Genomic DNA, 56,331 nt, shown 5'->3' with positions numbered 1-56,331 from the left:
AAGATTCAGGGATGCATAAGTATAACGGTACCTATTACTATTCCTATTGCATCAATTTTGGCGGCTCCCACCCAGCAGATAAACCACCAGGCGAGATCGGTTATATGACGAGCTCAAGTCCTATGGGTCCCTTTACGTATAAAGGACACTTCTTGAAAAATCCAGGTGCATTTTTCGGTGGCGGCGGTAACAACCATCATGCTGTGTTCAATTTTAAAAACGAGTGGTATGTCGTGTATCACACGCAAACGGTGAGCTCTGCCTTATACGGAGCAGGGAAAGGCTACAGATCTCCCCACATTAATAAGCTTGTGCATAATGCTGACGGCTCCCTTCGAGAGGTCGCAGCCAATTTTGAAGGCGTTAAACAGCTTTCCAACCTAAATCCTTATCAACGGGTAGAAGCTGAAACATTCGCTTGGAATGGACGCATTTTAACAGAGGCCTCCTCAGCACCTGGTGGGCCAGTCAATAACCAGCATGTCACAAACATTCAAAACGGCGATTGGGTGGCTGTCAGTAATGTCGATTTCGGATCGAGAGGTGCCAGAACCTTTAAAGCCAATGTAGCAGCCGCTTCAGGCGGACAAATTGAAGTACGTCTTGGCAGTCCAGACGGCAGAATTGCCGGAACACTCAATGTCCCTTCCACAGGCGGAAACTGGCGAGAAATAGAAACAGCTGTAAACGGGGCAACGGGAGTACACAACGTATTTTTTGTCTTCAAAGGAAATGGTTCCAATCTATTCCAATTTGATTCCTGGCAGTTTACTCAAAGGTAAACAAAATCTGATGCTACGGCATCGATTAATGGTTGATGGGAGAGTGGGGAAATTTGATGTCCATAATCAAAAAACCAATTTGCACTTTATTGGTCTGCTTCACTATGTTGTCTGTCATGTTCATAGGACCCGGCGTAACTGAGGTGTCAGCGGCAAGTGATGCGAATATTAATGTCAACGCGGAAAGACAAGTGATCCGCGGCTTTGGCGGGATGAACCACCCGGCTTGGATTGGTGATTTGACCGGCCCTCAAAGGGAAACCGCCTTTGGCAATGGGCAGAATCAGTTAGGATTCTCCATTCTACGGATTTATGTAGACGAGAACAGAAATAATTGGCACAGAGAAGTCGCCACCGCCAAAAGAGCGATAGAGCACGGTGCTTTCGTGATTGCTTCGCCTTGGAATCCTCCAAGCCATATGGTAGAGACTTTCAATCGTAATGGTGCGTCTGCAAAGCGGTTGAGATACAATCAATACGCCGCATATGCTCAGCATTTGAATGATTTCGTGACATACATGAAAAATAATGGCGTCAACCTCTATGCCATTTCTGTACAAAACGAGCCTGATTATGCACATGAATGGACATGGTGGACACCTCAGGAAATCCTGCGATTCATGAGAGAAAATGCCGGCTCCATTAATGCACGTGTGATTGCACCAGAATCCTTTCAATACCTTAAGAATATCTCAGATCCTATCTTAAACGATCCGCAGGCGCTTAGAAATATGGACATTCTCGGTGCCCATCTGTACGGAACACAAATCAGCCAGCTTCCGTATCCTCTTTTCAAACAAAAAGGAGGGGGAAAAGAGCTGTGGATGACAGAGGTCTACTACCCGAATAGTGATAACAATTCAGCGGACCGCTGGCCTGAGGCATTAGGGGTATCAGAGCATATTCACCATTCAATGGTGGAAGGGGACTTTCAGGCGTATGTGTGGTGGTACATCCGGAGATCATACGGTCCTATGAAAGAAGATGGAATGATTAGCAAGCGCGGATACAACATGGCGCATTTCTCCAAGTTTGTACGTCCAGGATTCGTCAGAGTTGATGCAACGAAAAGCCCTGAACCGAATGTTTTCGTCTCAGCCTATAAAGGAAACAATCAGGTCGTCATTGTCGCGATTAACAAAAACAATACAGGAGTCAATCAACACTTTGTCATGCAAAATGGAACTGCTTCGCAAGCGTCAAGATGGATCACGAGCAGCAACAGTAACCTTCAGCCTGGAACTGATTTAAATATATCAGGAAATCAATTTTGGGCTCATCTCCCTGCTCAAAGTGTGACAACATTTGTGGTCAAACGCTAAAATACACAAAAGCCAATTTTCTCATTAAAAAAGAAAATTGGCTTTTTTCTGTGTAAATAGAAAGTTGATTTTTCACGACGTCTACACTTTGGGTATAATAATAGCAATGACTTCAGGAGAGTGATCATAATGCCCAAGCTACAAAGCAAAGTATTGATTATAGATGACGAAAAAGAAATCTTGGAATTAATCCATACAGTATTAACAAGGGAAGGCATTGACCGGGTGATAACAGCTTCAACTGCCCGTGATGGGCTCATGCAATTTCATCAAGAACAACCCGATCTCGTCATACTGGATATTATGCTGCCAGACGGTGAAGGCTACGATATTTGCAAACAAATCAGAGACGTCTCACATGTTCCGATTATCTTCTTATCAGCAAAGGGAGAGGAATCAGACAAAATTGTAGGACTTGCCATTGGCGGCGATGATTACATTACAAAACCGTTCAGTCCAAAAGAAGTCGCCTACCGGGTAAAAGCTCAGCTAAGACGGTCATCATACTTGCAGCCTTCTCAAGCTGATCCCGTCATCAAAAAAGGGCCATTTGAGTTAAACGAGCAGCAAGCCGAACTGACAAAAAACGGAGCGGCGATTGAGCTCACTCCGAAAGAACTTATGTTGATGACCTATTTCTTGCAGCATCCGAATCGCGTGATCAGTAAAGAAACGCTTTATCAAACGGTTTGGGGAGAGGATTTCTTCGGTTCTGATAATACAGTGATGGTTCATATACGAAGACTTCGGGAGAAAATAGAAGATTCCCCATCTACACCAGAATTTCTCGTGACGGTTAAAGGGCTTGGCTATAAATTTGTTGTAAAGGATGCGTAAAGATGAAATGGCGATTAACAGGCAGATATATGGTCTCTGTCATTATCGTGACCATTATCACGGTCTTTATTAACTTATTTGGATTCATGATTTGGCTTGTACTACAAGCAAGCAGCCAGCAAAACGAAGAAAATACGCCGGAAACCTTCACAAGAACATTTGAACAATACATCACCTTATCCGATCAAGATATCACTGTGAGTAAAGAAGGACAGCAAGCCTTAAAACAACAAAATGCATGGATTCAAATATTAGATGAAAATGGACAAGATGTCTACCATGCACAAGCACCTAAAGGTTTAAAGAGCAAATACACACCTATAGAAGTCGTGAACTTACATAAATATAAAGATAAGCATTTGATGTCGACTATTTATGCTGGGGGGAAAAATGGAAAGGGCATGGAATACAGCTACTTTATCGGATTTAAGGACCCTTCCATCGGAAAATATTTATTTTCTTTTGATACGAAAGACTTAATATCGCAATTCAATATCGGGACGATGATTTTATTATCAATAGATGCCATCATTGCCTTACTCATTGGGTACTTATTCAGCCGGCAGCTCATCAAACCGCTCGGCCGTGCCATATATGGCATCCAACGGCTCGCAAACGGAGATTATACGACGAAGCTGCCAACTAAGGGGATATATAAAGATGTTTTCTATAATGTCAATCACTTATCAGAGCAGCTCGCTTCAAGCCAAAAGGAAAAAGACAAATTAGAGCAAATGCGGGAAGAGTGGATCAGTCATATTTCTCATGATATTAAAACACCATTATCCTCAATCCAAGGCTATGCAGAAATCATGAAAGATCCAAATTATCCTCTTTCAGATCAAGACATCAAACATTATGCCAGCATCATAGAGAATAAATCACTTTACATTAAAGATGTCATGGAGGATCTCAATTTAACAACAAGACTGAAAAATAACGATGTGATGCTGCATAAAGAGCTGGTGAACATTGTGCCGTTGCTGCGAGAAACGTTAATTGATATCCTCAACGATTCGAGATATGCAGATCAAAGCATTGAGCTGCAAACGAATGTAGACAAGCTTATGCTGAATATTGATACGATCCTCATACGAAGAGCGGTCACCAATCTCATTTTAAATGCCCTTGTTCACAATGATGCTGATGTGAACATCATTGTACAGCTTGAACAAAAAGAACATACCCACATCAAAATTCAAGACAACGGCAAAGGAATTGAAGAGGCAGAGCTAGAAAAAGTGTTTGACCGCTACTATAGAGGGACGAATACAGGAGGGACCCATGCAGGCTCTGGTCTTGGAATGGCGATTGCAAAAGATATCATCCAAAAACACGGCGGAGATATTACGATACAAAGTATGTTAGGGGAAGGAACAACGATTGATATCCAATTACCCGCTTGAACGGACATACAAAAAACGGTTCTGCTCAATCACAGAACCGTTTTTTTCATCTATTATTCTGAAAACACTTTAATGCCTTTCACAATGTTCCAAATGAAGAAGTAGATCGCGACAAGGAATGTCACAGCATACGTTGCAATTAAGAACGGACCAGCATGACTGATATCGTTCATGCCAAGTAAACCTGAACCGGCAATACCAATTCCGAAAATCAAATAAGGAATAATATGTGTCCATAGTGATTTTTTCGCATGCTCTTTCACTTCGTCCTTTCCTAAGAAATAGACGATAATCGGAAACAGAAACGGTGCAAAAAAGATACTGAAGTAACATAATGAAGACAAAATTTTATTTTCTCTCAAACCTTTTCACCTCTATGATTGATTTAGAAGAGGGGACCATTTGACTCATCCCTCAATTCCTATAAACCCATTGTACAACCTCAACCTTAACTTGTATTAATCCGAACCTTACAGCAACATTAAAAATGTTATACCGTAAAATGATTCTAGTTATTTCATTAATCAAGCTGTATGACAGATACCAAAAGCCTTTGTTTGTTTGTGAAAATGGACTTGGCGCAAGAGATACATTGACACAAGACAGAAAAATACACGATGATTATCGAATTGATTATTTGAAAAAACATATTGAACAGATGAAAGAAGCAGTCAAAGAAGGTGTCGACTTAATGGGGTATACGCCTTGGGGATGCATCGACTTAATTAGCTGCGGAACTTCTCAAATGAGTAAACGCTATGGTTTGATCTATGTGGATCAAGACGATAGAGGGAATGGTACATTGAATCGTTACAAAAAGGATTCCTTCTACTGGTACAAAAATGTGATTGCAACAAATGGAGAAGATTTATCATAATCCAGATTGAATGATGAAAAGCATCATTGCGCCCGACTTTATTTGCCGGGTGCGATGGTGTTTTATTTGTTCACCGAAAAGAAACCCAAATCATGTCATAGCAAGCACAAGGAATATCTTCTCTCTACTAATCTGAAAGCAAAAGCTGGCTAATAAATGTTTCACCTTGACCTTGAAGTATAGTTCAACCTTTATAATGTACATATAGTAAGACTAAATAATGACAAAGGAGTAACGATGGAGTTGATGACTAGAGGAGAACTTGCCAAAAAAACAGGAGTAAGTCCTGCCGCAATTCGTTACTATGAAGAGCACAACATATTGCCTGCTCCAAGACGACGTTCAAACGGTTACAGATTCTATACAGAAGACTATGTTGTGAAGATTCAATTGATCAAAGATGCGAAAACACTGGGTTATTCATTAAAGGAAATAGCTGAAATTATGGAAATGCTAAGTCAAGACATAGACCTTGATACCCTAAGAAAAATTGTCCATCTTAAACATGAAGAAATTGAAAGGAAAATTAAAAGCCTTCGTCTCATTCAAGACCTTTTATCTAACTTATTAAAGACCCGTGAAAAAAAAGTACAAGTCTACCTGGAATCATTTCGTGTACCAAATGAGGATGATCAATCATCATATTGAGTGAAAGGAGAGAAAAAAATGAGTGTAGAAATGTATCATGGTGAACGTTCTGAAGAAAGTGTTCAATTTGAAACATTATTCGCTTCGCAAAGTAATAAAGAGAGTTTTTCTAGTATCGAACAAACAAAAAAATTTCTTGAGCAAAAAGGAATTGAAAATACGCAGCCTTATGCCATTGGGGATGATGTGAAGTTAATGAGTGAGGTACAAGAGCAGACATTCGAAGGCATGCAAGTTTTCACATTGAACGAACAAGCATCACAAAACCAAAAAGTCATTCTCTATCTACATGGTGGCGCATGGACAAATCAGCCGTTGAATGTCCATTGGTGGTTCATGGATAAAATGGCGCAATCACTCGATGCGAAAGTGGTCGCTCCTATTTACCCAAAAGTGCCTCATTATAGCTACCAGGATACGTATCCGAAAATACTTAACCTATATAAAGACCTTCTGAAAACTGCCGGAAGTGCCAATCAATTGACGATCATGGGAGATTCAGCTGGTGGAAATATCTCACTTGGTCTGGCTCACCTTTTAAAGAAGGAGGATCTGCCGCAGCCGAAGGATATTATTTTATTATCTGCATGTGTTGACATGAGCTTAAGCAATCCTCTCATGTTTGAATATGCAAAAAAGGACCCGATTCTAGGTTATGAAGGAATGGAAGCCATTGCAAAGATTTGGACAGCTGATCAACATGTAACTGACCCATTGATCAGTCCCATTTACGGTGACTTCAAAGGACTTGCGAAGATTACTCATTTCATTGGAACACATGATATGTTATATCCAGATGCCATAAAGCTCGATGAAAAACTAACAGAACAAGGAATTGACATAAAAACCTTTGTTTATCCCGAAATGCTTCATGTATTTGTTGTCATGCCAATCCCTGAAGCAGATGCTCAGGAGAAAATCATTCAGGTGATCAATCGTTAAGAAATGTAGAATGATTTGATTGAAATAGTCGAAAGTTTAGTGAATGGGCTGCTTTTATGAAAGCAGCCTTTTTCAATTCAACATGAAATACATCCACAATGTCCATTCACTACAGATTAAACTTTCCTTAAATTCCAATTTATGTTTACAAGGAGCATCTTTCCCATTAATATAATGATTGTTCGCTTTATCATTGGGATGAAACAAATGGCTGGTTAGTAAAGGAGAGTGGATAATGATGATTTCTTTTCTTCAACCTATGGCTCTGATCTTATTTACATTGCCTTTGTTATTTTTAATATGGGGGATTGTAGGCTATATCATCTTTAAGCGGGTCTACATCGTTCTAATGATCACATTTGCAGCTTCAACCATTTTTATCTTTGCCTATACGGGGTTTGATATGTCGAATATGTATTGGGTCATCGCTATGACCTTTCTATGCATGTGTACCTCTCTCATCACAAAAATCATCCACTATATGATTCGTCGCTATAAAAAAGGATAAGAAGAAGATGATATGTGCAAACATAAGCTGTATTTGTTCCCATTCATTTCATCTCACGCAACAGTTCATCACCTAATGTTTGGTATAATAAATACGAGCAGTGAAGTAGAAGGAGAACACGATGAAAACTTTTGACCTATGACAAGAAGATTTAGAATTAATAGACGAAGCAAAAAAGAAGATTATCAGTCTTTATGAAGATGATAAACACCATGTATGGGCAGCAATCCGCATGAAAACAGGAGAAATAATGTCGGCTGTCCATATAGAAGCCTATATCGGACGGGTAACTGTTTGTGCAGAAGCCATTGCAATTGGCAGCGCTTTATCGAATGGATATAAGGATTTTGATACAAAATTGTTGCAGTGAGACACCCTTATTCAGATGAAGAAGATAGAAGAATTAGGGTAGTAAGCCCTTGCGGCATCTGCCGAGAGCTCATTTCAGACTTCGGACCAGCATGTTTTGTCATCATTGAGATGGATGGGGAGCTGGTCAAGGTGAAAATCGAAGAACTCATCCCGCTCAAATATACTCGAAGCTGATATACCACATAAAGATAAAGTAGGAGGGATGCAGCAAACGTTAAGTGTGATTCTTGCTGCATTCAAGATGACTGAAAAATCGCTCAACAAAAGCAGCCCCATATATTTTCTCCATATGTTTCGTGTTAAAAATATATTGTTCCATATGCTCAAGCTTGCGTAGACTGCGCACCAGTATTTTCCGTTCATCGTCAGAAAGTGCAGGGTCATCGTCTATCATCTTCAAGGCCTTTTTCACACGTGCAGATACCTTTTCAATATAGAGATGGCTTTTGGATGCTGGCGGAATACATGCCGACAGGTCACAGCCTGTAAAACGAACACCGTCAAGGGTACAGTTTTCAAAATCGGCGATCAGCTTTTGTTTGCCATTTCCCTCAAACGTTATATCTATTAGCTTACCACCAAAGGTACAATTGACGATATTTGCTGCCTGTAATACGCGGTCATTGAATCTACATTTAGAGAAAGTGCAATCGATAAACGTAGCATTCTCCAATGTCATTCCTCTCATATCGCAAGAAGAAAATACGCAATTGGTGAAGACAGCTTCGTTTTTGCCAATGCCCACAGAACGCAAGTCTGAACGACTAAAAGTACAATGATCAATCGTACTACCAGCAAAAAATCTTGCATTCGTGAGATCACACGTATCAAATACAAGATGATCCAGGTGACAGCTCCAAAAAATAGGAGAACGAACATTTGAGTTGATGATCGTCGTTTTGCTGATTGTTTCGTTTTCATACCTGGCAATATCAGAAAATGATTCGTTGTCTATTGATATACCAGACTCAAGTCTTCTCATCGCTATCACCCTATCATTTCTTCAGAACTTTTCACCATTATGATGTCCATTCAGCAAGTTCATTTCATTTCTCTTAGCACTTGTCTTTGACTCAAGATTATATCACAAAACGATACTCACCCAGCAAAGAACAGATATCCATTTTCATGATGAAGGGGGCATAAAAGAATGAAAAGGTATGACACATTCCCAGAACCAATCGGTAGCTATATAGCCGGCCGAATCCAGATGGATTTTGAGTATACGGCATCAGATCACTCCAAAAGAGAACTGACCGCATTTATGTACTATCCATCTGATAGCAGTAAAGGAAAGACTCCATCCACATACATGTTTCCTGAAGTCTACGAAATTGACCAGCCGCTTGTCACTGAGTATTTGAAGGAAATAAACTTCTTCTCTATCGATATCAAAACGCATTGTTACGACGACCTGGCTCTTTCTCAGAAGGAAGAGCGCTATCCAGTGGTATTCTATGTTTGCGGCGGGGGTGGTTCACCAGAATGGGGGACAGCCATCTGTACAGACATGGCAAGCCAAGGGTATGTTGTCGTCAGTATCGGTCATCAGGATAGCACCATGTATAAACGGAAAGATGGGAAACTGTTGAATGTATCAAAGGGTTTTTCGGATGTCATTATGGCGTTTTCTGAAGATCCAGAGATGATGGCGCTGGCTAGTAAGATGAAAATGCGCCCTGACGATGAAACGGCTATTGAGATGTGCCATAACATCCTTACCTTGCCAATCATTAACGAGTTAACAAGATATAGTGAACAACAGGCAGAAGATGTAAGGTACGTAGCTGATTATCTTCACAAACTAGACTCTGGAGAATGGAAGTCCATCTTTCATGACAGACTGCTACTCGACACGGGCATGGGTATCGCCGGGCATTCTTATGGCGGGCCTACAGCGGCTATTGTTTGCCGGGATGACGACCGGTTTGTCTGCGGGGTTGGCTTAGATAGTGGTGCATTCGGACTTCTCGACAGCGACCTCAATAAACCCTTTTTGCTGCTGTTTTCTGAACCGAATTATTATATGAATGCGATCATTGGCGCTAACAACAGCATGGAAACCTATTATTTCTCCGTTGATCGTGCTGCACATTTAGATTACTGTGACATCGTGTTTACCGGCGTAGATGAGGAACTTAGAGGCACAAGGGATGCATTAGAGATGCGTAATCTTGTGACGGACTATACGAAGACCTTTTTTGATCATAACATCCTGCAAAAGGCTGTACTTGTAGAAAGCCTGTCATATGATGGTGTAGACTTAATCAAGAAAACCAAGAAAACCAGCAACAAGTGAGATAGGAGAAGCTGCTGATAGCAGCCTTTTAAAGAGTCAGTTTAAAGGTGAATATCTTATTTAATTCATAAGCAAAAAGAGCAGCAAACAACCGCTCTTTTTTCGTGTATCAATCTTTATGCGTTTTTGATGGACCTTTTGTGATATGAGTCAGCTCAGAGTTTATGTCAAAGATTTTCGCATTGATGTCTGTTATGCCAAAGCTAGTGATTCTTTTAGAATGCATATCGAGATATGTTTCAGCTGCTTCTTTTGTTTCGAATAAATAAATCCCGCCAGCCTCATTTTTCTCAGGGTTCTCCGTCCATATCTTCCATATGAACCCGTCCTCTTCATTAATAGTTCTCGCTAAATCAGAAAACTCTTTTGCCAATTCATCTCCGAAAGGGCCATTCATCTTAAAATCCACTTGTAATACGTAAGCCATCTCCATTCTCCTTATGTTGAAGTTGTGAAATACTGTTCTCCTAGAACTTCTTTCATATGAAACGATTCTTGTGAAAATTCTTTCTCCATAAAAGACCGCACATCCGATTGATCAATATCGTACATCACTTCAATCTCTTTAGAGAATAGAAGTTTTTCTTTTTCGAGTAAGGCAGAAACAGCTGGGAGCTTCTTCGGTTGAAGCTCTACAGTGTTTAAAGCTTGCTTTAATCCATCAACATAGACGTCTAATGGTCGACCACCCGTGATTTTAACTCCTTTATTTTCTTCATTGACGAAGATGATGGTCGGAAACCCTCTTGCACCGAGGTCTCGAACAAGAGCAAAATCTTGATTTAATAAGTCTTGTCCGCTAGGGAGTTCCGCTTCATGTAAAATAACATCTCCGTTCAGTCCAAGGTTGTTGACGATATCAATCAAAACCGTGATTTCAGATATATTTTGATTAAATGCAAATAGTGCTTCTCTTGCACGACGTAAAAACGTATAGGCTTGTTCATCACCGTGATGTTTTTGAATCACTTTGAACACGCGAGAGGACGGGTAGGAGGATTGAACAGGATTGTCAATCATTAAGGACCCATCAATTGGCATGCGAGAATGTTCTCCGACCTCTCTCCAGTGACCTGCAACATCAGCAGGTTTATAAATTCCGTTTGCGGGGTCTATTGGACCGTCATGCCATTTCTCTAGCAGTCCACCCAGCACAGTCTGGAAATGAAAATAATATCCGTATTGCTCTTTAAATCGACGCAGGACAGGTTCAATTGCCCAGCAATGAGAACAAATCGGATCTGTTACATAGTAGAGCGTAATGGATTTTTTAGGCTGGTGAAAGTCAATGACCTGGATATCTTCTTCACCTACACCGCATACACCAGTTTCTAAATCACAAAACATGTCATTGTTTTTCAAGTTATTTCCTCTTTTCTATTTAAGTATCCATGATCATTAATGTCTAATGGTTTTTAAAACTGTAGACCAAGATACGACCTCAAACAACATCGTATCAACCGTTTGCTCATGAAACGCGGCTGGCTTAAAGGTTGTCATATGTTCAAAGTCAGTAAAAAGACTTAGCCCAGGTTGAGTACGAACTGTTGCAACAGCCGGAACAGATAAAATTAAACGTAAGTTATTTGCTGCTGTCACACCTAGAGAAGAACCATAACTGACAATTCCAGCTGCCTTGTTGTTCCATTCAGTATATAAGTAATCAATTGCATCTTTCAGTCCAGCTGTGACCGCTTTGTTGTATTCAGGCGTGACAAAGATAAAACCATCAAGCTCACTCACTTTTTTTGACCATGCATGAGCTTCAGCCGTGATTAACCGGGCGACGTTTTATTATCATTTTGAGGATAAATACGATTTATTAGATAAAACACTCTCAGAAGTATTGTCGATTAATTTAGAAAGTATCAATTTTAATAATAGTAAACTAGATGAAGATACAATGATGAATATATTTAAAGCGCTAGCCAGTTTTCAACAATCTCTGCATAATCGCTGCCAAGTAGAATATGAAACTGAACTTGCTCCAATTGTTCGAGAACAGCTTGAAATTATTTTTTATCAATTGTTAGTGAATCAATATACAAATGTCGAAAAACAAGTGTTAAAGGTCACGGCTGTTTTTTTAAGCTGGGGAATTCACGGAGCTTCTGTTGAGTGGAGAAAGAATAGTTCGCACATATCTTCAGAAGAATTTATCAAATCAGCATTACCGTATATCATGTCAGGAATTGATTTTAAGCATAACAGGTAGACAATTTGACAATGTTTAATCGCTCCACTAATATAAATGCTATAGCATATAAAATTGTTAGAGGGTGTTTACATGAAGTTACATGATTTAATAGGTTATCTCGTTCATCGCACTGATGTGAAAATGACGAATTATTTTACGAATAGGTTAAAGCCGTACGGAGTTACACCAGAACAGTGGAGCATTATTAGTATTCTTAGCCGTGAAAAAGGCTCGACTCAAAAGGAATTGGCAGAAGGCATTGATAAAAATCAAACCACTGTCGTAAGAATGATCCAGTCAATGGAACGAAAAGGGCTTGTCAAAAAAATCTATAATGAACAAGACCGGCGCTCGCATCACCTGTTTTTAACAGAAAAAGGGGACGAGATCAAAAAGGCGATTCTTCCTGTCGTCATGGATGCACATCGAACTGTGACACATCAATTAAGCGATGAAGAGATCCAACAATTAAAATTACTTTTAAACAAATTATTCCATTCAGACTATCCATCTTGATAAATCTGTAAAGTAGGAACAACCTCTATTTTTGTACGATATATGCTATGACATATAAATTTCACCTTTTGGTCAAATAACTTAGAAAGATGTGATCACTATTTTCATTCTTATTCTACAAATTGTATTGGCCGTTTTCTTTTTCCTAACAGGAACGAAAATCATATCTGGAAAAATGGCAGAAGAGTTCAAACGATTTGGTTTACCCGCATTTTTCAATGTTTTAACGGGGGCTCTTGAGCTAATAGGCGCTGCTGGAATGCTAGCCGGCATATGGATGCCAACATTAGCATTATTATCAGGCTTATTGTTAGGAGGCACGATGCTGGCAGCTGCATTTACACTGATCGTATTGGCCAAAGATCCCTTTAAAAAAGCAATCCCTGCACTTGTTTTATTCGCTATCAGTATTGGGGTCAGCTTATACCACATTCTTTAAATTCATATCAAGAAGTCACAATAACCTAAACAAATCTCCATTGTTCCAATGATAGATTTTGTTTAGGTTTTTTTAGCGATTGAATCGTTTTCGAAGAACTAGGCATGAAACTGCGAAAGCGCCTGCTGATACAGCAGCAAACATCAGCCCAGATTGTTCTAGTTTGAATTTGAATAACAAAGGGACAGAAAGAATGAGAGCGGCACCACTAAAGCCCAATCCTAATATCAACATTGCCAATAATTTATTCATAGAAACACCTCTTACACTCTGAATTAGAACAAGGGAAACCTACTGATCCAAGAATTTTATTGTTATGATTAGACAACCTTTAGCCTTCCTAGATGGAGTGTATCATATGATGGCGGGCGATTGGTTTCTTATCACTAAATCACAATCATGAAACAAACAATTTCAAACGAACACTGTTCTTTACGAACAATGTTCGTTATAATATAAATGAGATGTAGTTTTAAACGATTTCCATGAAGGAAGAGGAGATGCATAAGATGACGGCATTATCTAAGAACCAAAAGCAAATCGCTATTATTGGTGGAGGACCTGGGGGGCTAACACTCGCCTTAATTCTGCAGAATTACGGTATACAAACAACCATCTACGAACGGGAGATGCATGACAAGAGCCTTGAACGAGGGGGTTCACTGGATATTCATGAAGAAACAGGTCAAAAAGCATTAAAAGAAGCAGGAGTTTATGAGAAATTTCAAAGGAATGCCCGTTATGAAGGAGAAGATTTCCGATTACTTGATAAATCAGGAAGAATTTATTTAGATGAAGAAACGGAATCAGATCAAAAAGGCACTCGTCCAGAAATTGATCGTGGTGTGTTGTGCGAACTGCTGTTAGATCAAATTGATGCTGCAAACATCAAATATGGATATAAACTAGAAAGATGTGTTTCATTAGAAAGCGGCATGACGGAGCTTCATTTTGAAAACGGGGTTGTCGAGACAGTTGACCTTTTGATTGGGGCTGATGGTGCTTTTTCTCGTGTGCGTCCTCTGTTAACAGATATGGATATTGAATACTCTGGGCTCACGATGCTGGAATTGAATGTCCTAAGCGTAGAGGGGCACCACCCTGATTTAGCTGAATTTAATAAACGTGGTAAGATGTTTGCTTTAGCAGACCATAAAGGACTGATTGGTCAATTAAACGGAGATGGACGAATCAAAGTGTATGCAAGCCTTATGGTAGACCGCAACTGGATCGAGACTTGTGGTATACCGTTTCATCAAGCGAAAGAAGCAAAAGAACAATTATTAGAGTTATTTAGTGATTGGGATGATCAGTTGAAAAATTATATTCGTTATGCAGAAGATGCCATCATCCCAAGACGGATTTATACGCTTCCTGTCGGTTTTAAATGGTATCGTCATAAAGGGGTAACGCTTATCGGTGATGCAGCTCATGTCATGTCGCCATTCGCAGGTGAGGGTGTAAACATGGCGATGTTTGATGCAAGGGAGCTTGCACTTGCTATTGTCCGACATCCTCATGATATTGAAAAGGCCATTGAGGAATACGAAGACATGATGTACGAATATTCATCGGAAAAGGCTCATGAATCGGAGAACAGTTTAAAACTGTGTTTTTCAAAAGACGCTGCGGTCAAGCTTGCAGATATGATGAATTCTTTTCAAGAAAACGGTGATTGATGCTCAATTTACTATTTTACTTTGACATGTTATAAAGAGAGTATGAACAATTCTAATCGTCGTATTAAAAGTCGCCGGTCTCGGCCGGCTAAAGAGCCCTTAAGCCGTGAGCTCATTGTGAAAACGGCCTATGAGCTTCTTAAGGAGCAAGGAATAGAGGGCATGAGTATGCGTAAGGTGGCTAAAGCATTGGATACGGGACCTGCATCCTTGTATGTCTACGTGAACAATTTTCAAGAACTCAGTGCTTACGTATTGGATTATGGTCTCGGCCAAATGGTTTACCCAGATTCAGAGAATGGCACATGGAAAGAACAGTTATTTGACATATTGCAGACTTATTTCCTACTGCTATTCGAAAAACCTGGTCTTGCTGAAATTTCTCTTTCTACTATTCCACAAGGAACGAACTTTCTTCAGTTGACCGAACATATTCTCGCTGCATTGCACAAAGGCGGAATCAAATCTACATCCGCTGCATGGGGAGTAGACCTATTACTGTTATACGTATCTTCGGTAGCTTACGAAAAGGTCTCTTGGAAGAAACATGACTCTTCGCAGATTTCAGACACAAAAAAAACATTTCATAATGCAGACAAAACGCGTTTTCCTTTCATTCATAGTGTAAAAGAAGAAATGTTTTCAGGTGATCCCGTATCAATGGAACGGTTCCGATGGGGAATTGACGTCATTTTGTATGGAATCCAGAAAGAAATCAATTAGAAAGGAGCACAAGCAAAAAGCAGTCAATGGCTGCTTTTTTTATATGGTTATTTTCACATTTATGATCTTTTGAGCATCATGATATATAAATAAATCTATATATTGTATTTATATATAAAAAATTATATAATCTAGTGGAATAAAAAAATGAGGTGCTTAGGCATGGAACATATTAAAAATTTATTAGAGAGTTATATTCCTTTAGCAAAATCTACTGCAAAAATGTTTGGACCAAATTGTGAAGTGGTGATTCATGATTTAACGAACCCTCAAGCATCTGTCATGTTTACAGTAAATAACCATGTGACAGGAAGAGAAATCGGCCAATCATTTGATCATCTAGTAAAGACTGTATTACAATCAGAAGATTTTAAAGAAGATTATCTGGCTGGTTATACATTTGTAACAGAAGATAAGCGTACGATTCGTTCTTCGACTTCATTAATACGTGATTCAAAGCAAAAAGTGATCGGTGCTTTCTGTATCAATTTTGATGTTGAAGCCCTAAATCAAATGCAACATTTTATGGATACTTTTCTTTCTACACAAGTGGAAGCTCAAGAGAAAGAAACAACATCAAATGATGATCTTGAAAATGTGGAAGAAATAGTAGATCAATTGATTCAACAAATCATTCAAAACAGTGTTCATCCAGTCATGAAACGTCATGAAAAAATTGAGCTAATTAAATTCATGGATGAAAAGGGCATTTTTTTAATGAAAGGATCTGTTGAGAAGGTCGCTTCTATGTTAGGCATTTCCAAAGTAACCGTCTATAGCTATTTGGATGAAATCAAAAATAAATCGAGATAAGGAGTGTCAAAATGGAAAGCATACTCGAGGTAGGAAATCTAAAATCAAACGGACACTATGCATTCGCAACCATTCATCAAAATACGGTCTATGTTTCAGGACAATTTGCCATCAACCCCGAAACGAGAGAAAAAGAGTTCGGCCCCATTGAAGAAGAGACATTACAAGCGCTTAAGAATGTAGAGATGATTGTAGAGGCTGCTGGAAGTAAAAAAGAAAAGATTTTGCGCATGACATTATACATTTCGGATATTCATTTATGGGACAAAGTCGATGCTGTTTATACTGAATTTTTCGGTGAACATAAACCAGCACGTACTATTGTACCAACGAATGAATTACATTTTGGTTTCAAAATTGAAGTGGATGCCATTTCATATATTTAAGATCTTTTTTTGCCTACTCTATATAAAAAATTATATTTCGTATAAAAAAATATTTGAAGGGGTTGATGATTGATGAATCAATTGATTTGTAACCATTGCGGGGAAAAATATGAGATGACACCAACTCTATGGAAATGTGATTGTGGTGGAGTATTAAATCTAGTGAAAGATACCCCAAAAATAGACGTCGCAGCTTGGGATCACTATCCAAATTCATTATGGCGTTATGTTGAAACCATGCCATTTTCAAAAGATTCTAAGACTTGGGAAACGGTTACAATGGGGGAGGGTCAATCCCCTTTAATCGTTCTAGATCCTAATGAGCCAAACACTTATGTAAAAGTTGATTATATGATGCCGACATTATCCTTTAAAGACCGAGGAGCCGCAGTTCTAATGACAAAGGCTAAGGAACTCGGGGTATCAAAAGTGATTGCTGATAGTAGTGGGAATGCAGGAACAGCGATTGCAGCTTATGCAGCACGCTGCGAGATTGCCTGTGACATCTATCTAAGCGATGACACTTCACCTAAAAAGGTCGCTCAAATAAAAGCACATGGAGCAACGATTAAAGAAATTCAAGGGACGCGAGAGGACATTGCAGCTGCAGCACAAAAGGCAGTAGACAATGAAAGCGTTTTTTATGCAAGTCATGTCTATAACCCTTATTTTTTTGAAGGAACAAAAACATACGCCTATGAAATCTATGAGCAATTAAAAGGAGCACCTGACGCTTTAATCATTCCGGTTGGAAACGGTACTCTCCTCCTAGGTGCATATTATGGCTTTAAAGAGTTATTTGAAAATGGTCTCATTCATAACATACCGAAAATCGTGGCCATACAAGCGAAAAACTGTGCACCCCTTGTGAAAGCTTATCAAAATGAAGAGAAATCAGCATCACCTGTGACGAATAAAGGGACCTTAGCAGAAGGGATCGCCATTGCTGCTCCAGCACGATTCAAACAAATTTTAGAAGCTGTACTAGATACGAATGGTACGTTTATTGATATTGAAGAAGATGAGATCTTAAATGCACGATCTATACTGAGTGAAAAAGGATTTTATGTCGAAGTGACATCTGCAGTCAATTTAGCTGGCTACATGAAATATCAAAAGGAACCAGAAGAAACCATTGTCATACCTCTTTGTGGTGCAGGGATTAAATCAAAATAACCCTCCATTGCTGGATCTTTCGGATTCTGATAGTTACTTAATGCCAGATGTTTGTAAGACCGTTGCTGTTAGGTTACGTCAACTGATCCGATGACAGCTCATTAAATGCACTTTGATTCAAAAACCTTTATGACCGATTTGATTTATTGAAGAGGTAGTAGAGGTTTTTGATATTTATTCATTTCTTTTTATTAGTTTACATAATATATATTCTAGGAAGTTAAAGCATGAATGAATTTTCGATGTCTCAACACTAAGTATACTTATCTTATTGAGACAAAAAAGAAAAAATCAAAATCCAACATTCAATGTCACTGCAAGCGCCCAACAATTCCTTTAAAATGGATTGTTTTTTTTCCGATCTGTCATCAGCGTTTGATCATTAGATAGAAAAGATTCTCCGTGGATCATCTTTTCTTGTTGACCCTCCCTTCTATTTATATAGATTCATGGTTTGAAGGAATGCCTCTGTGAATTGGGTCGTCGTCTCGTTTCCTCCTAAATCTTTCGTTTTAATGTTCATTTTCATGATCTTATGAAGTGTACGTTCGATAAGAGCTGCCGTCTTTTTTAACCTTTCATCATGATATTTCGCATGTAACCAGTCACAAAGCATCACTGTAGAAAGAATCATGCCAATTGGGTTGGCGATATTCTGCCCAGCGATATCCGGTGCTGATCCATGTGCCGCCTGTGCCACGGCTTGGTCTTCGTTACAATTTAATGAAGGCGCTATTCCTAAACTTCCGACTAGCTCACCTGTTAAATCAGATAAAATATCACCAAACATATTCTCTGTCACAATGACATCAAAATCACTTGCACGCCTCACTAAGTGAGCCGCCATTGCATCGATATGTACATCCTCTACCGCCACTTGCGGATACGCTTTTGCTACCTCTTGGCATGTTCGCAAAAACAAGCCAGACCCTAATTTGATAACATTTGCCTTATGAACAATAGTAACCTTTTGCCTGCGCTTCATCGCACTTTGAAAGGCTGCATGAGCAATACGTGTTATCGCTTTTTTTGTAAATACACCTGTAGATATAGCGACATCTGGTGTAATCATCCACTCTCCTACCCCATGATACATGTTCCGATCTGGATAGAAGCCTTCTGTATTTTCTCGAAAAATAACGAGATCGACGTCTCGTACAAGGCTTTGTACCCCTGGTAACGATTGAGATGGACGAATGTTCGCAAATAGATCAAACGTATGACGGAGCTCTCCGCTTGGATTTCTCCTCTCTTTAAATATGTCTGGGTATGAAGCAGAATCATGAGGCCCTAAAATCCATCCATGGCATTTTTTCAATTCGTCTTTAGTAGATGTCGGCACAGAATCTTGGTGAAGAGAATGGATGGCTTCAAAACCGATTGGACATTCTACAAATTCCACAAATGACTCATGAAACTGTGACAGCGCTGCCTCTAAGATGCACATACTTGCTTGTACAATTTCTGGTCCAATTCCATCACCTTTCAATACACCGATTCGATATGACTGCATAAAATCCGCCTCCTTTGTCTTTATTTTACTTCTCACCAGAAGAATTGTGAAGGCGCCATTTCTTGTTACTAAAATTTCAGCATGACCTTTTCTCATGTTATTTACGAATCAGGAAGTCTCATTTATAATCGAGTAGATTTGTTCTGTAATATATATCATTAAATGTGAGGGATTAGATGGAATTAAAATGGTATAAAGCAATCATCATCATTTTCACGATGTCTGGTATTTCCATCTCTACATGGTTTTCACGGACACCAGAAGTTAGAGATTTATTACAAGCGAATACAGGGACAATGGGACTTATTTTACTTGGCTTATCTGTTGGTTCTATTGTTGGACTTGTCCTTTCCAATATATTCGTTCGAAAAAAAGGCGGACGAGTGGCCATTGTGATCAGCGCTTTTTTGATGTTCACTGGATTCACGACTCTCGCTATTGGTTCAACGCTCTCTTCTACCCTTGTTGTCACAGCCGGTCTTTTTCTTTTTGGAGCGGGCTCAGGCATGTGCAATGTGGCCATGAACTTAGAAGGGACAGAAATTGAGTACAGCATCAGGAAAACCATCCTGCCTATTTTGCACGCTTCCTTCAGTATTGGCACGTTAATCGGTGCAGGTGCTGGCATTCTCTTTATCCATCTAGGGGTATCTGTGTTGATTCACCTTCTGATCATTGCCATTCTTTTCTTTCTCAGTATTTTGATTTGTACACGGTTTATTCCGCACGGGACAGGAAAGGATCAGCTTGAGAAGCAAACAGATACAACTGATGGTTCTCATGCGGCATGGCTGAACAAACGGACGATATCTCTTGCGATGATCGCCTTATGTCTTGCATTTGTAGAAGGCTCTGCAAATGATTGGATTCCCCTTGCGATGGTAGATGGGTACCAGGTTTCACATTCCATGAGTACCGTCATCTATGCTTTATTTTTGTGCGGGATGATTAGTGGACGACTGATCAGCGGACGTTTAATTGATCGATTTGGCAGGGTGTTATTGCTAAGAGTCGCTATTTTTTCAGCAGCTGCCGGACTCTTGTTAGTCATTTTAAAGATTTCACTCGTAGTATGTATGATATCCATCTTTTTATGGGGACTTGGCGCTTCTTTAGGCTTCCCGCTAACCATTTCGGCAGCTGGTGATGATAGCCGCTACGCCGTCAAACGCGTCAGCATTGTGACCTTATCTGGTTACAAAGCCTCTCTTTCTGGTCCTCCTATTTTAGGACTGCTCGCCAATGAAGTGGGACTGCTTCATGCCTTTATATTTGTTCTATTCGCTATATGTATGGCGGGAATCTTTACAAAAGCTGTAGCAAAACCACATTCATTACATTCTCACTAAAAAGTGTCTGATCCTCGATCATGGCACTTTTTTTAAATTAAAAAATAAAATTGAAACCTTTCATGAAGTGAAACAGTCCTATAGATGTCCCGATGTTTATCGCTTTTTTAAAGAGGGAAAGTAAAAAAATAAGACTTTTCAAATAACAGAAAACGTGGTAAGATCATGAAAATAAACAGGAAGGGGTGAGATAAATGAAAAAAAATATGCTGCTAAAATTAGCTGTCTTATTCATAGCGCTCGCAAGTTTTCATTTGTTCTCAATGCCTCATTCCGTTCAAGTATACCATCATGCAAAGGTGGTTGCCGATCAAGAATCACATGAGATGAAAATCGCTCAGACCATGGGCGATGAAAAGAAACAAAAACATGTGAGCGCAGTATTTGCCGCATTTACAGTACTGCTGATGATTGGCAGTATGACAGCTGGATTTGCACGCATCACTCATACTGATCAATATGACCGGAAAAAGAAGCATTTACTTGCAGTGTTCTATCAATCTTCTTATTTCCGACTATCTCGTGTTTAACCCAACCATCTAAATCAAAACAAATATTGGGAGGTTTTACACGATGTTATTTTTCTTAAGAGTATTCATTCTAGGTCTATTCTCTGTCACTTCACTTTCTCTTTTCGTCTACCAAGGAATTGAAGTAGTGCACGCCATTACAAACATGTTTGGCAGCCACGAGAGCTAAATGACCCGTATATAAAAGAAACCCCCTGTTTATCGCAGGGGGTTTTCGTTTGCTTATTTATTGTCATCTGGTGCAGGTTGAGGTGTGACAAGGACATGCGTTACTTCTCCCTGCTCTTCCTCATCTACAATAAATGATCCATTGCTATAGCGGTCATTCGCCCTTAAAGTAGAGATATCAAGCGGAATCGTTGAACCCTTATCCGTATCAATTTCAAGTGTATCGTGCAGTGATGCAGCAATGACAGCCACAATACGGTGCGGGTTTTTCTTTAATTCTCTTAACATCAGAACTCCGCGTTTGGCTCTAGATGTTTTATCAAATTCAGAGAGGTTCATTCGCTTCACAGCCCCTCTTTGCGTTGTCAGCACGAGGACATTGTTTTTCGGATCAATGATCTGGCCAGAGACTACTTCGTCCCCATCCTTCAAGTTGATCCCTTTGACACCAGCCGCTCTCGGACCAACAACACTTACTTCTTCTTCATCAAACCACAATCCATAACCATTTTTCGTCGCAATAAACAATTCCTGCTGTCCTGATGTCACATGGACATCCACGAGTTCATCGTTCCCTTTTAGGTTCAAGGCGACAAGCGGTTTCGAATAACGCTGCGCTTTATATTGCAGAAGCTCTGTTTTCTTCACCATTCCGCCTTTTGTAAAGAATAGAAGATACGACGTTTCATCAAATTCTTTAATTGGAATGGCTTTTTGGATCGATTCATCACGATCAATTGAAATGATATTCGTGATATGCTGCCCCATGTCTTTCCAGCGTATGTCTGGCAGTTGATGCACAGGACAATAAATGTAGCTCCCTTTATTCGTAAACAATAGAAGGACATCTGTTGTGTTCATTTCAAACTGATGAATCAGGCGGTCTGTATCCTTCATGCCAAAGTCCTTACCGTTAGAAGCAGCATAGGAGCGCTGGCTTGTCCGTTTGATGTACCCATCCTTCGTCACCGTGACGTAAACATCCTCTGAGGCGATCATCACTTCAAGGTTAATCTTAATTTCTTCGATTTTTTCCTCAATGAGAGATCGTCTCTCATCAGCATATGTCTTTTTGAGCTTTTTCAAACTGTTTGTAATGACCTTTAGCAGCTTTTTCTCGTTACCTAAAATGTCTTCAAGTTCTGCTATACGCACATCAAGCTCACTTGCTTCGTCTCTTAATTGCGTAATATCTGTATTCGTTAAACGATATAACTGGAGGGAAACAATCGCTTCTGATTGTGCTTCTGTAAAGTCATATTTATCCATCAAGTTATTTTTCGCATCTCGCTTATCATTAGAAGAGCGGATTGTGGCAATGACTTCATCTAAGATGGATAGCGCCTTAATTAATCCGTCTACAATATGGTGGCGTTCCTTCGCTTTTCGAAGCTCATATGCTGAGCGATTCGTCACCACTTCTTTTTGATGGGCAATATATGCATCAAGTATAGTTGTCAGCGTCATTAAGGTTGGTCTACGATTATGTATCGCTACCATATTAAAGTTATATGGGATTTGCAGATCTGAGTTTTTATATAAGAAATTCAAAACACCATTTGCATCTGCTTCTTTTTTCAGCTCTACTACGATTCGAAGCCCAGTCCGGTCAGTCTCGTCTCGAACCTCAGAAATTCCTTCCACTTTTCTTTCAATTCGGAACTCGTCCATCTTTTTGACAAGGTTGGCTTTATTCACTTCATAAGGAATCTCTGTGATCACAATTTGCTGGCGCCCGCCGCGGATGGTTTCAATCTCCGCTTTTCCGCGAATCATGATCTTTCCTTTGCCTGTTTCATAAGCCTTCTTAATGCCGTCTACCCCTTGAATGATACCGCCTGTTGGGAAATCTGGACCTTTGATGACCGTCATTAAATCCTCAACCGTACAATCCGGTTGTTCGATTCGTTTAATGACACCATCAATCACTTCTCCTAGATGATGCGGCGGGATATCAGTGGCATAACCAGCGGAAATCCCTGTTGATCCATTCACGAGAAGGTTTGGAAACATCGCTGGTAAAACAACGGGCTCCTTACTTGTATCATCAAAGTTTGCGACCAACTCGACCGTTTCCTTGTCTAAGTCCTTTAATAGCTCTGAAGCAATCGCAGAAAGCCTTGCTTCCGTATAACGCATGGCAGCAGGCGGATCACCATCGATACTCCCGTTATTTCCATGCATCTCAATGAGCACATTCCGTACTTTCCAATCCTGACTCATTCTCACCATCGCTTCATAAACAGATGAGTCACCGTGCGGATGATAGTTACCAATCACGTTACCGACTGTTTTCGCGGCTTTACGGAAGTTTTTATCTTGCGTGTTTCCTTCTGCGTACATCGCATATAAAATTCTTCGTTGTACAGGCTTTAGTCCATCTCGCGCATCTGGAAGCGCACGATCTTGGATAATATATTTACTATAGCGACCAAACCGGTCTCCGATTACTTCTTCTAATGGTAAATCATGAAATCGTTCTTGTTGTGCCATGTTTAAACCTCCTCAGCTAGCGACAAGTTTTCATTTTCAAGAATGTTACTTTCCTCATCAAGTCCAAAGGCGACATTCTTTTCAATCCATTTACGTCGTGGTTCTACTTTGTCACCCATTAATGTCGTGACGCGGCGTTCCACACGTGCAGCATCGTCGATTTTGACTCTGACAAGTGTTCTCGATTCTGGATTCATTGTCGTTTCCCATAGCTGGTCGGCGTTCATTTCACCTAAACCTTTATAGCGCTGAATCGTGTACCCTTTTCCAACTTTCTTCAGTACGTCATCCATTTCTTCATCAGACCATGCGTACTCAATAACTTCTTTTTTCCCTGAGCCTTTGCTGACTTTATATAAAGGCGGTAGTGCAATAAACACTTTGCCATGCTCAATCAGCGGCTTCATATAGCGGTAGAAGAACGTGAGCAGAAGCACTTGAATATGGGCTCCATCTGTGTCAGCATCTGTCATGATCACGATTTTGTCATAATTGATGTCTTCTACGTTAAAATCGACACCGACGCCTCCACCGATCGCATGAATAATGGTGTTGATTTCTTCATTTTTGAAAATATCAGCAAGTTTCGCTTTTTCTGTGTTAATGACCTTTCCACGAAGCGGCAGCACTGCTTGGAATTTACGGTCACGTCCTTGTTTTGCTGACCCGCCCGCTGAGTCGCCCTCTACTAGGTACAATTCGTTTCTTGCTGGGTTTCTAGATTGAGCAGGTGTTAATTTTCCGCTCAGTGTTGCTTCGGACTTTTTCCGTTTCTTGCCGCTCCTTGCTTCTTCACGTGCTCTTCTAGCAGCTTCTCTTGCCTGCTGCGCTTTAATCGCTTTTCTCACAAGAAGAGTCGCTGTTTCACGGTTTTCTTCAAGGAAATAAGCCAGTTTTTCAGAAATAACAGCATCAACAGCTGAGCGAGCCTCACTTGTCCCAAGCTTTCCTTTTGTCTGGCCTTCAAATTGAAGCAGTTCTTCAGGAATTCTAACAGAAATAATAGCAGACAGCCCTTCGCGAATATCAGTGCCTTCTAAATTTTTGTCTTTTTCTTTTAAAAGGGCTACTTTGCGCGCATATTCATTAAAGGCTCTTGTCATCGCCGTTTTGGCACCAGACTCATGCGTACCGCCATCTTTTGTTCTAACGTTATTGACGAAAGAAAGAATATTTTCCGAGTAGCCGTCATTGAATTGAAATGCAAAGTCTACTTCGATGGATTGATGCTCTCCTTCAAATGAGACCACTTCACTCAGAACATCTTTTTCTTCATTTAAATAAGCAACGAAGGCTTCAATGCCTGTCTCATAATAAAAGGTTTCTTGTACATCATGTCGTTCATCAATCAGCTCTATTTTTAATCCTTTTAATAAAAAGGCAGATTCTCTTAAACGTTCTGATAACGTATCGAAATTATAGGCTGTAACGCTGAACATGGATCGATCTGGTTTAAAATGAATCAGTGTTCCAGTTTTTTTCGTTTTTCCGACTTTTTCAAGTGACGTCACAGGTTTTCCGCCGTTTTCAAACCGCTGATGATATATATAGCCATCACGTTCAATTGTGACAGTGAGCCATTCTGACAGCGCGTTTACAACAGATGCCCCAACTCCGTGAAGCCCACCACTTGTTTTATATCCGCCTTGACCAAATTTTCCGCCTGCGTGAAGGACCGTTAAAATGATCTCAGGTGTCGGTTTTCCAAGCTTATGCATACCAGTAGGCATCCCGCGTCCTTTATCCTGAACGGAAATGCTGTTATCTTTATGTATTTTGACAACGATATGATCTCCATGGCCAGCGAGTACTTCATCGACAGAGTTGTCTACAATCTCATAGACAAGGTGATGGAGACCGCGTGAATCCGTTGACCCAATATACATTCCTGGACGTTTACGGACCGCTTCAAGTCCCTCTAGCACCTGAATGGAATCATCGTTATAATCTACTTGCTGCTTTTTAACCAAATGCTTAATCCCCTTTCACTAACAAACATAACCGGCAAACCATCAAATGATCTCTCTAGAATTTAATGATGATCATGCTGCTCATTACTGTCCACTTTAATAAGCTGCATCATCACCATGCATGTGTGGTTCAACAAAACATGCTCCTTTGCACGGCTATGAGAATGTTCTACATTCTGCAATGAGAACTAGAAGTCCATTATAAACAAGACTGTTTGATAAGCCAAATGCAATCATATGATGATTTTTACAAAACAGAACAAATGTTCTACCTTTATCTTATCGCTCTTTTTCTTGATATGCAAGATCACCGATATGTCCCTGTCGCCTTATTTTATCGCTTTCTTCTAGAATCGCAAATATATTTCTACAACAAAAAAGCAAAAATCCTTGAAAACCAAGGATTTTTGACGATTTAATGAGTTTTTGTCATTGCATGAGCCACCTTGATACATAAATCCATGATGGCGACCTTGCCATTTTCCTCAATCAGCCTTTTCGCTTTTTCATGATAGATGCCTTGCTGCGCCCAAAAAACAGGTGCGTCTATTTCGAGAAATTCTTCAGCCACCTCGGGCAAAAACTCTGAACGTCTAAATACATTGACGATATCAACATGCTCTTTGATTTCTTTTAGTGAAGCGACTGCTTTCACACCAAGTGCTTCATCGATCGTTGGATTCACCGGAATGATCTCATAACCGGCATCCTGCATCGCTTTAGACACCATATAAGACGTTCGGTGCGGCTGATCTGATAAACCAACAACAGCAATTCGTTTACTGCTTTTTAATATACGGCCAATTTCTTGTTTCGAAGGATGATTCATCCAAACACCCCTTTTCCTCTATTTTAGCGAACTTCTGCTTAAAAACAAAGCCGAATCCATCTGCATTTGATTTTTTCAAAAAAAGATCCCCATGTTTTTCATAAGATCATGTTAAAATGTAAGACAAGAGGGAGAATATAAAGGAGTTATGCAGATGTTAATTGCTTTGATGTTTATTTTGGCTTATCTTCTCGGCAGTATTCCATCCGGTCTCATTGTCGGGAAAGCTGCAAAGGGTATTGATATCCGTGAACATGGCAGCGGAAACCTAGGTGCGACGAATGCATTTCGTACGCTTGGCGTGAAAGCAGGGTCTATTGTTATTTCTGCTGATATTTTAAAGGGGACTCTCGCTTCTGCTTTACCGTTTTTCATGCAACTGGACATTCATCCCTTATTAGCAGGAGTTGCTGCTGTTATCGGTCACAGCTTTCCTATCTTTGCAAAATTTAAAGGGGGAAAAGCAGTCGCTACATCTGGCGGCGTGTTATTATTTTATGCCCCATTCTTATTTATCACGATGATCGCTGCTTTTTTCTTATTTTTATACATTAGTAAATATGTTTCATTATCATCTATGCTGACCGGCATCTATACATTCATTTACAGCATATTCACCAAAGACGTATTCTTAATCATTGTTGTTGCCGTTCTTGCTGGTTTTGTGATCTACAGACACATCGCCAACCTCAAACGAATCCTCAACAAAACTGAACCGAAAATCAAATGGCTCTAGCCGTTTCATAAGTTTCATTCTGTGGTAAAAGTAAAGAAAAGCTGTTTTTTGCATCCTGCATTTTAAAAAACAGCATGACTTCAAAAAAGGGGCGATCACATTGAAATTAACGATTAAAGAAGATGCACTCAGTTGGTACAAGGATGAATTAGATTTAGAAAAAGGTGATCAAGTTCGCTTTTTTGTGAGATATGGCGGGTGCAGTAATGTACAAAAAGGCTTTTCTCTCGGCGTCGCAAAAGATGAACCTCAAAATGCCGGCGCAACCGCTGAAATAGAAGGTATTACTTTCTTCGTGGAAGAAAGTGATATTTGGTATTTTGACAACCATGATCTGCATATTGATTATAACGAGTCTGTAAAAGAACCAGAATTTCATTATGAATAAACAAAGAAGATACCTCCTCCCTCGGGTATCTTTTTTGTTTTATCCTTCAATATATAGCCCATATTCCTGAATGTTTCCTAAAGACCGCTCCTTTTGTAGGATTCTTTTTTGCGTTTCACCGATCAAGTCAAAGTGAGGAAACCCTGCACGGTCGTGAATCCATTCTTTTTTGAGCCCATGTTTTTCTCCCCACTCAATTAACTGCTTCATATCCTGACAGGCTGCTTTAGTGACGGTATTGGCATGCGGGAAACGGTCATCAAGCCAATAATGGGTTAAAAAAGCCATTTCTCCTTGCTGAACAGCTGATTTCCACGCATTTAAATCGCTTCTTTTAATACCAAACGCCATGAATTAGACCTGCTTTTTCGACTGTTCATATACTTTGTGCCAGGCAGGAAATGCTTTTCTAAATTGAATCGGTCTAAATGTGTCTTTGTCTACACAAATATGCGAGGTTGTCCCTGTAATCGCTGTTTGTCCATCAGGCTTTTGAATTTCGTAGCCATACACCGTTTTGAGTCCATTGTATTCTTCAATCCAAGTATGAACGGTCGCTGTTTCACCGTACAAGAGTGGTTTTTTATATTTCACCTGCAAATCTATAACGGGTGCAAGAGCACCGTCTGCTTCTAGCTGTGCATAGGAAAATCCTAATTCTTTAATCAGTGCAGTTCTGCCGACTTCCATCCAGATTAAATAATTGGCATGATACACAATGCCCATTTGGTCTGTTTCTGCATAACGGACTTCTATTTCTTTTTTAGATACATACACGTTTTCATCGCTCTCCTATCAAAACCTAAGATCTCTGCCATTTTACCACAATCGAAATGGTTCTTCTAAAAGGAGGCAATAAAATAAACCAGGGATCCCTAGTTTATTCAGTATAGCCATTTTTTCTTGCTGCTTCTTCGTCCTTAATCTCAGAACGCATGGCATCAATGCTCATTTTTCGATTTTCATTTTTTTGCTTGATCATCTGTTTTTCTTGATCTGTCGAAAGGGCCATCGCTGCTTCAGATTCATCGATATTGTCAAGGGTGTTTTCGATCATATCTTGTAGCTTTTCAACATTATCAGAACGATCATCTGGATTGGATTGATATGACTTTTCATTCATCTTAATACCCTCCTTATTCGCCCTTCGTCTGGATCACATCAGGCTGTTCATTTGATTTATTATGCATCTTTTTACCTTTATTGCGTTTGTATGCTACAGGTTTTGTCCCTAAATGGTCTGGTGTAAACTGCGCTTGTTTATCATGCTCTCTACCCATCATTCATCCCTCCCTCTTCTTTAGGATGAACGAAAAAGGATAATTCATAACTTATTTCTGTCTAAATCGCTCTTCCAACTTTTCTTCAAGCTGGTTTAAAAATTCCTCATTGCTTAATAATTCTTTTTTATTTTCAAGTACAAGCTCTTCAAATGTACGTCGTTTTCTTCTTCTCATTGTACTCACCTCCAGTGTTGTATTTCATTTTCGCCAAAACATTTAGAAAATAAGCAAAAAAGCTGAATCATTATAGATCCAGCTCTTGCTCAATTTCTTTTTTTGTCAGCATTTGATGCTTCACAGACATGATGCGTCCTTTTTCATCTAATATGTATGTCGTGGGGTATGAAAGCACCTGATATCGTGCTTGAATGCCTTTTTGATCCAATAAAATAGGAAAGCTCAGCTTTAATTCATCTGCAAATGTTGCAACATGATCTACACTTTTTTCTGTGGTCGTCAAATTCACCGCAAGTACTTCGACCTGATCATATTCACTTCTAATCGCATCTAGATCTGGCATTTCTGTCCTACATGGCTTACACCATGTCGCCCAAAAATTAACGAGCACCTTTTTCCCTTGGTAATCAGATAACGAGGCCGTTTGACCGTCTAGGGTCTTAAGCTCAAAATCAGGGGCCTGATCCCCTTTTTCAAGACCGATTGCGGGCTCTTTTGGTTCAAGTAAATTCCACACAAGTAAACCAATCAACACAAGTAAAACAGCGCTTGCCATTCCTTTTTTCCACATGATGGATCCTCCACTATTTTAAAAAAGAAGAGAAAGCTGTCTAGGCGCCTTCTCTTCTTTGCTGTATGAGTATTAGTTGCTTGCCAATTTTTCACGAAGTACCATTTGAAGGATACCACCATGACGATAGTAGTCAATTTCGACTTCACTGTCAAAGCGAACAACCACTTCAAATGTTTTCTCATTGCCATCTGTATCAATTGCTTTCACAGTGACAAGATCACGTGGACGAACTGTTTCATCAACTTCAACTTCAAATGTTTCTGTTCCTGTTAGTCCATAAGTTTCTGCACTTTCTCCGTCTTTAAACTGTAACGGAAGTACACCCATGAAGACAAGGTTACTTCTGTGGATACGCTCAAAGCTTTCAGCTAGAACGAATTTAATTCCAAGAAGGTTTGTTCCTTTTGCAGCCCAGTCACGTGAAGAACCCATACCGTAGTCTTTACCTGCTAAGATCGCAAGACCTGTTCCATCTTCTTTATAACGCATGCATGCATCATAAATGGATGTTACTTCACCAGTTGGCCAGTACGTTGTATATCCGCCTTCTGTTCCTGGTGCGATTTGGTTCTTAATACGGATGTTTGCAAAAGTACCTCTCATCATGACATGGTGGTTACCACGGCGAGATCCGTATGAGTTAAAGTCTCTAGGCGATACGCCTCTTTCTTGCAAGTATTTACCCGCAGGTGTGTCCTTACCAATCGCTCCAGCAGGAGAAATATGGTCCGTTGTGACAGAATCACCGAACTTCGCCACTACGCGCAAGCCTTTAAGCGGTTCAACTTTACCAGGTTCAACTGATAGGTTTTCAAAGAATGGCGGGTTATCAATGTATGTGGAATTTTCATCCCATTTGTACAATGCATCGTCCGTCGTTTTAATTTCATTCCAGCGGTCATTGCTGTCAAATACAGTTTCATACTCTGAACGGAAGAGTTCAGGTGTCACTGTGCTTTTCACGACACTGTTGATTTCGTCCATTGATGGCCAAATGTCATTGAAATAAACGTTCTCACCGTTTTTATCCACACCGATAGGGTCTTTTGTTAAATCAATATTCACCGTACCAGCAAGTGCATACGCCACAACTAATGGTGGAGATGCAAGGTAGTTTCCTTTCACAAGCGGATGGATACGTCCTTCAAAGTTACGGTTACCTGATAAAACAGAAGTGATCAGCAGATCATTTTCAGAGACAGCATCCTCAATTTCTTGCGCAAGCGGTCCTGAGTTACCGATACATGTTGTACAGCCATACCCAACGATGTTAAATCCAAGGTCTCTTAAGTATGGAAGAAGTCCTGAGTTCACGAGGTATCCTGTAACAACCTTAGAACCTGGCGCTAGTGACGTTTTCACGTAGTTTGGCACCTTCATACCAAGCTCACTTGCTTTCTTCGCAACAAGACCTGCTCCAATTAAGACATATGGGTTCGATGTATTCGTACAGCTCGTAATCGCTGCAATCGCAATCGCACCTGTCTTCATCACAGCTTTTTCACCATTTGCTAGATCAAATTCAATTTGTTTATCCAGCTCTGATTTTTCTAATCCAAACCCTTGGTTACCAGCTGGGCTTTCAATGTGCTGATGGAACGTCTCTTTCATATCTGAAAGTGGAATCAAATCTTGTGGACGCTTTGGACCAGATAAGTTTGATTCAATTTTAGAAAGATCAATTTCCACAACATCCGTAAAAATTGGGTCCTCTACATCTGGCGTATAGAATAAGCCATTTGCGCGAGAATATTCTTCAACGATATTAATTTGCTCTTCATCACGTCCAGTAAGGCGAAGGTAAGCAAGAGCTTCCTCATCTACTGGGAAGAATCCGCAAGTAGCCCCGTATTCAGGCGCCATGTTCGCAATCGTTGCACGATCTGCTAACGGCAGCTGTGCAACTCCAGGTCCGAAGAATTCAACGAATTTGTTCACTACGCCTTTTTCACGCAGAACTTGTGTCACTTTTAATGCAAGGTCAGTTGCAGTCGTTCCGTTTGGAAGCTCTCCAACTAATTTAGCACCAATGACTTCTGGTACTGGGAAGTATGAAGGCTGACCGAGCATACCAGCTTCCGCTTCAATACCGCCAACGCCCCATCCAAGTACGCCGATCCCGTTGATCATGGTTGTATGAGAGTCAGTACCAACCAATGTATCTGGGTAAGTGATGATCTCGCCATCTTCTTCAATCGCATGAACAACACTTGCAAGATACTCTAAGTTTACTTGGTGAACAATTCCTGTTGCAGGCGGAACAGCTTGATAGTTATTAAACGCTTTCTTTGCCCAGCTAAGAAAGTTATAACGCTCTGCGTTACGTTCGAATTCTAAATCCATGTTAATGTTTAATGCATCTTCAGTTCCAGCTTTATCAACTTGTACTGAGTGGTCAATGACAAGGTCAACTGGAATTTCAGGGTTGATTTTATCCGGATCCCCGCCTACATCTGCCATTGCTTTTCTTAAAGAAGCAAGGTCAACGACGGCTGGTACACCCGTGAAGTCTTGTAAAATAACACGAGAAGGTTTAAATGGAACATCAATTTCTTTGACCTCGGCAGTTCCCCATTTTGCCAAGTTTTCAACGTGTTCCTTTTTGATCACTCTACCGTCTACTTGGCGAAGCACTGATTCTAAAAGTACCTTAATGGAATAAGGCAGCTTAGAAACATTTCCGATTCCTTGTTTCTCTAGTGCTTCTAACGAATAATAGTGATACGTTTTCCCATTTGTCGAAAACGTTTTTCTAGATTGAAAAGCGTCTTGTTTAGCGACTTGCTGCTGTTTCGACATATCCAAAATCCCCCTTTTGATGATCAAGATCAATTTCAATTCTCAGAAAAATCGTCGTATTTCACCACAATTTTCTCACAATTTCATCTTAAAACAAATTCATACATAAGTAAATAACAATGCTTTTATTAAATTCAATAAGTTTATCTTATCACTAGGAAATGATTACTCTTCATAATCCAAGCAGGGCAGGTTCATACTACAATTGAGGTGATAGAACATGACAAAACGTAAAGCAAATCATGTGATTGACGGCATGAACGCAGCCAAAAGCCAAGGGAATGGTGCAGGCTACATTGAAGATGACCAACTCGTTTTAACAGAAGAACAAAGACAAAACAATAAAAAACGTAAAAAAAACCAATAAGAAAGGAGCAAGCATCATGACGAATAAAAACTCAGGGAAAGACATCCGTCAAAACTCGCCTAAGGAGCATCAAGGCGGACAGCCTGAGCCATTATCAGGCAGTAAAAAAGTGAAAAACCGCAACCACACAAGACAAAAGCACAATTCTCATCACGATATGTAAACATTCTCCTCTCATCCCGTGGCAAAGCGGTATGTTTTAGGTCTTTCACACATTTCAGTTCTCAACATATCATTTATTATGAGATGTGATGGAGGAGTGTTTATGGAGAATGAAAAGCAATCGAATTCCTCTGGTTTTCTAGAAATAGATGATTGGCTTAATGTTTTAATGGATGATCCATTTGCCTGGTATGATGAACACCTCCCAATTGACCTTTATGAAACAAGCCGTGATTATATTATTGAGATTGATGTCTCCACCCTGTCGATCGCTGATGTAAAGCTGACCTTCGCTGGACATGAGCTCACTCTCGCTTACACAGTACAAAAGCCAAATGATAAAGGCGAACAGCCAATTGAAAAAAGTGTAATGCTCCCTTTTTACTTGAACGACAAAGAGATTGAAACAGAATACGAAAACCGAATCATTTCGATAAGAATTAAAAAAAGTTCTGACCATTCAAGCGGGGCTTTTTCCTTTCAAATCCCGCACTTCAAACATTAAGAGCCCACCTTCATTTGGTGGGCTCTCTTCCGTTCGTGTCAAGTCAATACCTTTTGCGAACCACCATGGCCAAATAGTAGAGTCGCTATATGATAAGGTATTCTTTTTTTACTAGATGGTTTGGGTCTTTCTAGTAAATGGGCAGTTATGAATGAAAAAAGGCGTTCATAGAGATGAGAGACATACATTTTTGTTATTTTCTTCTATCATGTCTTCATGTAAAATAAGATAGAGAGACGAGAGGTATAAGGGGTGAGAACATGTTAAGCGGCTGGTTTTTGTGGTTCATTTTATTTTGGGGCACGGTGATGATCGGATTACTCGCAATCGGTGGCTTTTTTATGTTTCGCAAATTTTTAAAACGATTGCCGAAGGAAGATGGGAAATCAGAGCTTGATTGGCAGGATGAATATATTCAAAAGAGCCTCCACCTATGGCGGGAAGAAGACAAACAGCTTTTAAATGAACTTGTATTACCTGTTCCAGAGCTGTTTAGAGATGTCGCCAAAGAAAAAATTGCAGGAAAAATTGGCGAGCTGGCTTTAAAAGAACAAGCTGCCAGCATTAATTTAGACTTAATCATTCGCGGCTATATTATCGCTACACCAAAGCGTGATCATAAGTTTTTATTGAAGCGTCTTCAAGAAAAAAACATCGATCATACGCCATATGAAGCATTATTAAAATAACCTCCTTTATAAAAAGGAGGTTTAATTCATTTGAACCTGTTGCGGATCTAATTGCTTAGATATCTTTCTAAACGACAAATACATGGCAACGCGCCAAGGCACAATCATGCCAAAAGCAAGTATCCAAAACATTCCGCTTAGAGAGCCATAATCAATAGAAGAACTCAGGATCGTCTTCATTCCGATACGAAGAACAAGAAGTCCAATGAGAATAAACACAAATGCTTTTGACCGCTTTAAGTAAATCTCGTTCCCTCTAATTTCAAACTTCGATGTTTTGATTAAAAAGATGGAGAAAAACATCCCCACTGTGATCGCTTCAAGAAATTCAGCTCCAGTTACCTGAAACATTGGAACAAAAAACATCAGTGCACCAGTGCTCATAAAAATAGGAGGTAATATAATTTTTTTTGCGGTTGCCGGTTTCGCAGATGACTTAATGCGAATAAACATGACGGCTACCGCCATACATATTGCAATTATAGAAGAGATTAAGACCATCATATCAAATCATTCCTTTATTCTTTAAGGTCAGCCTATGTATAATATACTCCAATTGACGAAAAAAAACCATTCGCCGCGACTGTAGAAAACGATTTCAAAAGCCTGTAAATCCGCCAAACAATGATGAGAACATGATGATAATCCACGTGAGAAGATCAAAGAACAGCAATAGCCCTACCACAATCATAATGATCCCGCCAATTTTCATGATAAGCTGCTGACGCTTTCTGATCCACGCCATTTTCGTAATGAAAAAGGAGAGAACAAAAAATGGAACGCCAAATCCAAAGACATACGCAATCATATAAGGCACAGCCGACTCTGGATTGTTACTAGCAAGTGCGATAACGGCAGATAAAATAGGTCCTGTACAAGGTGTCCAACCAGCGGCAAAGCCCATTCCAATGAGAATCGATCCAAAAAAACCAGCAGGACGATTTTTGAACTGCATTCTCTTTTCGCCCATGAGGAAAGAAGGCTGAAATACACCAAGAGTCATAAAACCAAAGAAAATAATGAGGATAGCTCCAATCTGGCGAATCGCTTGATGGTAATCATCAAAAAACTTCCCAACAAACGATGTCCCAAAGCCTATCGCAATAAAGATAATAGAGAAACCAATTAAAAAGAATAAGGTATGAAGCAGACTTCTTCTTCTCAGCATCACCTTCTCAGATTTCACTTCATCCATACTAACGCCCGTAATATAAGATAAAAACGCTGGATAAAGCGGCAGACAGCACGGTGAGATAAAAGAAAGGAATCCTGCTCCGAAAGCTAAAAAGTAATTCAAATCTGTCAAAAGAACACCCCCTTCTTACAATATACAATAAGAGATGACAAAATCATTTCATTTTTTTTACATCCTCTCAATAAAGATGGTCTATTCTCTTAAAACCTTATATAATTTAATTTGACATCGAGATAACGAATCCTTTAAATTTGAAAATAAACCTTAAAATGGATATAATAGAATCGATTCTTTTTATCAAGATTTGCATGAAAGGAACATGACTTTGGTAAAAACATCATTATTAACTCAAATCGAAGAAAAAAGAGAAGAGCTGATGAAAGTTGTGATGCACAATGGGATGACATCAACAGTAACCATTGAACATAGCCAGCAGCTAGATCATCTCCTCTTACAATATCAACGACACTTACACTCAAACTCAGCCAACTAATCATATCTCATGATATTTATCATGCTGCACGATTTTTAGAACAGTTGATATGTGTGACCATAAACGAAACAAAAACCTCTGATAATAGACTAACCTAGTCAAATGGGACATAAAAAAACACCCTTCAAGTGATACACTTAAACTAAGTGCTAATTTGGAGGGTATTTTTTATGAAAAAAAACAAATATTCAGCTGAAATAAAATGGGCGGTTGTGAAAGATAAATTAAGCGGGCAGTTTACCAATCAACAAATTATGGATAAATATCATATAAAGAATGTATCTCAGATTAAAACATGGATGAAGTGGTATCGAGAAAATCAGTTACATCGATTCGATCAGCCAATTGGAAAACAATATAGCTTTGGGCATGGACCTGACAATGTATCCAAAGAGGAAAAAGTGAATAGGCAGGTTGAACACCTTAAGATGGAGAATGAAATTCTAAAAAAGTATTTGGAGATCGTAGAGGAGTTGAAAAGGGAGTAGCCTTGTATTTGATCAAGAGACTACGGAAGAAATATACAATAACGTCTATCTTAAGTATTTTGCAGATCGCCAGATCGACCTATTATCGTTGGGTATCCGAAGGAATACGTAAAAAATCACAAGTCGAGAAGGCTGTTATTTCCTTATGTACCGAAACGTCGTTCCGGTACGGCCACCGTAAGATTCGAAAGCTACTTCAGCGTCAATATGATATCAAACGAAACCGAAATACTGTACAGCGCATCATGCAAAAATACCACCTTCAATGTCGTGTGAAGCGTAAAAGGAAATGGAAATCACAAGGGGAATCTGTCATCATTGCCCCAAATATATTAAATCGAAACTTCACTGCAATACACCCGAATTTAAAATGGGTAACAGATATTACTTATATTCAGTATGGACCGAGAACGCTCTACCTTTCGACCATTATGGATTTATACAACAACGAAGTTGTTGCCTATACCCTAGATGATCACCAACAGACATCACTCATATTGAACACATTGAGGGCAGCTTTAGAGAAAAGGAATTTGCCTAAAGGTGTACTTGTGCATTCAGATCAAGGAAGTGTATACAGTTCGTATGCATATCAAAAGGAGCTGGGGGCAAGGGACCTTACAAGCAGTATGTCTAGACGAGGTAACTGTTGGGATAACGCAGTGATTGAATCATTCCATTCCAGCTTAAAATCAGAGGAATTTATGTTTACAAAATTCAATTCTATATCAGAAAAAGATGTCAGGCAACGAATCGACCGTTACATCAAGTATTATAATGAAGAGCGTATCCAAGAAAAATTAGGCTACCACGCACCAAAATCATTTGGTAGCATGTCAGCCTAATAAGGGTGTTTTATTCGTGTCTCATTCTGCTATGTCAGTCTATAACAGGGGTTTTTGTTTTTTAGCAGGAAGCTGAAGCCAAAATAAAAACCACCTTCCCTGCTTCATTTAGGCAAGTACAGTGGTTTTAAAGCGTCTGATGAAGGTGAATTCATAAAGAAAGGACAACGCTTGTCCACTCTTTATAACCATGTTCCATCTATGATCATAATATCGTACGTATTATTTCGCTTGGTTGTTCATGGCTTTCATCATTTGATTGATTTTCTTCTGGGACGGTTTCATGCCCATTTGCATCATCATCATTCGAAGCATTTGTTCATTAATTGGTGGATTCTTTTTCAAGTAGCTCATCATATACTTACGAGCAATAAAGAATCCGAGTGCAACTCCTGCAAGCAGTGCAACAACGCCTACAAGGATGACAACCCATAAATCCATAATTCTTCCTCCTTCATGTTGTCTCGTATAAAGTGTACTAAACAAAAGGCTATTATACAACATTTCACGTTCAATTTTATTTTTTTAAACAAAATTCCTCACTTTTACCGGATTGAGCCACCCGTGCTTCTTTGAACCGAAGTCCATTGCAAGGAAGCAAGGACTAATTTTTCTAAGCACTTCAAAAAACACTGCTTCTGCTTCATAACTGCCGGTGGCAGACATTTGGATATAACGATCTTTTATGATAAATGCAGCCGTTCCTTTTCCATCAGGTAAGGAAGCGCTGTATATCGAGCCAATTTGTGTATAGTGAACGTTCGTTAAGTTGTTCATTAATCGCTGATGCATATGAAAAGCAGGGATTCGTTTCGTCACGTAATCCACTTGTTTCACAAGCATCACCAATTCATCTTCCGTGCGGTTCGTCCAGTGTAACGACTCAAACAAATGAAACAAAATTGATTCTCTGCCAAAATAATGATGCGCAAATTCATCCTCAATCCAATAAATATAATAATGGCGTTCCATGTCTATCCCTTCCTTTCACATTTCGTCAATCTCGTATATTGCTTGTATTATACAAAAATGTGAAAGAAAGAATTGTCTATATATGAAGCAAGAAGAAACTAGTTTTGTCAAAAAAACGAGAAAAAAGAAAAAAGTTTGCAGAGCGGATGAAAATGCTCTGCAAACAGATGAAAAAAAGCATGATGCTTGGAGACTGGTTATTTGTTCAGCTTCGCTTTCACACGGCTGACGACATTGCTGACCGTAAAGCCGTATTTCTCAATAATGGTTTCACCAGGTGCAGAAGCGCCAAATTTATCAATGGCAATTACATCACCATCAAGACCAGTGTAACGCTCCCAGCCAAGTGAAGCCCCCATTTCAATCGCAATACGAGCCCGCACTGCTGTAGGAAGGACTGATTCTTTGTATTCGTCTGACTGCTGATCGAAACGATCCCATGCAGGAAGACTGACAACAGACGCGCGAATCCCTTCTTTCTCAAGTGCTTTTTGCGCTTCAATCGCTAAACCGACTTCAGATCCAGATGCGAGTAGAAGTGCTTCTGGCTGTGCATCAGCAGCTTCAACGACGACGTATCCACCCTTTTCTACTCCCTCATATGCCTTCTCAGGTGCTTGGTCAATCGTTGGAAGGTTTTGACGAGTCAGAACTAGTGCTGTCGGTTTATCCGTTGAAGATACAGCAAGTTTCCACGCTGCAGCTGTTTCGTTTCCATCCGCAGGGCGAATGACAGAAAGGTTCGGCATCGCACGTAATGAAGCAAGCTGTTCAACCGGCTCATGCGTCGGACCATCTTCACCAACAGCGATACTGTCATGAGTAAAGACATAAGTGACTGGAAGTCCCATTAAGGCAGCAAGACGAATCGCTGGTCTTAAGTAATCTGAGAAAACAAAGAACGTTCCGCCGAATACACGAAGGCCGCCGTGAAGCGCCATACCGTTTAACGCGGCACCCATTGCAAATTCTCTGACGCCGAACCAAATGTTCTTGCCGGCATAATGATCTTTACCAAAATCGTCTGTGTTTTTAATCGTTGTTTTGTTTGAACCTGCAAGGTCAGCAGACCCGCCAATGAAGAAAGGTACTTGCTTCGCAATGCCATTTAATACTTCGCCTGAAGAAGCGCGGGAGGCAAGACTTGAACCTGCTTCATAAACAGGAACCTCTTGATCCCAATTCTCAGGAAGCTTTCCTTCAATCGCAAGCTGCAATTGAGCTGCAAGCTCAGGGTATTCTTTTTCATATTGCGCAAATCGTTCATTCCAAGCTGCTTCTTTTTTCTGACCAGCGTCTTTTACAGCTTCTTTGAAATGATCGTACACTTCAGAAGGTACATGGAAATCTTCTTCAAACGTCCAAGAGTAAGCTTCCTTCGTCAGCTTGGCTTCATCGCTGCCAAGTGGTGCACCATGCACACCAGACGTTCCTGCACGGTTTGGCGATCCGAAACCGATTGTTGTTTTCACTTCAATCAGTGTAGGTCTGTCTGTGCTTTGTTTTGCCTTTTCGATAGCAGCCGTCACTTCATCAATGTTATTGCCGTCTTTCACATAAAGAACTTCCCAGTTCATCGCTTCAAAACGATTCTTCACATTTTCAGAGAATGAACGATCTAGGTCGCCATCTAAAGAAATATCATTTGAATCATAAAGAACAATTAAACGGCCTAAGCCTAAATGACCAGCAAGGGAAGCAGCTTCAGAGGAAATTCCCTCCATTAAGTCTCCATCTCCGCAAATGCTGTATGTATAGTGATCTACAACATTAAAGTTGTCTTTGTTATACGTTTCCGCAAGATGTCTTTCTGCAAGTGCCATACCAACTGCCATGGCAATCCCCTGCCCTAAAGGACCTGTTGTAGCATCTACACCCTCTGTATGTCCAAATTCAGGATGTCCAGGTGTTTTGCTACCCCATTGGCGGAATTGTTTTAGATCATCGATGCTCAGGTTGTATCCGCTTAAATGAAGCATGCTATATAGAAGCATAGAACCATGTCCCGCAGATAATACAAAACGGTCTCTGTTAAACCAATTTGGGTTTTGCGGACTTACGTTTAAGTGATTCGTCCATAAAGCGTATGCCATTGGTGCAGCACCCATCGGCATTCCAGGGTGACCGGAATTCGCTTTTTCAATTGCGTCTATGGAGAGAGTACGTATTGTTGCAATAGATTTCAATTCAATCGTTTCCATATAAATCCCCTTCCGTATCTTGTGTACACCATTATCATAAATCTACTGTCCTTTTTTCACAACTATTTCACGCTGAAAAAGAAGGATTTTGTCACATTTAGTTTATCGATCACCTAAAAAGTTATGCAAATATGAAAAAAGATGAGAATATTCTTCCCATCTTTTCAAAATTCAAGAAATCATAAGCTTAATGAAGGTTTTGATCTCTTTCTCTTTTTAATTTTTCTGGTGTGACATCGTTTCCTTCAGGGTCAACGATTTTCACGGTTTTAAGTGTATTTTTCATAGAAGAACGAAAAGCTTTTAAATACTCTTCTCTTAATTGCTTTTGTTCTGTTTTTTCAGCGTCTGACAAACCGGTCTCTTTTGACTTTTTTGAAAGCTCATTGATTCTTGCAAGCTGATTTTTAGAAATCATGACTAACTCCTTTAAAACATTTTCTCTACATACTACTAAATATCAATCATTTTGACAACAAATCAAGCTTTAGGTGGTCAGACCTTTTTCATATTCTTGATATCTTCTATGGACCGTTGCTTTTGAAATGTCAAAACCTAGTGCCTGAAGAGTTGCTGCGATTTCCGCGAAGGTCATGTTATTTTTTCTTAATCGAACAATTTCTGAAATCGGCACTTCAATACGCTCACGGCCAGGCGCATGATCCTGCTGTTTTAAATTCAGTTCGGGCTGATACCCGCGTTCAACAGCTCTTCTCATTCCCCGCTTAATTTTCAGGTTATGAATTTTTCGTTGATACTCTTCAACGACTCCTACGATTTCAATCACCATTTCATCTGCTTCTGAAAGCTCAAGCTCGCCTCTATGAAACGTACTGTACACCTTCACATTCTCTTTAAAAAGACAATGAAGAAGCGCAATTTTTGCTTGTCCTCTTCCGAGACGTGTTTCATCCTGGATAAGAACAGCATCAATTGACTCTTCTTTTAGTGTAGCTAGCATATCAAACACACCATCGCGATCTAGATCATACCCGCTTGCTTTTTCTTTAATGACTTTAACCACATTCATCTTGTGCATAGCAGCTAAAGCTAGCAATTCTTCTTCTTGTCTCTTCAGCGAGGTTTCCTGCTCTTCTTTGACAGTGCTTACTCTCGCATAGATAATTGCATTCATGTCTTCAATCGACCTTTCTACTGTACTGTTGCAAGTTGATATACGACTGGATGCTCTTTTTTAACTGGTATGACAAGGATGTCACCAGGCTGAATTTCTGTTGAAGCAAGATCATTGTGCTGAGTGACCCAGTCAATAAACGCATTTTTATCGATTGATTTGCTGTCGTTTACTTGATCAGCTAACCCCCAAAGAGTATCACCTGATTGTACTTCTATTTTAACATACTGATTTGGATCATTATGGCTTGTGAATGCAATAAGTGAGAGAAATATGCCAACGATGAATGAGAATACCCCAATAAAAATAATAGATTCTTTTAACCTCATAATGTCATCTCTCCTAATAGAATGTGTGTTCGTTCTTTCTGTCACTTATTATAAATACGAACAAACGTTTCTGTCAAACGTTTTTTTCGAACCTATGTTTGTACTGTTAGGAAAAACATGCTATAATTTCTTTAAAATTGACGTTTTGAGGTGCAAAAGATGACGAAGCTATCAAAAAGACAACTCGATATCCTGACATTCATCAAAGAAGAAGTAAAAAGCAAGGGCTACCCCCCATCCGTTCGTGAAATTGGAGAAGCTGTCGGTCTAGCATCCAGTTCAACGGTTCATGGACATTTAGCTAGACTAGAAACGAAGGGCTTAATTAGAAGAGACCCGACAAAACCTAGAGCGATCGAAGTATTAGATGAAGAGGAAATGAATATTCCAAAGAGTGCTGTAATGAACGTACCAGTCATCGGAAAAGTAACAGCAGGCCTGCCTATTACGGCTGTTGAGAATGTTGAAGAATACTTCCCTCTTCCAGAGACTTTTGCAGCACCAGATGAACAAGTATTTATGCTTGAAATTATGGGAGAAAGTATGATTGACGCAGGAATTTTGGACAAGGACTATGTCATTGTGCGTCAGCAAAGCACTGCTAACAATGGAGATATTGTCGTCGCCATGACAGAGGAAGATGAAGCGACAGTGAAACGTTTCTATAAAGAAGATACACACTTTAGATTACAGCCAGAAAACCCATCTATGGAACCGATTATTTTACAGAATGTAAGTATACTAGGTAAAGTGATTGGCGTATTTAGAAATATTCACTAAAAAAAGCCGGTATTTCATCAGTTAATGATGAGAACCGGCTTTTTTTTATGAACAAGAATAGGCAAGAATACTCGAGCTTGGGAAGGAACCAAAGGTAAAGTTCGGCCAAATAAAGCCAGTTGTTCTCCCGAAAGGCTGTGAGGATAGGACATACATTAAAAATACTTGACCGTTTCTCATAAACACAATCGTCCACCTTCTATTACATCCCGCGGCAAATTGAACCGATTGCTGACCTCCACCTGTTTGCCCTGAAATAAGTGACTGCATGCTTTGAGGCTGTGATAATGCTTGCTGATATTGCGAAATGATATGCTGTGGTGGGGCTGGCGGGGCTGATCCACTAGATCCGGGCCCAGTGCCTCCTCCTCCGATTGGAAACCCTGGAAATCCTCCACCTTGAGAAGGGAGAGACGGCCAACCTTGCATCTGCCTATCATATGAGTACCCATTCCACATACCTTCATACGGATAATACATATTCAACACCACTTTCTTAGACATTCATCACGATAGTATATGTCATAAATGAAAAAGCGTGTTGAACGTCCAAACAGAAACTTTTCCAAAAAACGTTTTGTTCTTCTTTAGAACGGTTAAATAGTAGATATAAAGAAAAAATAAAAAAATGAAAACTTTTTGCCACCCTCAAACGTTATATATATAGAAAGAAAAGAAATAAAAAACATTTAGATTTAATACTTGTAATATCACTGTAATTATTGTAACATTTGTAACATAAGAAGTTTTCATTGAGAAAAGGAGGCAATCGCCTTGAAAAAATTATTCGTTTTATTAACTGCTATTATGCTTATGATCTCATTACAATCTACAACATTGGCCGCTTCTAAAAAACCAGCCACTTTGACAAATAAAGAAGCGTTACATATTGCCCTTGATGCACGGGAACACTTTTGGAGTGCGATGTCAGGCTACAAAATTAATGAACATTCTGATTACAAATTAAAATCATTTAGCTATAAAGACATGACTTACAACTATCTTTCTAAAACATTTGATACAAAGAAAAAACTAAACAGCTACCTATCTCAAGTTTTCACAAAAGAAGCCATCAATCAAGGTTTAAAAGACTACCAGTTCATTGTTCATAAAGGCAAAATGGCTGTTCCAGTGGGCGACGGAGACAATATGCTTAATTGGGATAAAGCGACACCTAAACTTGTCTCTAAAAAACAAACAGTCCGCACTTATGAATTCACTGTCCCAACACTTGATGGACGCAAAGTACAAAGAACGGTTACGTTCGAAAAAGGACAAAAAGATTGGAAAATCACAAAAATTGACGCTGTTATCTAAATAAAAAACCAGGCCATTCAATCGGCCTGGTTTTTATATTGAAGTAAATTCAGTCATGCGGTCTAGGGCGTGAGCAAGTGATGATGCCGTGCGAAATTCATTAAAAGGAAGCCCGAGCTGCACAGCGGTTTGGGCAATTTCTGGTCTGATCCCTGAAATGGTCGTCTCTACTCCAATTAACCGAAGTGATGTGACAAGATCAAAGATTTGATGAGCCACCATTGTATCAATAATGACAACGCCCGATAAATCAATACATAAATGCTGTACACCTTTTTGTGAGCACTGTTTCAACGTATTTTCTAAAATAATCTTCGCTCTCGCTGTATCAATATCACCTACTAACGGCAATAACGCAATATGACTTTTTAAAACAATGACAGGTGAGCTCAGCTCGTAAATCATGTCTCTTTGTGCCACGAGCTTCCTCGTTGTATTTTTCACATATTGTTGGATGAACATATGAATTGAAATATTAAACGCCTCTGAAATTAAATCATACCAATAAAAGATGCGGTCAATATCAATTTCATCTTGACGCTGCTTAATAAATTCTTTTAAGTAATGAAGGACTACTCTTTGATTGGACATGTATTCTCTCACAACGTAATCTAATGGTGTGTTTAAATGCTTTGGGTCACTGGCTAAGTCTTCAGACCACTTTTTAAACTCAGTATGTAAATACGTCTTGTCTTCAATAAGAGCACGTATAAAATGCTGGTAATAATCCTGATTTTGCCGTTTTAGCTCTGATATGATGCTGGAATCTGTTGAACGATATATTGATTCTGGATCATCATCTTCAATTGAATCATACCAAGTTTCAGTCAGTTTCTCTGCATGTTGCATGAAATAATCGTATAATGCACGGTTCTTATCCATAAGCATATGTCCCTTCACATTTTCTTCTTGTCTGTCTTTGTATCTTATAGATCAATTGTACCACTGAATCTTTTGTCCCTGCTAGCTCCAATACGCTCTGATCGAACAAAAAAGGCACCTACTCACAGGCGCCTCTCTTTTAGTTTTATTTCACAATAAATAAAATTCTTTTCCCATCAGGATACCCGCTCATCTGGTGCCCGACCCATGAGCCCGCTCCCCTATTATCAGACGGGCTGACATATTGAACACTCGCCCCTTTTCCTCCTTCAAGACAAACTGCCATCGGCCACTCATCTCGGTCGAATCCGGGTTTAGTCGGAATGCCTTTTAATGATTCTTGCCTGCGGGCATCTGCTCCATTTCGGTCTATCGTACACACATCGGAATGCCCTTTTCGAATGGCTTCTTGAATATGACTGCCTGTTTCAGGGTATCGTTCCTTTGGAAATTGAATGACATGATCATATCGATCCGCACCTTTTGCCGCATGTTCCTCCCCAAATCCACCTAACAGCGTGACCATCCATATCACAAAGCATAAGGCGACAGCAGTAATCCAGCCTCTTCTCATCTTCAAAAGTGTGAGACCTCCTCATTTTTCTCAAGTAGAATCTTGACTTAAAGGGAATGTGTCATTTTAATGTATGAGTCGTTCACGAATGACATGTGAAAAAAATGAAGAGGCTGAGAAGACAATGGATCTTTCAAGCATAGACAGTTAGACACTTGTATCCACATAAAAAAGCTTGTCCCCTATGAAGGAAACAAGCTTTATGATCTAGCTTTTATTGCGCTTTTGCATAGTTGATAAATTCAACAAAGGCAGCTGTCGCTTTTGGACCGCCATTAATCGTTCCGTTTGAATACCCTGCGTTATGAACCCCAACGATTTGCTGATTTTGATCTAGCATCGCTGAGCCTGAATTTCCGCTAAATGTATCAATCGTATAGTATGCGAGATTCGTATCTTCTCTTGTCACAGGACCTGACATCTCCCACTGCGACACCTTGCCAGTCGATCTCATTTTATCACCTGGATATCCAGAAATTTTAATCGTTGTTCCAGTTAAGTTTGTCACCTGACGGATGGAACGGTAACCGACTGTATTGCCAATGTTCGTATCTGTTTTGATCACGGCAAAATCATATTGGCTCGCACCTGTATTGATATATCCGCTTGGTACATAGAACTCTGTCATATTTGCTGACCCATTTACCGCAGTGCTATCATTCATCCCTGGATACACCGATCCTTTTGCACTATAACTTCTTGATGCTGTATTGTACACGCAGTGTCCGTTTGTCAAAATTTTGTTAGGGGCAATGAGTGTCCCCGTACAGCTTGAGCCGCCAAATGTAATATAAGCAATTGAATTATAAGGTGCTACTCTTGTGTTTGCTACTTTTGTTCTACCATCGTCTCCAATGACGACTTTAGTTTGAAAGTCTTTTAAATATTTTGATAGTGGTTTTACTTTTTCGCCAACAGTTGAAGATAGATCATCCACTTTGTCAAAGGATGAGGGGGATTTCGTATCATTGTGGAAATCACTTGAAGAGATCACCTTACCATCAGAAGTCACCATGTCATAATCAGACGTTAGTACTGAATCCGATGCGGCGTGGGCAAAACTAGGCACACTTAAAGCACCAAAAACGAGTAGAGAAGGGAGTAACATTTTCACCTTTTTCATCATATTCCTCCTTTATGTCCTATATCAAAAATGATACGATTGTTTCATATTGGAGTAAATGAGAGAATATTCTTATTTTTTCAAAATATTTCATTTTTAAATTAGGTGTTTTGTATCTTTCCAACTTTCATTCTATTGATCTCACCTCTCTTGATGAAACAGAAAAAACCGCCTAATTGGCGGTCTTTCCTTTTGTTAGCTCCACACATCTTTTACATATCTATTGTCATTTGCAAGAGTGGTTAGCCAATTTTCAGCTGCTTCCTTCGTGCATTGTTTCTCGTGTTGATAGAGGTCGATCAGTGTAGCCTCTACATCAGGTGCCATGACTTTTCCGTCCCCGCACACGTAAAGATACGCACCTTCATCGAGTAATTTGATTAGCATACCGCCGTCTTCTTTTAACAAATGCTGGACATATATTTTTTGGTCTTTGTGACGAGAATAAGCCCGGTGGATGTGAACGACTCCTTTTTGCGCTGCAAGCTGCATTTCTTCAAAATACAGATCATCTTCATGAGGGTGACGGCAGCCAAAATATAGGTGAGCTTCCCCTAGTGGTTTGCCTTCCTTCTGCCACACTTCTCTTGCTTGAACAAATCCTCTAAATGGAGCGATTCCTGTACCCGGTCCGATCATGATCATCGGTAATTCAGATGAAGGTGGCAGCTGGAATCCTGCCTGCGCTTCATGGAGGAAGCAGGCGACTTCTTCACCTTCCTTCAGACCGCATAAATAGTTTGATGCGACTCCGGCATATTCTCCGCAGCCGCTCCACGCTTTCCCTTTCACAACCGCCACTGTGATACTGACTCTTTTTTCATCGACCTTTGGTGAGCTAGAAATAGAATAATAGCGCGGCTTCAAACCTGGTAAAAGTGCTAAAAAGTGCACAAATGGCAGCTCACATGCTTCATATTGATCTAGTAAGTCAAGCATGGTTACTCGTTTCTTTAAAATAGCTTCTTGATACGCTTCACCAGCCATTTCCTCAAGCTCCACGCGGTGAGGCGGACAAACTGTATATGCGGCGAGCTCTCTTAGCTGCGTACGTGTTGCAGGCTCTTGAAGCTCAACATGTGACGCAAGTAATTCTCTCATTTGAATCGGCTGATCTAAAGGTAAATGATTTGCTTCTTTCTCAGAAGAAAGCTTGATGTGCTGCTTAGGATCTAGATTGAAGCGATTGATCACCCGCTGCACGAGTGCATCACAATTTTTCGGAACAATTCCGATATGATCCCCTTCTTTGTATTTTTTCCCTTCAGGCAATTGCAGTTCAATATGTCTTGTTTGCCGCTCACTTTTCTCAGATTGTAATTCCTCATTTTTCAGTACAACAGCTGAAAAGGCACCATATGTTTTCGCCACAGGACGTTCTACTAGCTCATTTGTATAAGCAACTGATAGTTTTGAGTTTTCCTTACCTTTTTCTTGGAAGGTGAGCTTAAATTCTTTTGCGAGCTGCTTGAAGACCGTTTTCTGGAATGTTTCTTTATCCTCATCCATATCTCCGCCTGCATCACCTTCTCCTAAATCAGCTACACGCTTCGCACCTTTTCTTTCAAGTGCTTCATCAATGAGACGAGGAATACGCTGGTACGTACTCGCCCAATTTCGATCTCCGCATCCAAACACAGCAAATGTCACGTTTGTTAAATCCTGCTCTTTCTCCTGCGTGACCCAATCCACAAATTTTTTCGCATGGTCAGGCGGATGTCCATTATATGAAGCGGTCACGATGAAGACTGCACCCTTATCTGGTAATTGACGTGTATAGTCATCAAGCGGAGCAGTGGTCACATCAAACCCTTTTGCTTTTCCTTCTTCAGCCAATTCGTTTGCGATTTGCTGCGCCGTGCCAAGATTTGATCCATATAAAACAAGCAGTGGTGTACCATGACTCTTCACTTTAGACTCATCAGTTGTGGTGCTTTTTTTCGTCTCTTCTTTCGGTGGTACCATAAAGAGTTGCTGCTTCCTTGGCCGCACTTTGATTTTAAAATCGTTTGGCTTAATCGTTAAAGATTCTTTTAAATCAAGTTCGTATGATGTGTGATCAATCAATTCCAGGTTGTGCAAGACCATTGCTAGCACCATTGTGGCTTCATGAAGAGCAAATTGCATACCAATACATGCACGCTGTCCATTCCCAAAAGGCTTGTAGGCATGCTGCGGAATCTTTTCAGGGTGTAGAAACCGCTCTGGTTTAAATTCTTCCGCATCCTCTCCCCATACCGCTTGATCACGATGTAACTTAGGTAGCAGCACGGAGACACTTTGGTTCTTTTCAATCGAATATTTCCCTCCGATGACGGTGTCCTCTTTCGCATAAAGAGAGAACGTAGGCGCTGTTGGCCAGAGGCGAAGAGATTCATTTAAAACCATACGAGTGTAATTTAGTTTTTGTACCTGCTTAAATGTTGGCAGTCCGCCTTGCAGTACATCATCTGCTTCTTGGACGGCTTTCTTTAATTTTTCTGGATTCTTTAATAAGAAATAAATCGCAAAGGATAGCAGCCCGCTTGTTGTTTCGTGCCCAGCTATCAAGAAGGTAATGATTTGATAGCGAATATTTTCATCTGACAGGCGCTCTCCTGTTTCAGGGTCCTTTGCATGCAGCATGAGGGACAGTAAATCATCGCCCGTTTTATCTTGTTTTTTCCGTTCTTGAATAATGTCATCTACTAATTGCTTCATAAAATCGACATTTTCTTCAAATTTTTTTCTTCTTTTGATCATTAGCTTATCTGCAACCGGCAACCGGCTCGCCTGATCCATCGCTTCGTTTAAACCATTCAGCATACTTTCGATGAATGGATGCTGATTTTCTTTATAAAAACTGTTAAACCTGAAATCAAAACCACAAAGTCCGATCGTATCTAAAGTAAGCTTTGTCATATCCTCTGCTACTTCAATTTCTTCATCACGGCCTGTTCTTTGCCATTTTTGTACAAGCTGTGTGGCAATATCGAGCATCATCTCATGATAGCCCTTCATGGCCTGCTGACTAAACGCCGGCATCAAGATGTGGTGAGCCTTTCTCCAGTTCGGTTCTTCTGTCCAGCTCGTAAATAACCCATCCCCTGCAAATGCTCTTACTTTATTGAGACTAGTCCCAATGTATTTATCAAAAAGGCTCTCATCACATATTTCTTGGACAAGTTCATGATTAGAAACAAAAATACTTGTTGCTTTTGAAAATTCAAACTGAAAGATCGGTCCTAATTCATCTGCTAGCCTCCAAAAGGTTTGAGAAAGCTCCCCCTTTTTGATATGGGGAATATTTTTAAAAGGTCCGTATGTTTTTGGTTTTGGAATGATTGATGTTTGTTGCATGTGCCCACTCCCTTTATATCATTAAGAAGCAACGCTAATGGCGCGCCATAAACATTGCTCAATGTCCTCTAGAAATTCAATCGTTGGCTCTATTTCTTCTGCAAGAATTTGTTTATGCAGCTGTACAAAGGCACCAAATACAATCGATAGAATGGTTCTACCTGAAAGATTTGGATGAATCCCATCCTTTTTCCCTTCTTCAAAGATAAGGAATAGCTCATGTAACAAATGCTGCATTTTCTCTTTGCTCGTCTCGTCTAAGTAATGGGATCGCTTATCAATTTCTAAAAAATATAGCCCGCTTGGATTCTCCTTTGTAAATAAAACCAAGCAATAAAATACATGCTTAAAGTACGCCCGAATACTCGCCTTTGGATCTGGACTGTTTGTGTTCATTTTTTCGATAAATGAAGAAAGGCTGCGCTGGTACAAAATATTGACGAGTGCCTCTTTACTGTCGAAATAACGGTAAATGGTTCCCGCTCCGACGTTTGCTCTTTTTGAAATCATCGGCATCGTGGTCCCATCAAAGCCCCGTTCAATAAATAAGTCCAACGAAGCCTTCATAATCTGTTCTTGTTTATCAGTCACTGCTGGCACTTCATCCCCTCCTCATCATAGGAATGAACGTTCATTCCGAAAACGGTATATTATATTAATATTTTAATTTCTTCTATATACACTTAAACACATTTATTTTTTTCCGTCATCACATTTTCTGAAAATAATAATAATTGAGAAATCATGCCTAGTCAGACAGCAGCCAAAGGACTTATAAATATTGTCAGATATGTGTCAGGAGGGTGACATCAGCACTACACCTTCATTCTTGATCAATCGGAGAGTGAATGTGGTCGTCATATGTATCAATATATAAACTGCCATTACTTGAACGGACTGCGTATACAATGTCCTTTAAGGAGAGCTGCCTTTTCTTAAGCTCTTCATCTATCCACTCCACAGTTAATTGATTTTCTTGAATGTTTTTCAAAATGAGCTTTCCGTCCATGATCACTTCGATAGGCATGTAGCCCTCTGCCTTCATATACAATTGAAGATCCTTCCGAGTGACATTTTCAAACGAAGGATATTTTTTCACTGACATATGTCCATCTGTTTCAATCATGGCAAATTCAACTTCGCTAATATCAAAAATGTCTTTTTCTCTCAGCTGCTGATTTAAATAATCAAGTGTATACCTCATTCCCTTCATATTCTCTTCAAGAATTTTTCCATTTTGTATGACAAGGGTTGGTTTACCGGCCATAAATCCTCTCAATTTTCGGCTCCTTAAAGCTATCAGCGAAATCACATAAATGATCATGACAAGCGTGACAAAGGAAATCGTCGTGTGATGAAACGGAAGCGTTGTATTAAACGCGAGACTCGCCGCAATTGAACCTAAGCTAATGGCTGCTATAAAATCAAAAATATTCATTTGCGCTATGGTTTGCTTTCCAAGAAGACGTGCTCCGCCAAATAAAATCGCAAAAGCAAACATCGTCCGTAAAATGACTTCAATATGGTCAGGCATGTAAGGGTCCACCTTTCAATTGCATCAAAAAAAGCCTTTTCTTTAGAAAAGACTCCTTTTTAGACTATGTATTTATTCCATCATTATTCAACTCGGCAGCATCGCTTTGCTCAAATTGTGAGCGCAGCTCAATAATGGAGCTATTTCTGACAGCATTGGCATCTTGCTCAAGAAGCCACGTATAAAATCTAGCTTGCTCCGCTGTTTGCAATGCCTGCATATATTTTTGCGTGGAACGCTTCTCTGCAACGCGCTGTTTGATCGCGCGCATCTGCTTCCAGAATTGATAATAAGGAAGCTTGAGCTTAGTCATAAAGCCGCGATGATCCTCAATGACATATCCCTCTTCTTTGATCGAGTCGTCATGAGAAACGGCCAGATACCATTTATAAAAAGACGTCCAATCGTGGAACACAGCCACTTCCTGCTTGCTGGATATTCCAAGCTGTTCGCTTACTCTTTTCACTTCAGTAAATGGTGTCTTTTCATAGCTTAGCTGACGCTTCACTATATCAAGCAAAATGAGTTGATCATGATCATATGTGATAATATGCGGGTCTTTCTTTGGCAAAATGACTTCAAACACAAGAGATGCATTGTGGTCACGTACGTATGATTTGATGTAGTCGACCTGCACGTCTCCGAAGGTCTGATAGAATAACTCTTCGACCCAGGAAGCATGCTGATTTTGCTTCACATGAGATGTATACGATTTGGACGTAAACACCAATTCATCTTCCATTTCGTTATACCCAACCGTCCCTAAATATCCATTTGCTTTATCATAGACGGTAATAGGGAATTGAAGATGATTCACTAAATGATGCATTTTTGTCTCCGGACGCTCATCAATGTTAAAAAATTTGTTGTAGCTTCTTGAAACAATCTGCTTTGACACCATATTGACAAACAAGCCTCTTGCCTTCACATTCACATCATCCCACTGCCGTTCACTAAACGCTTTTTTCGTAAAATTAAAAGATGAAATGTGGTGCGGAAGCTTTAATTCCTGTACATATTCATGTTGATCTAAGTGAGCTAAAAAGTCATCTAGTGAGATATCTGGTTGAATAGCGGCTGATGGTTTTTTCTCAGAAGCTCTATAGACTGGGTTGTCAATTTCATGAGTCTCAATCCCGTCAGCTGTGATTTTCAACACCCTCAGCTGTCCCCCGAATTCAACCTGGCCTTCTAGATTATAAGACCTTTTCGCTGCTTGAGTAGGCAACCTGTATAAATTGCGATGCCCGTGAATTTGAATGACATCTAATCCAGCAGTATTTTGAACAAACAAGTGATCAATGTCATCTGAATATTCACCTACACCGTGAATGAGCTGCTGTGTTGAGACATGCAGAAGCTCTTCTGGCAAATGAGCAAGCCCCCCGTGGGTAACAAGAAATGTCTTGTCATGGTACGTAAAATACGTAAGCTGATGAAATGTTCTGACAAACTTCCGTACTTCTTTTAAATCAAAGTCTGCTGCTTCGATTTCAGGTGCAGTATGCCGGTTAAACATATTGCTTCTTACTTTTTCACCATGTGCAAACCGGTATAAATGCTGATCATGATTACCTTCAATCACGATGACATTCCGGCATTCTCTATGTGCGAGCATCCATTCTAATACTTTCTTGTTTTCTATACCTCTATCAAGCAAATCACCTGCAAAGATATAAAGTTCATTTTCTTTAATATCTCCTTGCAAATAGGTGGTCAGAGCGGTATGACAGCCGTGAATATCTCCAAAAACATGAATGGCCTCATATTGATCGAAGGATCGAGGCTGATAGGTCATCAATTGCGGATATTCCTCAGGCTGCAAGACAGTCACCCATGATGGGACCTTTTCTGTTTTTAACCGCTCATTCATTTGATATAAAACAGACTCCCGCACAACTTTGTGAGCTTCCCGTGAGCGATTTTGCAATAGAGCTGTTTCAAGCGGCACCTGCGTGAAATCGACGACATACACCCTGTAACGATACGATGTGGCCAGCGATTTATATTGAGATATCGATTTGCTTGAAATATGTGTCGCATCAATCACAGTAAAGTCTCCGCGTTCCATACGTGCTGTAAGCAATTCAAATAATAAAGACCAGACTTTGTGGTCATGCTTGCTTGAAATTTCTGGTTTCCCATTGACAGATAACTGAGGAGGCTGGGTCAAAAGACGAATCTGATCCGCTGATAATGTGTAAGGCTCTAAGCCTTGGGCTTTGATCCAAGTTGATTTCCCTACGCCTGGGAGACCTCGTAAAAGGACTAAAGTTCTCATATTGGTTCTCCTTTAATAAGTGATATTTTACCTATTATAGATAAATGATGGATAAATCTCAATCTTTTATCGATTATGGTAATATATAGATAGAAAGGGAGGTTTTACGTATGTCTAATGGGGAGAATATGGCATTTAACATGGGTGATCTTCTATTTCAAGTGTTCTCTCTTCTATTCATTGCTGCTATCGTGACGATTATTGTCATTGCTTTTCGAATGATCAGAAGAAAACGAATGGAATTGAAGAAGGTTAAGGAAAGATTGAACAAAGTGATAGAAAAAAACGATTTAAAAGAGTAAAAATCCGGAATTTAACCGGATTTTTTTTGTTTCATCACAATTCTTTGACGCTGCTGCATCAAAAAGAAAAAGACGCCTAAAAGGACAAGAAAACCGCCACACATTTGGAGCAGCGTGACTTTTTCTCCAAGCAGCCATACAGCAAGAATCGTGGCTCCAACAGGTTCGCCAAGGATACTCATTGAAATGGTTGTGGCATTGACATATGTTAAAAGCCAATTATTAATGACATGAGACATGGTGGGGATGATCGCAAGCAATAAAAAGATTCCCCACTCTTTACCTGGATAGCCTGTAAAAGGAGTTTGCTGAATCCAATTGAATAAAATTAAAAAAAGACCGGCAAAACCAAACACACAAAAACTATAAATCCAATGAGATATCTTTCTGACAGCCTGTTGACCTATTAATAAATAACAAACAACCGCGATCACACTTAAAAAGGATAAAATATCTCCTAGGATGGCTTCCTGGCTATGACCTACGTCTCCCCACCCAATCATCAGTGCACCAACAATTGCGGCACACATCGTCAAAAGTGCAGGCAGCGTCGTTCGTTCACGGAAAATGAGAAAGCCGCCTAACAAGGAGACCATCGGCTGAAGAGCGATGATAATAGTAGAGCTTGCCACAGTCGTCAGCTTTAGTGAGCCAAACCACAACACAAAATGGAGTCCTAAAAAGAAACCTGACATACATAAGAAAAACCAGTCTCTTCGCTGAATCGAGAGAAATTCTTTTTTTCGTGGCAGAATAAACGGCAGCATAAAAACCGCGGCAAAGATCATTCGATACATGCTTAAAATAGCAGCAGGTGCATTTGACCATTTCACAATAATAGCAGAAAACGAAATGGCAATAATTGAAATCACAAGCGGTAGTGCAATTGATTTCTTTTGAGCAGTTGACTTCATGTCCATAAGCAGCTTCCTTTACATCAGCAGTAGATGAGAAGATCATCTTGTATGTCGTCATCTTACTATGTCCAATCCGCTAGAGGCAAGATGATTTTAAAACTTGTGTGAGCTTTTTTGCATGAAAAAAAGGCTTTCATCTCGAAAGCCCTACTCATCATCTATCAATAGATAAACGGCCCGAACTGGACCATGAACACCTACCACTAAATTCATCTCAATATCCGCAGAGTTACTCGGACCTGATATGAAATGAATCGCACCTTTCGCCTGCTCTCCCTCTTCTACCGAGCGATTAAGAGCCGAAACAGCTTGAATCATCCGCGGAACCACCGTGCTTTTTTCGATACACACGATATACATCATCGGTAAAAAATGGAGCGCTCTTCCTTGCCCTTGATGGGATGAAAGGACGACCGTCCCTGATTCTGCTAAAGTGTAATCACTGAATACAACCGAATACGCTGCTTGTTCTGCCAGCCTGATATTTTCTTCCCTTGAAGCCTCAGCATTCCAGCTGGTGACTGCGAATCCTTCGTGCTGCAAGCTGTCAAACATCGGATAAAATCCATATTGTTCAAAACGATGATCGCCCGATGTCATCACAGAACCCTCTCCATACTCTGTCATCAATGATCGTAATACAGAGGGCGCTTCCTGTGGTGTTGTTTCGACCACTCTTGTGTGAATTCGTTGACATTGCTTCTTCAGTTGCTCGACTAGCTCTTCTTTAGACAAAAGTCCGTTTGTTTCCCACTGAACTTGATGCTTCCAAGCTGGACGCTGAATGGATGCAGACGGGGAGGAATCCTTCCCTAATTGCTTACGGATATGAGCTAAAAACGACTCTCGGTGAGAAATAGTTCCCTTCATCACTGCTCCTCCTTCTGTCTCTTTTTAAACCAATCCCTGAATCTTTCTTTACTTGGAGCTGGCAGGTCACGAATATCTGTCCAATTCTTTAAAGGACCTATTCCTTTTGAAATCTGTCCGTTTGAAGCCATACGATTCATCAATACAGGAGCTGCTTTTGTTCCGAATTGATACATCCCGGGAGTCGATGCGCCCATTCCGAACATTTTCATCGCCATCATTTCAGCTTTAGGCGCTCTCCCCTCTTTTTCAACGATGACTTGTCGATGTTTTATTAATAACTCGTGAAGCGGGATCTTT

General features: G+C 40.0%; 66 protein-coding genes and 2 pseudogenes (2 of these 68 cut by a window edge). 32 read left to right on the top strand and 36 right to left on the bottom strand.

Annotated features, from left to right (window positions below; all coding sequences use genetic code 11):
* From MHI33_RS10430 to MHI33_RS10415, 4 genes are all read left to right on the top strand, one after another.
* Nucleotides 1-782 carry the 3' portion of a glycoside hydrolase family 43 protein gene (locus MHI33_RS10430; protein WP_044141360.1) on the top strand. Its footprint begins 754 nt before the window's first position, so the window shows 782 of its 1,536 coding nt (coding positions 755-1,536); the start codon falls outside the window, past its left edge; it ends in the stop codon at nt 780-782.
* A 53-nt stretch (nt 783-835) separates the two neighbouring features.
* Nucleotides 836-2,104, top strand: a complete 1,269-nt coding sequence (locus MHI33_RS10425; RefSeq protein WP_044141361.1) for a glucuronoxylanase — start codon at nt 836-838, stop codon at nt 2,102-2,104.
* Nucleotides 2,105-2,233: 129 nt separating this feature from the next.
* Nucleotides 2,234-2,941, top strand: a complete 708-nt coding sequence (locus MHI33_RS10420) for a response regulator transcription factor (protein ID WP_044141362.1) — start codon at nt 2,234-2,236, stop codon at nt 2,939-2,941.
* A 2-nt stretch (nt 2,942-2,943) separates the two neighbouring features.
* A complete protein-coding gene (locus MHI33_RS10415) occupies nt 2,944-4,347 on the top strand; it encodes a sensor histidine kinase (RefSeq protein WP_340911021.1) in 1,404 nt (467 codons plus the stop codon).
* A gap of 53 nt (nt 4,348-4,400) precedes the next feature.
* Here MHI33_RS10415 and MHI33_RS10410 read toward each other — a convergent pair whose 3' ends face one another.
* On the bottom strand, nt 4,401-4,709 hold the full coding sequence (locus tag MHI33_RS10410; protein WP_044141364.1) for a DUF4870 domain-containing protein: 309 nt from the start codon (nt 4,707-4,709) through the stop codon (nt 4,401-4,403).
* Nucleotides 4,710-4,855: 146 nt separating this feature from the next.
* Between MHI33_RS10410 and MHI33_RS10405 the strand changes: the two are divergent.
* The 5 genes and pseudogenes from MHI33_RS10405 to MHI33_RS10385 form a co-directional block, all read left to right on the top strand.
* Nucleotides 4,856-5,224: pseudogene (locus MHI33_RS10405) on the top strand (family 1 glycosylhydrolase); the annotation flags it as partial.
* A gap of 237 nt (nt 5,225-5,461) precedes the next feature.
* Nucleotides 5,462-5,872 (top strand): MerR family transcriptional regulator, encoded by a 411-nt coding sequence (locus MHI33_RS10400; protein ID WP_185108804.1) that lies wholly within the window; start codon nt 5,462-5,464, stop codon nt 5,870-5,872.
* An 18-nt stretch (nt 5,873-5,890) separates the two neighbouring features.
* Complete coding sequence (locus MHI33_RS10395; protein WP_340911015.1) at nt 5,891-6,814, top strand: alpha/beta hydrolase; 924 nt, start codon at nt 5,891-5,893, stop codon at nt 6,812-6,814.
* A 235-nt stretch (nt 6,815-7,049) separates the two neighbouring features.
* The gene (locus tag MHI33_RS10390) at nt 7,050-7,322 is read left to right on the top strand and encodes a DUF2651 family protein (protein WP_044141368.1); all 273 of its coding nucleotides are present in this window, start codon (nt 7,050-7,052) and stop codon (nt 7,320-7,322) included.
* A 232-nt stretch (nt 7,323-7,554) separates the two neighbouring features.
* Nucleotides 7,555-7,868, top strand: a pseudogene (locus MHI33_RS10385) (cytidine deaminase).
* Nucleotides 7,869-7,908: 40 nt separating this feature from the next.
* Here the strand turns inward: MHI33_RS10385 and MHI33_RS10380 are convergent.
* A complete protein-coding gene (locus MHI33_RS10380; protein ID WP_044141369.1) occupies nt 7,909-8,676 on the bottom strand; it encodes a pentapeptide repeat-containing protein in 768 nt (255 codons plus the stop codon).
* A gap of 168 nt (nt 8,677-8,844) precedes the next feature.
* Here MHI33_RS10380 and MHI33_RS10375 point away from each other — a divergent pair, with 168 nt between their 5' ends.
* Nucleotides 8,845-9,993, top strand: coding sequence for an alpha/beta hydrolase (locus tag MHI33_RS10375; RefSeq protein WP_340911007.1), 1,149 nt, complete (start codon nt 8,845-8,847; stop codon nt 9,991-9,993).
* A 109-nt stretch (nt 9,994-10,102) separates the two neighbouring features.
* On the opposite strand, the gene MHI33_RS10370 is transcribed toward MHI33_RS10375, so the two are convergent.
* Genes MHI33_RS10370 through MHI33_RS10360 form a run of 3 tightly spaced genes read right to left on the bottom strand, consistent with a single transcriptional unit; the run spans nt 10,103 to nt 11,736 of the window.
* Nucleotides 10,103-10,420, bottom strand: coding sequence for a monooxygenase (locus MHI33_RS10370; RefSeq protein ID WP_113754948.1), 318 nt, complete (start codon nt 10,418-10,420; stop codon nt 10,103-10,105).
* Between the two features lie 11 nt (nt 10,421-10,431).
* On the bottom strand, nt 10,432-11,355 hold the full coding sequence (locus MHI33_RS10365) for a DsbA family protein (protein ID WP_340911002.1): 924 nt from the start codon (nt 11,353-11,355) through the stop codon (nt 10,432-10,434).
* A gap of 36 nt (nt 11,356-11,391) precedes the next feature.
* The gene (locus MHI33_RS10360; protein ID WP_412072059.1) at nt 11,392-11,736 is read right to left on the bottom strand and encodes an NADPH-dependent FMN reductase; all 345 of its coding nucleotides are present in this window, start codon (nt 11,734-11,736) and stop codon (nt 11,392-11,394) included.
* A 28-nt stretch (nt 11,737-11,764) separates the two neighbouring features.
* On the opposite strand from MHI33_RS10360, the gene MHI33_RS10355 reads away from it, so the two are divergent.
* The 3 genes from MHI33_RS10355 to MHI33_RS10345 all read left to right on the top strand — a co-directional run bounded on the left by MHI33_RS10355 (nt 11,765) and on the right by MHI33_RS10345 (nt 13,145).
* Entirely contained in the window at nt 11,765-12,208 is a 444-nt protein-coding gene (locus MHI33_RS10355) for a TetR/AcrR family transcriptional regulator (protein ID WP_260564594.1), read from the top strand.
* A 72-nt stretch (nt 12,209-12,280) separates the two neighbouring features.
* Complete coding sequence (locus tag MHI33_RS10350) at nt 12,281-12,706, top strand: MarR family winged helix-turn-helix transcriptional regulator (protein WP_044141373.1); 426 nt, start codon at nt 12,281-12,283, stop codon at nt 12,704-12,706.
* A 91-nt stretch (nt 12,707-12,797) separates the two neighbouring features.
* Nucleotides 12,798-13,145 (top strand): DoxX family protein, encoded by a 348-nt coding sequence (locus MHI33_RS10345; RefSeq protein ID WP_044141374.1) that lies wholly within the window; start codon nt 12,798-12,800, stop codon nt 13,143-13,145.
* Between the two features lie 72 nt (nt 13,146-13,217).
* On the opposite strand, the gene MHI33_RS10340 is transcribed toward MHI33_RS10345, so the two are convergent.
* Nucleotides 13,218-13,397, bottom strand: a complete 180-nt coding sequence (locus MHI33_RS10340; RefSeq protein ID WP_268454605.1) for a hypothetical protein — start codon at nt 13,395-13,397, stop codon at nt 13,218-13,220.
* A gap of 257 nt (nt 13,398-13,654) precedes the next feature.
* On the opposite strand from MHI33_RS10340, the gene MHI33_RS10335 reads away from it, so the two are divergent.
* The 5 genes from MHI33_RS10335 to MHI33_RS10315 all read left to right on the top strand — a co-directional run bounded on the left by MHI33_RS10335 (nt 13,655) and on the right by MHI33_RS10315 (nt 17,922).
* Nucleotides 13,655-14,824, top strand: a complete 1,170-nt coding sequence (locus MHI33_RS10335) for an FAD-dependent oxidoreductase (protein ID WP_340910995.1) — start codon at nt 13,655-13,657, stop codon at nt 14,822-14,824.
* Between the two features lie 42 nt (nt 14,825-14,866).
* A complete protein-coding gene (locus tag MHI33_RS10330; RefSeq protein WP_340910992.1) occupies nt 14,867-15,547 on the top strand; it encodes a TetR/AcrR family transcriptional regulator in 681 nt (226 codons plus the stop codon).
* A gap of 162 nt (nt 15,548-15,709) precedes the next feature.
* Nucleotides 15,710-16,360, top strand: a complete 651-nt coding sequence (locus tag MHI33_RS10325; protein ID WP_106065363.1) for a helix-turn-helix transcriptional regulator — start codon at nt 15,710-15,712, stop codon at nt 16,358-16,360.
* An 11-nt stretch (nt 16,361-16,371) separates the two neighbouring features.
* Nucleotides 16,372-16,746: a RidA family protein gene (locus MHI33_RS10320; protein ID WP_111911613.1), complete on the top strand. Its 375-nt coding sequence runs from the start codon at nt 16,372-16,374 to the stop codon at nt 16,744-16,746.
* Between the two features lie 72 nt (nt 16,747-16,818).
* Nucleotides 16,819-17,922 (top strand): threonine synthase, encoded by a 1,104-nt coding sequence (locus MHI33_RS10315; RefSeq protein WP_340910987.1) that lies wholly within the window; start codon nt 16,819-16,821, stop codon nt 17,920-17,922.
* A 433-nt stretch (nt 17,923-18,355) separates the two neighbouring features.
* On the opposite strand, the gene MHI33_RS10310 is transcribed toward MHI33_RS10315, so the two are convergent.
* Complete coding sequence (locus MHI33_RS10310; RefSeq protein ID WP_340910984.1) at nt 18,356-19,435, bottom strand: isocitrate/isopropylmalate dehydrogenase family protein; 1,080 nt, start codon at nt 19,433-19,435, stop codon at nt 18,356-18,358.
* A gap of 176 nt (nt 19,436-19,611) precedes the next feature.
* Here MHI33_RS10310 and MHI33_RS10305 point away from each other — a divergent pair, with 176 nt between their 5' ends.
* The 3 genes from MHI33_RS10305 to MHI33_RS10295 all read left to right on the top strand — a co-directional run bounded on the left by MHI33_RS10305 (nt 19,612) and on the right by MHI33_RS10295 (nt 21,483).
* Nucleotides 19,612-20,784, top strand: a complete 1,173-nt coding sequence (locus MHI33_RS10305; protein ID WP_340910981.1) for an MFS transporter — start codon at nt 19,612-19,614, stop codon at nt 20,782-20,784.
* A gap of 194 nt (nt 20,785-20,978) precedes the next feature.
* Nucleotides 20,979-21,314 carry a hypothetical protein gene (locus MHI33_RS10300; RefSeq protein WP_003210975.1) on the top strand — a complete coding sequence of 112 codons (336 nt, stop codon included), beginning with the start codon at nt 20,979-20,981 and terminating at the stop codon, nt 21,312-21,314.
* A 43-nt stretch (nt 21,315-21,357) separates the two neighbouring features.
* Nucleotides 21,358-21,483: a hypothetical protein gene (locus MHI33_RS10295; RefSeq protein WP_003210976.1), complete on the top strand. Its 126-nt coding sequence runs from the start codon at nt 21,358-21,360 to the stop codon at nt 21,481-21,483.
* A gap of 53 nt (nt 21,484-21,536) precedes the next feature.
* Here the strand turns inward: MHI33_RS10295 and parC are convergent, their stop codons facing one another.
* The 3 genes from parC to MHI33_RS10280 form a co-directional block, all read right to left on the bottom strand.
* Nucleotides 21,537-23,975 (bottom strand): DNA topoisomerase IV subunit A, encoded by a 2,439-nt coding sequence (gene parC, locus MHI33_RS10290; protein ID WP_340910979.1) that lies wholly within the window; start codon nt 23,973-23,975, stop codon nt 21,537-21,539.
* A gap of 2 nt (nt 23,976-23,977) precedes the next feature.
* Nucleotides 23,978-25,945: a DNA topoisomerase IV subunit B gene (parE, locus tag MHI33_RS10285; RefSeq protein ID WP_044141396.1), complete on the bottom strand. Its 1,968-nt coding sequence runs from the start codon at nt 25,943-25,945 to the stop codon at nt 23,978-23,980.
* A 415-nt stretch (nt 25,946-26,360) separates the two neighbouring features.
* Nucleotides 26,361-26,774, bottom strand: a complete 414-nt coding sequence (locus MHI33_RS10280; protein WP_185108826.1) for a CoA-binding protein — start codon at nt 26,772-26,774, stop codon at nt 26,361-26,363.
* A 154-nt stretch (nt 26,775-26,928) separates the two neighbouring features.
* On the opposite strand from MHI33_RS10280, the gene plsY reads away from it, so the two are divergent.
* A complete protein-coding gene (plsY, locus tag MHI33_RS10275; protein WP_058015656.1) occupies nt 26,929-27,510 on the top strand; it encodes a glycerol-3-phosphate 1-O-acyltransferase PlsY in 582 nt (193 codons plus the stop codon).
* Nucleotides 27,511-27,610: 100 nt separating this feature from the next.
* A complete protein-coding gene (locus MHI33_RS10270) occupies nt 27,611-27,898 on the top strand; it encodes a HesB/YadR/YfhF family protein (protein WP_065097373.1) in 288 nt (95 codons plus the stop codon).
* A 39-nt stretch (nt 27,899-27,937) separates the two neighbouring features.
* On the opposite strand, the gene MHI33_RS10265 is transcribed toward MHI33_RS10270, so the two are convergent.
* The 7 genes from MHI33_RS10265 to acnA all read right to left on the bottom strand — a co-directional run bounded on the left by MHI33_RS10265 (nt 27,938) and on the right by acnA (nt 32,731).
* Nucleotides 27,938-28,249 (bottom strand): hypothetical protein, encoded by a 312-nt coding sequence (locus tag MHI33_RS10265; RefSeq protein WP_065097372.1) that lies wholly within the window; start codon nt 28,247-28,249, stop codon nt 27,938-27,940.
* A 3-nt stretch (nt 28,250-28,252) separates the two neighbouring features.
* Nucleotides 28,253-28,675, bottom strand: a complete 423-nt coding sequence (locus MHI33_RS10260) for an acyl-CoA thioesterase (RefSeq protein WP_003211985.1) — start codon at nt 28,673-28,675, stop codon at nt 28,253-28,255.
* Nucleotides 28,676-28,778: 103 nt separating this feature from the next.
* The gene (gene tlp, locus MHI33_RS10255) at nt 28,779-29,021 is read right to left on the bottom strand and encodes a small acid-soluble spore protein Tlp (protein WP_012010110.1); all 243 of its coding nucleotides are present in this window, start codon (nt 29,019-29,021) and stop codon (nt 28,779-28,781) included.
* Nucleotides 29,022-29,034: 13 nt separating this feature from the next.
* On the bottom strand, nt 29,035-29,178 hold the full coding sequence (locus MHI33_RS10250; protein WP_008357830.1) for an acid-soluble spore protein N: 144 nt from the start codon (nt 29,176-29,178) through the stop codon (nt 29,035-29,037).
* 51 nt (nt 29,179-29,229) lie between these two features.
* A complete protein-coding gene (locus MHI33_RS10245; RefSeq protein ID WP_003211002.1) occupies nt 29,230-29,355 on the bottom strand; it encodes an FbpB family small basic protein in 126 nt (41 codons plus the stop codon).
* Nucleotides 29,356-29,425: 70 nt separating this feature from the next.
* Nucleotides 29,426-29,929, bottom strand: coding sequence for a TlpA family protein disulfide reductase (locus MHI33_RS10240; RefSeq protein WP_340910971.1), 504 nt, complete (start codon nt 29,927-29,929; stop codon nt 29,426-29,428).
* Nucleotides 29,930-30,001: 72 nt separating this feature from the next.
* Entirely contained in the window at nt 30,002-32,731 is a 2,730-nt protein-coding gene (acnA, locus tag MHI33_RS10235; protein ID WP_065097370.1) for an aconitate hydratase AcnA, read from the bottom strand.
* 220 nt (nt 32,732-32,951) lie between these two features.
* On the opposite strand from acnA, the gene sspO reads away from it, so the two are divergent.
* The 4 genes from sspO (at nt 32,952) to MHI33_RS10215 (ending at nt 34,454) form a co-directional block, all read left to right on the top strand.
* A complete protein-coding gene (gene sspO / locus MHI33_RS10230) occupies nt 32,952-33,098 on the top strand; it encodes a small acid-soluble spore protein O (protein WP_034660777.1) in 147 nt (48 codons plus the stop codon).
* 16 nt (nt 33,099-33,114) lie between these two features.
* Nucleotides 33,115-33,261: a small acid-soluble spore protein P gene (locus MHI33_RS10225; RefSeq protein ID WP_044141403.1), complete on the top strand. Its 147-nt coding sequence runs from the start codon at nt 33,115-33,117 to the stop codon at nt 33,259-33,261.
* Nucleotides 33,262-33,363: 102 nt separating this feature from the next.
* Nucleotides 33,364-33,765, top strand: a complete 402-nt coding sequence (locus MHI33_RS10220) for an Hsp20/alpha crystallin family protein (protein ID WP_044141404.1) — start codon at nt 33,364-33,366, stop codon at nt 33,763-33,765.
* A gap of 260 nt (nt 33,766-34,025) precedes the next feature.
* The gene (locus MHI33_RS10215; protein ID WP_044141405.1) at nt 34,026-34,454 is read left to right on the top strand and encodes a DUF2621 domain-containing protein; all 429 of its coding nucleotides are present in this window, start codon (nt 34,026-34,028) and stop codon (nt 34,452-34,454) included.
* A gap of 21 nt (nt 34,455-34,475) precedes the next feature.
* On the opposite strand, the gene MHI33_RS10210 is transcribed toward MHI33_RS10215, so the two are convergent.
* Together MHI33_RS10210 and MHI33_RS10205 are read right to left on the bottom strand one after the other, a co-directional pair.
* Nucleotides 34,476-34,958 carry a CcdC family protein gene (locus MHI33_RS10210; RefSeq protein WP_044141406.1) on the bottom strand — a complete coding sequence of 161 codons (483 nt, stop codon included), beginning with the start codon at nt 34,956-34,958 and terminating at the stop codon, nt 34,476-34,478.
* A gap of 94 nt (nt 34,959-35,052) precedes the next feature.
* Nucleotides 35,053-35,760 carry a cytochrome c biogenesis CcdA family protein gene (locus MHI33_RS10205; protein WP_044141407.1) on the bottom strand — a complete coding sequence of 236 codons (708 nt, stop codon included), beginning with the start codon at nt 35,758-35,760 and terminating at the stop codon, nt 35,053-35,055.
* A 208-nt stretch (nt 35,761-35,968) separates the two neighbouring features.
* On the opposite strand from MHI33_RS10205, the gene MHI33_RS10200 reads away from it, so the two are divergent.
* Together MHI33_RS10200 and MHI33_RS10195 are read left to right on the top strand one after the other, a co-directional pair.
* Nucleotides 35,969-36,142: an aspartyl-phosphate phosphatase Spo0E family protein gene (locus MHI33_RS10200; RefSeq protein WP_371475009.1), complete on the top strand. Its 174-nt coding sequence runs from the start codon at nt 35,969-35,971 to the stop codon at nt 36,140-36,142.
* 170 nt (nt 36,143-36,312) lie between these two features.
* Nucleotides 36,313-37,475, top strand: a protein-coding gene (locus MHI33_RS10195; protein WP_340910509.1) for an IS3 family transposase whose coding sequence is annotated in 2 segments (ribosomal slippage) — nt 36,313-36,589 and nt 36,589-37,475 — 1,164 coding nt in all. Because the reading frame shifts where the segments join, the coding sequence is not laid out codon by codon here.
* A 222-nt stretch (nt 37,476-37,697) separates the two neighbouring features.
* Here MHI33_RS10195 and MHI33_RS10190 read toward each other — a convergent pair.
* The 6 genes from MHI33_RS10190 to yneA form a co-directional block, all read right to left on the bottom strand.
* Nucleotides 37,698-37,916, bottom strand: coding sequence for a YneF family protein (locus MHI33_RS10190; protein WP_003212379.1), 219 nt, complete (start codon nt 37,914-37,916; stop codon nt 37,698-37,700).
* A gap of 84 nt (nt 37,917-38,000) precedes the next feature.
* The gene (gene sirA, locus MHI33_RS10185; RefSeq protein WP_003212113.1) at nt 38,001-38,447 is read right to left on the bottom strand and encodes a sporulation inhibitor of replication protein SirA; all 447 of its coding nucleotides are present in this window, start codon (nt 38,445-38,447) and stop codon (nt 38,001-38,003) included.
* Between the two features lie 197 nt (nt 38,448-38,644).
* The gene (gene tkt, locus MHI33_RS10180; RefSeq protein WP_106065350.1) at nt 38,645-40,648 is read right to left on the bottom strand and encodes a transketolase; all 2,004 of its coding nucleotides are present in this window, start codon (nt 40,646-40,648) and stop codon (nt 38,645-38,647) included.
* Nucleotides 40,649-40,835: 187 nt separating this feature from the next.
* Complete coding sequence (locus MHI33_RS10175) at nt 40,836-41,066, bottom strand: DUF896 domain-containing protein (protein WP_003211509.1); 231 nt, start codon at nt 41,064-41,066, stop codon at nt 40,836-40,838.
* A 69-nt stretch (nt 41,067-41,135) separates the two neighbouring features.
* The gene (locus MHI33_RS10170) at nt 41,136-41,783 is read right to left on the bottom strand and encodes a YneB family resolvase-like protein (RefSeq protein ID WP_003211322.1); all 648 of its coding nucleotides are present in this window, start codon (nt 41,781-41,783) and stop codon (nt 41,136-41,138) included.
* Between the two features lie 17 nt (nt 41,784-41,800).
* A complete protein-coding gene (gene yneA, locus MHI33_RS10165) occupies nt 41,801-42,112 on the bottom strand; it encodes a cell division suppressor protein YneA (protein ID WP_044141409.1) in 312 nt (103 codons plus the stop codon).
* Between the two features lie 159 nt (nt 42,113-42,271).
* Here yneA and lexA point away from each other — a divergent pair, with 159 nt between their 5' ends.
* Entirely contained in the window at nt 42,272-42,892 is a 621-nt protein-coding gene (gene lexA, locus MHI33_RS10160) for a transcriptional repressor LexA (protein WP_003212311.1), read from the top strand.
* Nucleotides 42,893-42,937: 45 nt separating this feature from the next.
* On the opposite strand, the gene MHI33_RS10155 is transcribed toward lexA, so the two are convergent.
* Nucleotides 42,938-43,372, bottom strand: a complete 435-nt coding sequence (locus MHI33_RS10155; RefSeq protein ID WP_044141410.1) for a hypothetical protein — start codon at nt 43,370-43,372, stop codon at nt 42,938-42,940.
* 294 nt (nt 43,373-43,666) lie between these two features.
* On the opposite strand from MHI33_RS10155, the gene MHI33_RS10150 reads away from it, so the two are divergent.
* Nucleotides 43,667-44,209: an IseA DL-endopeptidase inhibitor family protein gene (locus MHI33_RS10150; RefSeq protein WP_044141411.1), complete on the top strand. Its 543-nt coding sequence runs from the start codon at nt 43,667-43,669 to the stop codon at nt 44,207-44,209.
* A gap of 33 nt (nt 44,210-44,242) precedes the next feature.
* On the opposite strand, the gene MHI33_RS10145 is transcribed toward MHI33_RS10150, so the two are convergent.
* The 7 genes from MHI33_RS10145 to MHI33_RS10115 form a co-directional block, all read right to left on the bottom strand.
* Nucleotides 44,243-45,091, bottom strand: a complete 849-nt coding sequence (locus MHI33_RS10145) for an STAS domain-containing protein (protein ID WP_044141412.1) — start codon at nt 45,089-45,091, stop codon at nt 44,243-44,245.
* Nucleotides 45,092-45,236: 145 nt separating this feature from the next.
* Nucleotides 45,237-45,617, bottom strand: coding sequence for a NucA/NucB deoxyribonuclease domain-containing protein (locus MHI33_RS10140; protein WP_235355603.1), 381 nt, complete (start codon nt 45,615-45,617; stop codon nt 45,237-45,239).
* A gap of 262 nt (nt 45,618-45,879) precedes the next feature.
* Entirely contained in the window at nt 45,880-46,788 is a 909-nt protein-coding gene (locus MHI33_RS10135) for a trypsin-like serine peptidase (protein WP_044141413.1), read from the bottom strand.
* Between the two features lie 195 nt (nt 46,789-46,983).
* Nucleotides 46,984-50,127: a bifunctional cytochrome P450/NADPH--P450 reductase gene (locus MHI33_RS10130; RefSeq protein ID WP_340910956.1), complete on the bottom strand. Its 3,144-nt coding sequence runs from the start codon at nt 50,125-50,127 to the stop codon at nt 46,984-46,986.
* 21 nt (nt 50,128-50,148) lie between these two features.
* Nucleotides 50,149-50,694, bottom strand: coding sequence for a TetR/AcrR family transcriptional regulator (locus tag MHI33_RS10125; protein ID WP_221450804.1), 546 nt, complete (start codon nt 50,692-50,694; stop codon nt 50,149-50,151).
* A 256-nt stretch (nt 50,695-50,950) separates the two neighbouring features.
* Nucleotides 50,951-51,661 carry a DUF421 domain-containing protein gene (locus MHI33_RS10120; RefSeq protein WP_003210832.1) on the bottom strand — a complete coding sequence of 237 codons (711 nt, stop codon included), beginning with the start codon at nt 51,659-51,661 and terminating at the stop codon, nt 50,951-50,953.
* Between the two features lie 64 nt (nt 51,662-51,725).
* A complete protein-coding gene (locus MHI33_RS10115; protein ID WP_340910950.1) occupies nt 51,726-53,942 on the bottom strand; it encodes an RNA ligase in 2,217 nt (738 codons plus the stop codon).
* Nucleotides 53,943-54,052: 110 nt separating this feature from the next.
* Here MHI33_RS10115 and MHI33_RS10110 point away from each other — a divergent pair, with 110 nt between their 5' ends.
* Nucleotides 54,053-54,244: a hypothetical protein gene (locus tag MHI33_RS10110; protein WP_044141417.1), complete on the top strand. Its 192-nt coding sequence runs from the start codon at nt 54,053-54,055 to the stop codon at nt 54,242-54,244.
* An 11-nt stretch (nt 54,245-54,255) separates the two neighbouring features.
* On the opposite strand, the gene MHI33_RS10105 is transcribed toward MHI33_RS10110, so the two are convergent.
* The 3 genes from MHI33_RS10105 to MHI33_RS10095 form a co-directional block, all read right to left on the bottom strand.
* Nucleotides 54,256-55,164: a DMT family transporter gene (locus MHI33_RS10105; RefSeq protein ID WP_044141418.1), complete on the bottom strand. Its 909-nt coding sequence runs from the start codon at nt 55,162-55,164 to the stop codon at nt 54,256-54,258.
* 144 nt (nt 55,165-55,308) lie between these two features.
* A complete protein-coding gene (locus MHI33_RS10100; protein WP_065097353.1) occupies nt 55,309-56,031 on the bottom strand; it encodes a LutC/YkgG family protein in 723 nt (240 codons plus the stop codon).
* Nucleotides 56,031-56,331: the end of a LutB/LldF family L-lactate oxidation iron-sulfur protein gene (locus MHI33_RS10095; protein WP_044141420.1), read on the bottom strand. The gene runs 1,121 nt beyond the window's last position; the window shows 301 of its 1,422 coding nt (coding positions 1,122-1,422); its start codon lies off the right edge, out of view — the gene reads right to left on this strand; the stop codon is at nt 56,031-56,033. Before MHI33_RS10095 ends, MHI33_RS10100 begins: the two co-directional genes overlap by 1 nt.

It is taken from the genome of Bacillus sp. FSL K6-2971 (assembly GCF_038006405.1).
GTDB lineage: Bacteria > Bacillota > Bacilli > Bacillales > Bacillaceae > Bacillus > Bacillus pumilus.
The sequence above is the reverse complement of the archived record's forward strand: the minus strand, read 5'-3'. Positions and strand labels throughout refer to the sequence as shown.

Excerpts from the sequence above, each read along its gene's own strand:
- MHI33_RS10420 (WP_044141362.1), top strand. The coding sequence starts at position 2,234 with ATGCCCAAGCTACAAAGCAAAGTATTGATTATAGATGACGAAAAAGAA.
- MHI33_RS10415 (WP_340911021.1), top strand. The coding sequence starts at position 2,944 with ATGAAATGGCGATTAACAGGCAGATATATGGTCTCTGTCATTATCGTG.
- MHI33_RS10400 (WP_185108804.1), top strand. The coding sequence starts at position 5,462 with ATGGAGTTGATGACTAGAGGAGAACTTGCCAAAAAAACAGGAGTAAGT.
- MHI33_RS10395 (WP_340911015.1), top strand. The coding sequence starts at position 5,891 with ATGAGTGTAGAAATGTATCATGGTGAACGTTCTGAAGAAAGTGTTCAA.
- MHI33_RS10390 (WP_044141368.1), top strand. The coding sequence starts at position 7,050 with ATGATGATTTCTTTTCTTCAACCTATGGCTCTGATCTTATTTACATTG.
- MHI33_RS10380 (WP_044141369.1), bottom strand. The coding sequence starts at position 8,676 with ATGAGAAGACTTGAGTCTGGTATATCAATAGACAACGAATCATTTTCT.
- MHI33_RS10375 (WP_340911007.1), top strand. The coding sequence starts at position 8,845 with ATGAAAAGGTATGACACATTCCCAGAACCAATCGGTAGCTATATAGCC.
- MHI33_RS10370 (WP_113754948.1), bottom strand. The coding sequence starts at position 10,420 with ATGGCTTACGTATTACAAGTGGATTTTAAGATGAATGGCCCTTTCGGA.
- MHI33_RS10350 (WP_044141373.1), top strand. The coding sequence starts at position 12,281 with ATGAAGTTACATGATTTAATAGGTTATCTCGTTCATCGCACTGATGTG.
- MHI33_RS10340 (WP_268454605.1), bottom strand. The coding sequence starts at position 13,397 with ATGAATAAATTATTGGCAATGTTGATATTAGGATTGGGCTTTAGTGGT.
- MHI33_RS10335 (WP_340910995.1), top strand. The coding sequence starts at position 13,655 with ATGACGGCATTATCTAAGAACCAAAAGCAAATCGCTATTATTGGTGGA.
- MHI33_RS10330 (WP_340910992.1), top strand. The coding sequence starts at position 14,867 with ATGAACAATTCTAATCGTCGTATTAAAAGTCGCCGGTCTCGGCCGGCT.
- MHI33_RS10325 (WP_106065363.1), top strand. The coding sequence starts at position 15,710 with ATGGAACATATTAAAAATTTATTAGAGAGTTATATTCCTTTAGCAAAA.
- MHI33_RS10320 (WP_111911613.1), top strand. The coding sequence starts at position 16,372 with ATGGAAAGCATACTCGAGGTAGGAAATCTAAAATCAAACGGACACTAT.
- MHI33_RS10315 (WP_340910987.1), top strand. The coding sequence starts at position 16,819 with ATGAATCAATTGATTTGTAACCATTGCGGGGAAAAATATGAGATGACA.
- MHI33_RS10310 (WP_340910984.1), bottom strand. The coding sequence starts at position 19,435 with ATGCAGTCATATCGAATCGGTGTATTGAAAGGTGATGGAATTGGACCA.
- MHI33_RS10305 (WP_340910981.1), top strand. The coding sequence starts at position 19,612 with ATGGAATTAAAATGGTATAAAGCAATCATCATCATTTTCACGATGTCT.
- MHI33_RS10300 (WP_003210975.1), top strand. The coding sequence starts at position 20,979 with ATGAAAAAAAATATGCTGCTAAAATTAGCTGTCTTATTCATAGCGCTC.
- MHI33_RS10295 (WP_003210976.1), top strand. The coding sequence starts at position 21,358 with ATGTTATTTTTCTTAAGAGTATTCATTCTAGGTCTATTCTCTGTCACT.
- parC (WP_340910979.1), bottom strand. The coding sequence starts at position 23,975 with ATGGCACAACAAGAACGATTTCATGATTTACCATTAGAAGAAGTAATC.
- MHI33_RS10280 (WP_185108826.1), bottom strand. The coding sequence starts at position 26,774 with ATGAATCATCCTTCGAAACAAGAAATTGGCCGTATATTAAAAAGCAGT.
- plsY (WP_058015656.1), top strand. The coding sequence starts at position 26,929 with ATGTTAATTGCTTTGATGTTTATTTTGGCTTATCTTCTCGGCAGTATT.
- MHI33_RS10265 (WP_065097372.1), bottom strand. The coding sequence starts at position 28,249 with ATGGCGTTTGGTATTAAAAGAAGCGATTTAAATGCGTGGAAATCAGCT.
- tlp (WP_012010110.1), bottom strand. The coding sequence starts at position 29,021 with ATGAATGAAAAGTCATATCAATCCAATCCAGATGATCGTTCTGATAAT.
- MHI33_RS10250 (WP_008357830.1), bottom strand. The coding sequence starts at position 29,178 with ATGGGTAGAGAGCATGATAAACAAGCGCAGTTTACACCAGACCATTTA.
- MHI33_RS10245 (WP_003211002.1), bottom strand. The coding sequence starts at position 29,355 with ATGAGAAGAAGAAAACGACGTACATTTGAAGAGCTTGTACTTGAAAAT.
- MHI33_RS10240 (WP_340910971.1), bottom strand. The coding sequence starts at position 29,929 with ATGTGGAAAAAAGGAATGGCAAGCGCTGTTTTACTTGTGTTGATTGGT.
- acnA (WP_065097370.1), bottom strand. The coding sequence starts at position 32,731 with ATGTCGAAACAGCAGCAAGTCGCTAAACAAGACGCTTTTCAATCTAGA.
- sspO (WP_034660777.1), top strand. The coding sequence starts at position 32,952 with ATGACAAAACGTAAAGCAAATCATGTGATTGACGGCATGAACGCAGCC.
- MHI33_RS10225 (WP_044141403.1), top strand. The coding sequence starts at position 33,115 with ATGACGAATAAAAACTCAGGGAAAGACATCCGTCAAAACTCGCCTAAG.
- MHI33_RS10220 (WP_044141404.1), top strand. The coding sequence starts at position 33,364 with ATGGAGAATGAAAAGCAATCGAATTCCTCTGGTTTTCTAGAAATAGAT.
- MHI33_RS10215 (WP_044141405.1), top strand. The coding sequence starts at position 34,026 with ATGTTAAGCGGCTGGTTTTTGTGGTTCATTTTATTTTGGGGCACGGTG.
- MHI33_RS10210 (WP_044141406.1), bottom strand. The coding sequence starts at position 34,958 with ATGATGGTCTTAATCTCTTCTATAATTGCAATATGTATGGCGGTAGCC.
- MHI33_RS10200 (WP_371475009.1), top strand. The coding sequence starts at position 35,969 with ATGACTTTGGTAAAAACATCATTATTAACTCAAATCGAAGAAAAAAGA.
- MHI33_RS10190 (WP_003212379.1), bottom strand. The coding sequence starts at position 37,916 with ATGGATTTATGGGTTGTCATCCTTGTAGGCGTTGTTGCACTGCTTGCA.
- sirA (WP_003212113.1), bottom strand. The coding sequence starts at position 38,447 with ATGGAACGCCATTATTATATTTATTGGATTGAGGATGAATTTGCGCAT.
- tkt (WP_106065350.1), bottom strand. The coding sequence starts at position 40,648 with ATGGAAACGATTGAATTGAAATCTATTGCAACAATACGTACTCTCTCC.
- MHI33_RS10175 (WP_003211509.1), bottom strand. The coding sequence starts at position 41,066 with ATGATTTCTAAAAATCAGCTTGCAAGAATCAATGAGCTTTCAAAAAAG.
- MHI33_RS10170 (WP_003211322.1), bottom strand. The coding sequence starts at position 41,783 with ATGAATGCAATTATCTATGCGAGAGTAAGCACTGTCAAAGAAGAGCAG.
- yneA (WP_044141409.1), bottom strand. The coding sequence starts at position 42,112 with ATGAGGTTAAAAGAATCTATTATTTTTATTGGGGTATTCTCATTCATC.
- lexA (WP_003212311.1), top strand. The coding sequence starts at position 42,272 with ATGACGAAGCTATCAAAAAGACAACTCGATATCCTGACATTCATCAAA.
- MHI33_RS10155 (WP_044141410.1), bottom strand. The coding sequence starts at position 43,372 with ATGTATTATCCGTATGAAGGTATGTGGAATGGGTACTCATATGATAGG.
- MHI33_RS10145 (WP_044141412.1), bottom strand. The coding sequence starts at position 45,091 with ATGGATAAGAACCGTGCATTATACGATTATTTCATGCAACATGCAGAG.
- MHI33_RS10140 (WP_235355603.1), bottom strand. The coding sequence starts at position 45,617 with ATGGTCACGCTGTTAGGTGGATTTGGGGAGGAACATGCGGCAAAAGGT.
- MHI33_RS10135 (WP_044141413.1), bottom strand. The coding sequence starts at position 46,788 with ATGAAAAAGGTGAAAATGTTACTCCCTTCTCTACTCGTTTTTGGTGCT.
- MHI33_RS10130 (WP_340910956.1), bottom strand. The coding sequence starts at position 50,127 with ATGCAACAAACATCAATCATTCCAAAACCAAAAACATACGGACCTTTT.
- MHI33_RS10125 (WP_221450804.1), bottom strand. The coding sequence starts at position 50,694 with ATGAAGGCTTCGTTGGACTTATTTATTGAACGGGGCTTTGATGGGACC.
- MHI33_RS10120 (WP_003210832.1), bottom strand. The coding sequence starts at position 51,661 with ATGCCTGACCATATTGAAGTCATTTTACGGACGATGTTTGCTTTTGCG.
- MHI33_RS10115 (WP_340910950.1), bottom strand. The coding sequence starts at position 53,942 with ATGAGAACTTTAGTCCTTTTACGAGGTCTCCCAGGCGTAGGGAAATCA.
- MHI33_RS10110 (WP_044141417.1), top strand. The coding sequence starts at position 54,053 with ATGTCTAATGGGGAGAATATGGCATTTAACATGGGTGATCTTCTATTT.
- MHI33_RS10105 (WP_044141418.1), bottom strand. The coding sequence starts at position 55,164 with ATGGACATGAAGTCAACTGCTCAAAAGAAATCAATTGCACTACCGCTT.
- MHI33_RS10100 (WP_065097353.1), bottom strand. The coding sequence starts at position 56,031 with ATGAAGGGAACTATTTCTCACCGAGAGTCGTTTTTAGCTCATATCCGT.